General features: G+C 64.5%; 47 protein-coding genes and 3 tRNA genes (2 of these 50 cut by a window edge). 19 read left to right on the forward strand and 31 right to left on the reverse strand.

Features of this window, described 5'->3' with window-relative positions; all coding sequences use genetic code 11:
* The 3 genes from glyA to hemA all read right to left on the reverse strand — a co-directional run.
* Positions 1 to 897 carry the 5' portion of a serine hydroxymethyltransferase gene (gene glyA / locus G391_RS0110190; RefSeq protein WP_029087428.1) on the reverse strand. The gene continues 399 nt to the left of window position 1, outside the view, so the window shows 897 of its 1,296 coding nt (coding positions 1-897); the start codon lies at positions 895 to 897; its stop codon lies off the left edge, out of view.
* Between the two features lie 76 nt (positions 898 to 973).
* Positions 974 to 1,375 carry a hypothetical protein gene (locus tag G391_RS0110195; protein ID WP_029087429.1) on the reverse strand — a complete coding sequence of 134 codons (402 nt, stop codon included), beginning with the start codon at positions 1,373 to 1,375 and terminating at the stop codon, positions 974 to 976.
* A gap of 80 nt (positions 1,376 to 1,455) precedes the next feature.
* Positions 1,456 to 2,685 carry a 5-aminolevulinate synthase gene (gene hemA / locus G391_RS0110200; RefSeq protein ID WP_029087430.1) on the reverse strand — a complete coding sequence of 410 codons (1,230 nt, stop codon included), beginning with the start codon at positions 2,683 to 2,685 and terminating at the stop codon, positions 1,456 to 1,458.
* A 159-nt stretch (positions 2,686 to 2,844) separates the two neighbouring features.
* On the opposite strand from hemA, the gene G391_RS0110205 reads away from it, so the two are divergent.
* Positions 2,845 to 3,936 carry an agmatine deiminase family protein gene (locus G391_RS0110205; RefSeq protein ID WP_029087431.1) on the forward strand — a complete coding sequence of 364 codons (1,092 nt, stop codon included), beginning with the start codon at positions 2,845 to 2,847 and terminating at the stop codon, positions 3,934 to 3,936.
* 21 nt (positions 3,937 to 3,957) lie between these two features.
* On the opposite strand, the gene G391_RS0110210 is transcribed toward G391_RS0110205, so the two are convergent.
* Positions 3,958 to 4,287 (reverse strand): TFIIB-type zinc ribbon-containing protein, encoded by a 330-nt coding sequence (locus G391_RS0110210; protein ID WP_029087432.1) that lies wholly within the window; start codon positions 4,285 to 4,287, stop codon positions 3,958 to 3,960.
* A gap of 171 nt (positions 4,288 to 4,458) precedes the next feature.
* On the opposite strand from G391_RS0110210, the gene G391_RS0110215 reads away from it, so the two are divergent.
* Positions 4,459 to 5,085: a hypothetical protein gene (locus G391_RS0110215; RefSeq protein WP_156893922.1), complete on the forward strand. Its 627-nt coding sequence runs from the start codon at positions 4,459 to 4,461 to the stop codon at positions 5,083 to 5,085.
* Positions 5,086 to 5,153: 68 nt separating this feature from the next.
* Here the strand turns inward: G391_RS0110215 and rpoC are convergent, their stop codons facing one another.
* The 3 genes from rpoC to G391_RS0110230 all read right to left on the reverse strand — a co-directional run bounded on the left by rpoC (position 5,154) and on the right by G391_RS0110230 (position 15,247).
* Positions 5,154 to 9,359 carry a DNA-directed RNA polymerase subunit beta' gene (rpoC, locus tag G391_RS0110220; RefSeq protein WP_029087434.1) on the reverse strand — a complete coding sequence of 1,402 codons (4,206 nt, stop codon included), beginning with the start codon at positions 9,357 to 9,359 and terminating at the stop codon, positions 5,154 to 5,156.
* Between the two features lie 100 nt (positions 9,360 to 9,459).
* The gene (gene rpoB / locus G391_RS0110225) at positions 9,460 to 13,527 is read right to left on the reverse strand and encodes a DNA-directed RNA polymerase subunit beta (RefSeq protein WP_029087435.1); all 4,068 of its coding nucleotides are present in this window, start codon (positions 13,525 to 13,527) and stop codon (positions 9,460 to 9,462) included.
* A 268-nt stretch (positions 13,528 to 13,795) separates the two neighbouring features.
* Positions 13,796 to 15,247 carry a LytR/AlgR family response regulator transcription factor gene (locus G391_RS0110230; protein WP_029087436.1) on the reverse strand — a complete coding sequence of 484 codons (1,452 nt, stop codon included), beginning with the start codon at positions 15,245 to 15,247 and terminating at the stop codon, positions 13,796 to 13,798.
* 129 nt (positions 15,248 to 15,376) lie between these two features.
* Between G391_RS0110230 and G391_RS0110235 the strand changes: the two genes are divergently transcribed.
* The 4 genes from G391_RS0110235 to G391_RS0110250 all read left to right on the forward strand — a co-directional run bounded on the left by G391_RS0110235 (position 15,377) and on the right by G391_RS0110250 (position 19,560).
* Entirely contained in the window at positions 15,377 to 16,789 is a 1,413-nt protein-coding gene (locus G391_RS0110235) for an alpha/beta fold hydrolase (RefSeq protein WP_051257291.1), read from the forward strand.
* Between the two features lie 49 nt (positions 16,790 to 16,838).
* Positions 16,839 to 17,339, forward strand: a complete 501-nt coding sequence (locus G391_RS0110240; RefSeq protein WP_029087438.1) for an FKBP-type peptidyl-prolyl cis-trans isomerase — start codon at positions 16,839 to 16,841, stop codon at positions 17,337 to 17,339.
* 89 nt (positions 17,340 to 17,428) lie between these two features.
* Positions 17,429 to 19,327 (forward strand): M1 family metallopeptidase, encoded by a 1,899-nt coding sequence (locus G391_RS0110245; RefSeq protein WP_029087439.1) that lies wholly within the window; start codon positions 17,429 to 17,431, stop codon positions 19,325 to 19,327.
* The gene (locus tag G391_RS0110250) at positions 19,324 to 19,560 is read left to right on the forward strand and encodes a sulfurtransferase TusA family protein (protein WP_029087440.1); all 237 of its coding nucleotides are present in this window, start codon (positions 19,324 to 19,326) and stop codon (positions 19,558 to 19,560) included. The genes G391_RS0110245 and G391_RS0110250 overlap by 4 nt, the downstream gene beginning before the upstream one ends.
* Here G391_RS0110250 and G391_RS0110255 read toward each other — a convergent pair.
* Positions 19,529 to 20,479 (reverse strand): YihY/virulence factor BrkB family protein, encoded by a 951-nt coding sequence (locus G391_RS0110255; protein ID WP_029087441.1) that lies wholly within the window; start codon positions 20,477 to 20,479, stop codon positions 19,529 to 19,531. The two genes, G391_RS0110250 and G391_RS0110255, sit on opposite strands and share 32 nt — an antisense overlap.
* Positions 20,480 to 20,564: 85 nt before the next feature.
* Between G391_RS0110255 and G391_RS0110260 the strand changes: the two genes are divergently transcribed.
* Complete coding sequence (locus G391_RS0110260; protein ID WP_245572080.1) at positions 20,565 to 21,920, forward strand: diguanylate cyclase domain-containing protein; 1,356 nt, start codon at positions 20,565 to 20,567, stop codon at positions 21,918 to 21,920.
* Here G391_RS0110260 and mfd read toward each other — a convergent pair.
* Positions 21,917 to 25,375: a transcription-repair coupling factor gene (mfd, locus tag G391_RS0110265; RefSeq protein ID WP_035304262.1), complete on the reverse strand. Its 3,459-nt coding sequence runs from the start codon at positions 25,373 to 25,375 to the stop codon at positions 21,917 to 21,919. The genes G391_RS0110260 and mfd overlap by 4 nt on opposite strands.
* Complete coding sequence (locus G391_RS0110270) at positions 25,372 to 25,638, reverse strand: FAD assembly factor SdhE (protein WP_035304389.1); 267 nt, start codon at positions 25,636 to 25,638, stop codon at positions 25,372 to 25,374. The genes mfd and G391_RS0110270 overlap by 4 nt, the downstream gene beginning before the upstream one ends.
* Before the next feature lie 241 nt (positions 25,639 to 25,879).
* Between G391_RS0110270 and recG the strand changes: the two genes are divergently transcribed.
* On the forward strand, positions 25,880 to 27,964 hold the full coding sequence (gene recG, locus G391_RS0110275; RefSeq protein WP_029087445.1) for an ATP-dependent DNA helicase RecG: 2,085 nt from the start codon (positions 25,880 to 25,882) through the stop codon (positions 27,962 to 27,964).
* Between the two features lie 70 nt (positions 27,965 to 28,034).
* Here recG and tuf read toward each other — a convergent pair whose 3' ends face one another.
* The 3 genes from tuf to G391_RS0110290 all read right to left on the reverse strand — a co-directional run bounded on the left by tuf (position 28,035) and on the right by G391_RS0110290 (position 29,472).
* Positions 28,035 to 29,225: an elongation factor Tu gene (gene tuf / locus G391_RS0110280; protein ID WP_029087446.1), complete on the reverse strand. Its 1,191-nt coding sequence runs from the start codon at positions 29,223 to 29,225 to the stop codon at positions 28,035 to 28,037.
* Positions 29,226 to 29,274: 49 nt separating this feature from the next.
* Positions 29,275 to 29,348, reverse strand: a tRNA-Gly gene (locus G391_RS0110285).
* Between the two features lie 40 nt (positions 29,349 to 29,388).
* A tRNA-Tyr gene (locus G391_RS0110290) sits at positions 29,389 to 29,472 on the reverse strand.
* A gap of 145 nt (positions 29,473 to 29,617) precedes the next feature.
* On the opposite strand from G391_RS0110290, the gene rlmB reads away from it, so the two are divergent.
* The 6 genes from rlmB to G391_RS0110320 are packed head-to-tail and all read left to right on the forward strand — an operon-like array spanning position 29,618 to position 34,585.
* Positions 29,618 to 30,481, forward strand: coding sequence for a 23S rRNA (guanosine(2251)-2'-O)-methyltransferase RlmB (gene rlmB / locus G391_RS0110295; protein ID WP_029087447.1), 864 nt, complete (start codon positions 29,618 to 29,620; stop codon positions 30,479 to 30,481).
* A 43-nt stretch (positions 30,482 to 30,524) separates the two neighbouring features.
* Positions 30,525 to 31,247, forward strand: a complete 723-nt coding sequence (locus tag G391_RS14545) for a TerC family protein (RefSeq protein ID WP_051257292.1) — start codon at positions 30,525 to 30,527, stop codon at positions 31,245 to 31,247.
* A gap of 56 nt (positions 31,248 to 31,303) precedes the next feature.
* On the forward strand, positions 31,304 to 31,834 hold the full coding sequence (locus G391_RS0110305; RefSeq protein WP_029087448.1) for a hypothetical protein: 531 nt from the start codon (positions 31,304 to 31,306) through the stop codon (positions 31,832 to 31,834).
* 50 nt (positions 31,835 to 31,884) lie between these two features.
* A complete protein-coding gene (locus G391_RS0110310; RefSeq protein ID WP_029087449.1) occupies positions 31,885 to 33,240 on the forward strand; it encodes an MFS transporter in 1,356 nt (451 codons plus the stop codon).
* Complete coding sequence (gene mazG, locus G391_RS0110315) at positions 33,237 to 34,034, forward strand: nucleoside triphosphate pyrophosphohydrolase (RefSeq protein ID WP_029087450.1); 798 nt, start codon at positions 33,237 to 33,239, stop codon at positions 34,032 to 34,034. Before G391_RS0110310 ends, mazG begins: the two co-directional genes overlap by 4 nt.
* Positions 34,031 to 34,585 carry a DUF1643 domain-containing protein gene (locus G391_RS0110320; protein WP_029087451.1) on the forward strand — a complete coding sequence of 185 codons (555 nt, stop codon included), beginning with the start codon at positions 34,031 to 34,033 and terminating at the stop codon, positions 34,583 to 34,585. Before mazG ends, G391_RS0110320 begins: the two co-directional genes overlap by 4 nt.
* Here G391_RS0110320 and hflX read toward each other — a convergent pair.
* The 6 genes from hflX to dusB form a co-directional block, all read right to left on the reverse strand.
* Positions 34,582 to 35,874, reverse strand: coding sequence for a GTPase HflX (gene hflX, locus G391_RS0110325; RefSeq protein WP_029087452.1), 1,293 nt, complete (start codon positions 35,872 to 35,874; stop codon positions 34,582 to 34,584). The genes G391_RS0110320 and hflX overlap by 4 nt on opposite strands.
* Positions 35,871 to 36,122 carry an RNA chaperone Hfq gene (hfq, locus tag G391_RS0110330; protein WP_029087453.1) on the reverse strand — a complete coding sequence of 84 codons (252 nt, stop codon included), beginning with the start codon at positions 36,120 to 36,122 and terminating at the stop codon, positions 35,871 to 35,873. Before hfq ends, hflX begins: the two co-directional genes overlap by 4 nt.
* Before the next feature lie 88 nt (positions 36,123 to 36,210).
* The gene (locus G391_RS0110335; protein ID WP_029087454.1) at positions 36,211 to 37,074 is read right to left on the reverse strand and encodes a D-amino-acid transaminase; all 864 of its coding nucleotides are present in this window, start codon (positions 37,072 to 37,074) and stop codon (positions 36,211 to 36,213) included.
* Positions 37,075 to 38,493 (reverse strand): nitrogen assimilation response regulator NtrX, encoded by a 1,419-nt coding sequence (gene ntrX / locus G391_RS0110340; RefSeq protein WP_029087455.1) that lies wholly within the window; start codon positions 38,491 to 38,493, stop codon positions 37,075 to 37,077.
* 1 nt (position 38,494) lies between these two features.
* Positions 38,495 to 40,732 carry a sensor histidine kinase NtrY-like gene (locus G391_RS0110345; RefSeq protein WP_029087456.1) on the reverse strand — a complete coding sequence of 746 codons (2,238 nt, stop codon included), beginning with the start codon at positions 40,730 to 40,732 and terminating at the stop codon, positions 38,495 to 38,497.
* 57 nt (positions 40,733 to 40,789) lie between these two features.
* Positions 40,790 to 41,794, reverse strand: coding sequence for a tRNA dihydrouridine synthase DusB (gene dusB / locus G391_RS0110350; protein ID WP_029087457.1), 1,005 nt, complete (start codon positions 41,792 to 41,794; stop codon positions 40,790 to 40,792).
* A 50-nt stretch (positions 41,795 to 41,844) separates the two neighbouring features.
* On the opposite strand from dusB, the gene G391_RS0110355 reads away from it, so the two are divergent.
* From G391_RS0110355 to G391_RS0110365, 3 genes are all read left to right on the forward strand, one after another.
* Positions 41,845 to 42,981 (forward strand): bifunctional 2-C-methyl-D-erythritol 4-phosphate cytidylyltransferase/2-C-methyl-D-erythritol 2,4-cyclodiphosphate synthase, encoded by a 1,137-nt coding sequence (locus tag G391_RS0110355; protein WP_029087458.1) that lies wholly within the window; start codon positions 41,845 to 41,847, stop codon positions 42,979 to 42,981.
* Between the two features lie 274 nt (positions 42,982 to 43,255).
* Complete coding sequence (locus G391_RS0110360; protein ID WP_029087459.1) at positions 43,256 to 43,819, forward strand: YfbR-like 5'-deoxynucleotidase; 564 nt, start codon at positions 43,256 to 43,258, stop codon at positions 43,817 to 43,819.
* 38 nt (positions 43,820 to 43,857) lie between these two features.
* Complete coding sequence (locus G391_RS0110365) at positions 43,858 to 44,763, forward strand: NUDIX hydrolase (protein ID WP_425393396.1); 906 nt, start codon at positions 43,858 to 43,860, stop codon at positions 44,761 to 44,763.
* Here G391_RS0110365 and nusG read toward each other — a convergent pair.
* From nusG to G391_RS0110390, 5 genes are all read right to left on the reverse strand, one after another.
* Positions 44,760 to 45,323 (reverse strand): transcription termination/antitermination protein NusG, encoded by a 564-nt coding sequence (gene nusG / locus G391_RS0110370; RefSeq protein ID WP_029087461.1) that lies wholly within the window; start codon positions 45,321 to 45,323, stop codon positions 44,760 to 44,762. The genes G391_RS0110365 and nusG overlap by 4 nt on opposite strands.
* Before the next feature lie 11 nt (positions 45,324 to 45,334).
* Positions 45,335 to 45,619: a preprotein translocase subunit SecE gene (gene secE / locus G391_RS0110375; RefSeq protein ID WP_029087462.1), complete on the reverse strand. Its 285-nt coding sequence runs from the start codon at positions 45,617 to 45,619 to the stop codon at positions 45,335 to 45,337.
* A 23-nt stretch (positions 45,620 to 45,642) separates the two neighbouring features.
* Positions 45,643 to 45,718, reverse strand: a tRNA-Trp gene (locus G391_RS0110380).
* A 164-nt stretch (positions 45,719 to 45,882) separates the two neighbouring features.
* On the reverse strand, positions 45,883 to 47,214 hold the full coding sequence (locus G391_RS14550) for a hemolysin family protein (protein ID WP_211226490.1): 1,332 nt from the start codon (positions 47,212 to 47,214) through the stop codon (positions 45,883 to 45,885).
* Between the two features lie 92 nt (positions 47,215 to 47,306).
* Positions 47,307 to 49,310 (reverse strand): DUF3857 domain-containing protein, encoded by a 2,004-nt coding sequence (locus G391_RS0110390; RefSeq protein ID WP_029087463.1) that lies wholly within the window; start codon positions 49,308 to 49,310, stop codon positions 47,307 to 47,309.
* Positions 49,311 to 49,479: 169 nt separating this feature from the next.
* Here G391_RS0110390 and G391_RS0110395 point away from each other — a divergent pair, with 169 nt between their 5' ends.
* A complete protein-coding gene (locus tag G391_RS0110395; RefSeq protein ID WP_084169214.1) occupies positions 49,480 to 50,772 on the forward strand; it encodes a flavin monoamine oxidase family protein in 1,293 nt (430 codons plus the stop codon).
* A 59-nt stretch (positions 50,773 to 50,831) separates the two neighbouring features.
* Here the strand turns inward: G391_RS0110395 and G391_RS0110400 are convergent, their stop codons facing one another.
* The 4 genes from G391_RS0110400 to G391_RS0110415 form a co-directional block, all read right to left on the reverse strand.
* On the reverse strand, positions 50,832 to 51,689 hold the full coding sequence (locus tag G391_RS0110400; protein WP_029087465.1) for a cytochrome c1: 858 nt from the start codon (positions 51,687 to 51,689) through the stop codon (positions 50,832 to 50,834).
* 6 nt (positions 51,690 to 51,695) lie between these two features.
* Positions 51,696 to 52,997 carry a cytochrome b gene (locus G391_RS0110405; protein ID WP_029087466.1) on the reverse strand — a complete coding sequence of 434 codons (1,302 nt, stop codon included), beginning with the start codon at positions 52,995 to 52,997 and terminating at the stop codon, positions 51,696 to 51,698.
* Between the two features lie 7 nt (positions 52,998 to 53,004).
* Positions 53,005 to 53,541 (reverse strand): ubiquinol-cytochrome c reductase iron-sulfur subunit, encoded by a 537-nt coding sequence (gene petA, locus G391_RS0110410; protein WP_029087467.1) that lies wholly within the window; start codon positions 53,539 to 53,541, stop codon positions 53,005 to 53,007.
* Positions 53,542 to 53,706: 165 nt separating this feature from the next.
* Positions 53,707 to 54,969 (reverse strand): dipeptidase, encoded by a 1,263-nt coding sequence (locus G391_RS0110415; RefSeq protein ID WP_029087468.1) that lies wholly within the window; start codon positions 54,967 to 54,969, stop codon positions 53,707 to 53,709.
* Positions 54,970 to 55,040: 71 nt separating this feature from the next.
* On the opposite strand from G391_RS0110415, the gene hemF reads away from it, so the two are divergent.
* Complete coding sequence (gene hemF, locus G391_RS0110420) at positions 55,041 to 55,916, forward strand: oxygen-dependent coproporphyrinogen oxidase (protein WP_029087469.1); 876 nt, start codon at positions 55,041 to 55,043, stop codon at positions 55,914 to 55,916.
* A gap of 8 nt (positions 55,917 to 55,924) precedes the next feature.
* Here hemF and G391_RS0110425 read toward each other — a convergent pair whose 3' ends face one another.
* The 3 genes in view from G391_RS0110425 to G391_RS0110435 are tightly spaced (each overlapping or abutting the next) and all read right to left on the reverse strand, a layout consistent with a single transcriptional unit that may run on beyond the window.
* Positions 55,925 to 56,638: a glutamine amidotransferase-related protein gene (locus G391_RS0110425; protein WP_029087470.1), complete on the reverse strand. Its 714-nt coding sequence runs from the start codon at positions 56,636 to 56,638 to the stop codon at positions 55,925 to 55,927.
* Positions 56,635 to 57,042: a hypothetical protein gene (locus tag G391_RS0110430; RefSeq protein ID WP_029087471.1), complete on the reverse strand. Its 408-nt coding sequence runs from the start codon at positions 57,040 to 57,042 to the stop codon at positions 56,635 to 56,637. Before G391_RS0110430 ends, G391_RS0110425 begins: the two co-directional genes overlap by 4 nt.
* Positions 57,039 to 57,671, reverse strand: the 3' portion of a protein-coding gene (locus G391_RS0110435) for a CCA tRNA nucleotidyltransferase (RefSeq protein ID WP_029087472.1). 582 nt of this gene lie beyond the right edge of the window; only the last 633 of its 1,215 coding nucleotides appear in the window; its start codon lies beyond the right edge, outside the window; the stop codon is at positions 57,039 to 57,041. The genes G391_RS0110430 and G391_RS0110435 overlap by 4 nt, the downstream gene beginning before the upstream one ends.

Here is a 57,671-nt window from a genome sequence, read left to right on the forward strand (position 1 = left end):
GTTCTTGACCACCTGGGCGGCATACTGCTTGAACTCCGGCTTCAGCGCCTCGCCGAAGGCCACAGCCTTGGCGGCGATGACGTGCTCCAGCGGCCCGCCTTGCAGACCCGGAAACACCGCCGAGTTGACCTTCTTGGAGATGGCCTCTTCATTGGTCAGCACGATGCCGCCGCGCGGTCCGCGCAGGGTCTTGTGCGTCGTCGAGGTGGTGACGTGAGCGTGGGCGACCGGATCGGGATAGACGCCCCCGGCGATCAGGCCGGCATAGTGGGCCATGTCCACCATCAGATAGGCCCCGACCGAATCCGCAATCTCGCGGAACCGCTTGAAATCGATGTGGCGCGAATAGGCCGAGGCCCCCGCCAGGATCAGGGCCGGCTTTTCCTTCTCAGCCATTTCGGCGACGTGGTCATAGTCGATCAGGTGATTGTCTTCGCGCACCTTGTAGGTCACCGGGCGGAACCACTTGCCCGACTGATTGGCCGGCGAACCGTGCGTCAGATGCCCGCCGCAGGCCAGGTCCATCCCCAGGAAGGTGTCGCCCGGCTTGAGCAACGCCATGAACACCGCCTGGTTGGCCTGGGCGCCAGAGTGCGGCTGGACGTTGGCGTAGGCCGCGCCGAACAGCTGCTTGACCCGCTCGCGCGCCAGATCCTCGGTCACATCGACGTATTCGCACCCGCCGTAATAGCGCCGCCCCGGATACCCCTCGGCGTATTTGTTCGTCAGGATCGACCCTTGCGCCTCCAGCACCGCCTTGGAGACGATGTTCTCCGACGCAATCAGCTCGATGTCCTCGCGCTGACGCCCCAGCTCACCCTGGATGCCCTTGAAGATGTCCGGGTCGCTGTCGGCCAGTGAGCGGGAAAAGAAATCGGCGTGGGTGAAGGCGGTCACGATCGTCCCCTGTGATTAGGGGCGCATATCTAGTCTCTGTACGGGGCGGGTTACAAGATGTTGTGTGAGGCGCTGGCTACCAGGGCGCGTCGATGTCCTTGTCCGCGTTCAGCACACAGCGAATCTCACCCACCTCCCCGGTCTCATCCAGAGGCTGGAAATAGGTCTCCATCTCCGGGTCCTGCCGATAGCGCGTCCCCTCGAGCGGCCCCGAGGTCATCGTCAGGACGTGGTCGGCCAACTCGAACCGCCCGGTCCCGCCGTCGAAATCCCGATAGCGTCCCGGCGCGGTGACCCCGAACATCGGCCCGGTCTGGGGGTTGGGAACGACCATGCCGCCCATCATCATCGGCGCATCGCACTCATAGACGCCCAGCGGTAGGACCGCGCCACTGGCATCGTCGCCGCTGCTGGCGTCACCTCCCCCACAGGCCGCGAGCAAGACGGCCAAAGCCGCGACCGAAACAGCAATGCGCATTGAGACAGCCTCCGACAGGAAGCTCGACCGTGGCACGGCCTCCAGTCGCGCGCAATTGGTTTGGAGAAACGTCGCTCGCCTTAGGCGACCGCCGGCATCCGCGCCACGTTGCACCGCGTCCACAGCTGGTCCATCGCCTCGACCAGGGCGTCCATCATGGCGTCGGTGTGGTCCGGCGACGGGGTGAAGCGCAGGCGCTCGGTCCCGCGCGGCACGGTCGGATAGTTGATCGGCTGAACATAGATGCCGAACTCTTCCAGCAGCATGTCCGAGACCATCTTGCAGTGGACCGGATCGCCGACGAACACCGGCACGATGTGGCTGGTGGAGGTTTCCATCACCCGAATGCCCTTGGCCTGGAAGCGGGCCTTCAGGGCCGCCGCACGCTCCTGATGCCGCGTGCGCAGATCCGGATTGGCCTTCAGGTGCCGCACCGACGCCAGCGCCCCCGCCGTCAGGGCCGGCGGCAGGCTGGTGGTGAAGATGAAGCCCGATGCCCACGAGCGAATGGCGTCACAGACCGCAGCATCCGCCGCGATATAGCCGCCCATCACGCCGATGGCCTTGCCGAGCGTGCATTCGATGATGTCGATCTGGCCGAGCACGCCGTCGCGTTCGGCGATACCCGCCCCGCGTTCGCCATACAGGCCGACCGCATGGACCTCGTCCAGATAGGTCATGGCCCCGTACTTTTTGGCCAGGGCGATGGTGCCCTTCAGGTCGGCGATGTCGCCGTCCATCGAATAGACACTCTCAAACGCAATGAGTTTGGGCGCATCGGCCGGCGCCGCCGCCAGCAGGCTTTCGAGGTGGTTCAGATCATTGTGCCGGAACACATGGCGCTCGCCGCCGCCCTGGCGAATGCCGGCGATCATCGAGGCATGGTTCAGGGCGTCCGAAAACACGATCAGCCCCGGCAGGATCTTCTGCAGCGTCGAAAGCGTCGCCTCGTTGCCGACATAGCCCGAGGTGAACAGCAGCGCCGCTTCCTTGCCGTGCCATTCGGCCAGCTCGCGCTCCAGATCGACGTGATAGCGCGTCGTGCCCGAGATATTGCGTGTACCACCGGCCCCGGCCCCAGCCTCGTCGACCGCCGCCTTCATGGCGTCGAGCACCACCGGATGCTGGCCCATGCCCAGATAGTCATTGGAGCACCAGACCACGACATCCTGCTCGGACCCGTCCTCACGCCGGCGCACGGCCTGCGGAAACTGCCCGCGGCGACGCTTCAGGTCGGCGAAGACGCGATAGCGCCCCTCCCCCTTCACCTGTTCGATGGCGGTTTCAAATGCGGATCGGTAGTCAAACAACGCAGGTGTACTCGTCGGTTCCGATTATGGACGGGGTCATGCGCCTGTCCGAGCCGAATGTCCATGTCAGGCGAAGGGAAATTGGGGCAGATGCCCTAATTGATAACGGCTCTCAGCAACCCATTGCGTGACGTCACACGCCATGAGATCGGTGTCGCCATGAACCGCCGCAGTGTCCTTCAGACCGGCCTCGCCTCATCGGTCGCCTTCGCCGCGCCAGGTTGCGCGCCCGCCCAGCCGAGCCAGACCATGCGATATGAAATGCCGCTCGAAAGCGCCACGCACCTGCGCACACTGATGCAATGGCCCACAAGCATTGACGTTTACGGCGCACGCGCTCTGAGCTCCGTCCAGGCGGCGATCATCGATATCGCCAACACCATCGCGGAGTTCGAGCCCGTGGCCATGCTGGCCGTATCCCATGCGCGTGGCCTGGATCGCCCTCGCCTGAGTGGGGCGGTCGAGGTCTGGGACATTCCGACAGACGATCTTTGGTGTCGCGATAGCGGTCCAACCTTCGTCAAGGATGAGGCCGGCTCCCTTGCCGTCGCCCTGGTCCAATTCAACGGTTGGGGAAACAAGCAGCCGCACGCGAACGACGCCCGCATCGCGGGTCGCGTCGCTGAGCGTCTCGGCCTCTCTGTGATTGACAGCGGTGTTGTCGGTGAGCAGGGCGGCCTGGAACATGATGGGGACGGCACCATGCTGGCGCACGCCAGTTGCTGGGTGAACGACAACCGGAATCCCAACCTCACCGCTGATCAGATCGCAGGGCGGCTGGGCGATGCCCTTGGGGCGTCAAAGATGATCTGGGCACCCGGCATTGTCGGGGCAGACATCACCGACTACCACATCGATGCCCTGGCCCGGTTTGTCGAACCGGGTCGGATCGTTATCCAGATCGATGGCGAGATCGTCCCTCACGACCCGTGGTCCGCCGCTGCTCACGAAACGCTGGCCATCCTGGAACAGGCGACGGACGCGCGAGGCAGGTCGCTGGAGATCGTCCGTCTACCCGAGCCATTTGATATCCGGGCACATGCCGACGATTTCGTCGCCAGCTATGTGAACTACTATGTCTGCAACCATGCTGTCATCGCAGCAGAGTTCGGTGATCGACGGGCCGACGACGAGGCCCGAGACATTCTGGCTTCGCTCTACCCCGGACGCGAGATTGTCCAGTTGAACATCGACCCCATCGGCGCGTCCGGCGGCGGCATTCACTGCGCCACCCAACAGCAACCAGCCTGACCGCCCCGACAGGCCGATGACCTAGTCAAAGATGTCGAACAGGTCGAAACCGCGTCGACGCCGGCGACCATCGTGGCCGTATTCACCGCGCTCGCCATACTCGCCACGTTCGCCGCGCTCGCCGCGCTCGCCATAGCCATACTGTTGGGGCTGTTGCTGGGGTGTCGAAGATTGCGGACGCGCCGCCGGAGCCTGCGCTGCGCCATCATCCCGGCTGGCCTGCATCAGCTTTTCCAGCTCACCGCGATCGAGCCACACGCCACGACAGGTCGGACACATATCAAACTCGACCCCATTACGGTTCACCGTCTGCATGGACGCGTTGTCGTTCGGGCAAAGCAGCAGGGGCATCAGGGTCTCCATTTTCGTCTGACTCCTCCCAAATGGCCTCGCCGCGCGTTGGGCGCAACTGCGCCATGACATTGCCCCGTTCGCTGGCTCACCTGTCGATGGGGAGGCCGCATGCTCTGGCACCGCAGGATCATTGATCAACTAAAGGAACCGCGAACACAGCGGTGGCTGGTGGCCACTGGCTTGGTGGGCGTGGCGCACGTCCTGATCCTGACGAGCCTGGCCCCCACCGCGCGTCTGAACACATACCGCGCCCAGGCTGAGCGCCCGGTGGCGCCGATCTACATCCAGATCACGCCACGTTCGCGTATGCCGACCCAGCCCCCAACACCTACGCGAGCCGGAGCCGCTTCGTCACGTCTGCCCCCGATCGCTGTGCGTGAAGCCCGCCGGTCGGCGCACCCCTCCGAGGTCGCGCCGCTGGTTGTCGATACGCCACCGCCCGGCGTGCGTACGCGCTCACCGGGGCGGGTCATCCCTCAGTCATGGCGCGAGCGATGCGAGCTCGGCTCCGGCGAGGTGACGGAAGCGGACTATCAGGCCTGCCGGGACAGCTTCTTGCGAGCATCCACGCCGCGCCAGCCGCCAACGCCGCGTACCGATCCGCGAGACGGTTGGGCCGCCCGTTCGGCCGCCAATGTTGCGCGCTATGAATACTATCGCTCACCGGCCCCGACGGGCAGCGGCAATGCCGCCCCCTCCTCCACGCCGGGGTCGAACTTCGGCATGGGGGAAATTGACCGCAGCGTTGTCTATGCGACCGGCGAACGCCCCGTGGTGAACGGCGGGATTGATTGATCTGATTGCAACGAAAAGCCCCGGAGGTTTCCCTCCGGGGCTTGATCCGTTCAGCTCGGCTCTGGAACCTAGCCGTCGATCTCGGCAGCCAGATCTTCCGGAAGAGCCTCGATTTCCGCGGCAGCGGCCTTGGCCCGCTGAGCAGCCAGCTTCTCGTCGCGCTTGTGCGCCACGCGTTGCAGGCCACGCAGATAGGAACCGGTTCCCGCCGGGATCAGACGCCCGACGATGACGTTCTCCTTGAGGCCTTCCAGGGTGTCGATCTTGCCGTTGACCGCCGCATCGGTGAGGACGCGGGTGGTCTCCTGGAACGACGCCGCCGAGACGAAGCTCTTGGTCTGGAGCGACGCCTTGGTGATGCCGAGCAGCACCGGCTGGGTCGTCGCGGGACGGCCCCCGCGCTTCTCGGTCTTGGCCTGTTCGAGATCGAACTCGGACTTGTCCATGTGATCGCCCTTGATCAGGCCAGTCTCACCCGGATCGACGATCTCGACCTTTTGCAGCATCTGGCGAACGATCGTTTCGATGTGCTTGTCGTTGATCGGCACGCCCTGCAGTCGATAGACGTCCTGCACTTCGTTCACGAGATACTCGGCCAGGGCCTCGACGCCCTGAATACGCAGCAGATCGTGCGGATCGGGGTTGCCGTCGATGATGTAGTCGCCCTTCTGGATCAGGTCGCCGTCCTGGACAGAGATGTGCTTGCCCTTCGGGATCAGGAATTCGACCGCCTCGGCCTGATTGCCATCGGCGTCCGGCTCCGGGGTGATCTTGATCCGACGCTTGTTCTTGTAGTCGCGCCCGAATTCGACCCGACCGTCCATCTCGGCGATGACGGCACAGTCCTTCGGACGACGCGCTTCGAACAGCTCGGCCACCCGCGGCAGACCGCCGGTGATGTCGCGGGTCTTGGCGCTTTCGGTCGGCACGCGGGCGATGACCTCACCCGGCTTGACGTCGTCGCCGTCACCCACGGACAGAATGGCCCCGACCGGCAGCTGGTAACGGGCGTCGCCGCCCGAAGCCAGTTTCTGGTAGCCGCCGTCCTTATCCATCACGCCCATGCTCGGGCGCAGGTCCGAACCGCGCGGGCTGGCCCGCCAGTCGGAAACGACGCGCTGGGCGATGCCGGTGGCTTCGTCGGTTTCCTCGCGGATCGACAGGCCGTCTACCAGATCCTCGAAGCGGACCTTGCCGGCCACTTCGGTAATGATCGGGTTGGTGTACGGGTCCCACTCGGCCAGACGTTGGCCTTTCTTGACCGCGTCGCCGTCCTTGATGCGCAGGCGCGTACCGTAGGGCACGCGATAGCTCTCGCGGTCCTTGCCGTCGACCTGGACGGTGACCGTCAGGTTGCGGGTCATCGACACCAGATCGCCGTGCGACGCCTTGACGGTCGCGCCTTCGCTCAACTTCACGGTCCCGTCGTTGACGGCCTCGAAGAAGGACTGCTCGGCTACCTGGGCGGCGCCACCGATGTGGAAGGTCCGCATGGTCAGCTGGGTACCCGGCTCACCGATCGATTGGGCGGCGATGACGCCGACCGCTTCACCGATGTTCACCGGCGTCCCACGCGCCAGGTCACGACCGTAACAGGCACCGCAGACCCCGATCTCGCTTTCGCAGGTCAGGACCGAGCGGACCTTGATCGTCTGGACGCCGGCGGCCTCGATGACTTCAACCAGTTCTTCGTCGATCAGGGTATCGGCCGGGACGATGACGTCTTCCGTACCCGGCTCCTTGATGTCCTCAGCCGTAGTCCGGCCCAGCACGCGGTTGCCCAGCGACACTAGAACTTCACCGCCTTCGACGACGGCGCGCAGGGTGATGCCACGCGTCGAGCCGCAATCTTCTTCGGTGATGATGCAGTCCTGCGCCACGTCCACCAGACGGCGAGTCAGATAACCCGAGTTGGCGGTCTTCAGCGCGGTATCGGCCAGGCCCTTACGCGCGCCGTGGGTGGAGTTGAAGTACTCCAGAACCGTCAGGCCTTCCTTGAAGTTCGACACAATCGGCGTCTCGATGATCTCGCCCGAGGGCTTGGCCATCAGACCGCGCATCCCGCCGAGCTGCTTCATCTGGGCCTGCGAACCGCGGGCCCCCGAGTTGGCCATCATGTAGATCGAGTTGATCTCGCCTTCACGACCGTCCGGCCCGATGGTCGGAGCCTTCAGTTCGGCCATCATCTCGTCGGCGACGCGGTCGGTGACCTTGGCCCAGGCATCGACGACCTTGTTGTACTTCTCACCCTTGGTGATCAGACCGTCGGCGTACTGCTGTTCGTATTCCTCGACTAGCTTCTGGGTTTCTTCGACCAGGGCGGTCTTGCGGGCCGGGATGACGATGTCGTCCTTGCCGAAGGAGATGCCGGCTTTGGCCGCTTCCTTGAAGCCCAAGCCCATCAGCTGGTCGGCGAAGATCACCGTCGCCTTCTGACCGCAGTGGCGATAGACCACGTCGATCAGGTTGCCGATCTCCTTCTTGGTGAGGTTCTTCTCGAGCAGGCGATAGCCGACGTTCGGGTTGCGCGGCAGCAGCGCTCCGAGCTTCATACGGCCCGGCGACGTGTCGATCACACGTGTGACCTCTTCGCCGTCCGGCCCCAACTCGGTCCAGCGGGCCTTGATCCTGGTGTGCAGGGTGACGACGCCGGCGTCGAGCGCCGCGTCGATCTCGGCGGGGTTGCCGAACAGCTTGCCCTCACCCGGCTCGCCGTCCTTGACCAGCGACATGTAATACAGGCCCAGGACGATGTCCTGAGACGGCACGATGATCGGCTTGCCGTTGGCCGGCGACAGGATGTTGTTCGTCGACATCATCAGGACGCGGGCTTCCAGTTGGGCCTCGAGGCTCAGCGGGACGTGGACAGCCATCTGGTCGCCGTCGAAGTCGGCGTTGAAGGCGGCGCAGACCAGCGGGTGCAGCTGGATGGCCTTGCCTTCGATCAGCTTCGGCTCAAATGCCTGAATGCCCAGACGGTGCAGCGTCGGCGCGCGGTTCAGCAGAACCGGGTGCTCACGGATGACCTCCTCCAGGATATCCCAGACCTGCGGCTGCTCGCGCTCGACCATCCGCTTGGACTGCTTGACGGTGCCCGACAGGCCCTTGGCGTCCAGACGCGCATAGATGAAGGGCTTGAACAGCTCCAGCGCCATCTTCTTGGGCAGACCGCACTCGTGCAGCTTCAGCTCCGGCCCGACGACGATGACCGAACGGCCCGAGTAGTCGACGCGCTTGCCCAAAAGGTTCTGACGGAAGCGGCCCTGCTTGCCCTTGAGCATGTCGGCCAGCGACTTCAGGGGGCGCTTGTTGGCACCGGTGATGACCCGGCCACGACGACCGTTGTCGAACAGGGCGTCGACCGATTCCTGCAGCATCCGCTTTTCGTTGCGGATGATGATGTCCGGGGCCCGCAGCTCCATCAGGCGCTTCAGGCGGTTGTTCCGGTTGATCACGCGGCGGTACAGGTCGTTAAGATCCGACGTCGCAAAGCGACCGCCATCCAGCGGCACCAGCGGACGCAGTTCCGGCGGGATGACCGGCACGATGGTCAGGATCATCCACTCGGGCTTGTTGCCCGACTCGATGAAGGCTTCCATCAGCTTCAGGCGCTTGGACGCCTTCTTGGCCTTCATTTCCGAAGGATTGTCAGCCAGCTCGGCGCGATGCTTGGCGGCCTCAGCCTCCAGGTCGATCGCCATCAGCAGGTTGCGGACGGCCTCAGCCCCGATTTCGGCGGTGAAGCCGTCATCGCCGAACTCTTCCTGGAACCGATAGAATTCGTCTTCCGTCAGAAGCTGGTTCTGCTTCAGCGGGGTCAGGCCCGGCTCGGTGACGATGTAGTTCTCGAAATACAGAACCCGCTCAACTTCCTTGAGCGGCATGTCGAGCATCAGCGAAATGCGGCTCGGCAGCGACTTCAGGAACCAGATGTGGGCGACCGGGCTGGCCAGATCAATGTGGCCCATCCGCTCACGACGAACGCGCGCCAGCGTCACTTCGACGCCGCACTTCTCGCAGATAATGCCCTTGTATTTCATGCGCTTGTACTTGCCGCACAGGCATTCGTAGTCCTTGGTCGGGCCAAAGATACGGGCGCAGAACAGGCCATCACGCTCGGGCTTGAACGTGCGGTAGTTGATCGTTTCCGGCTTCTTGATCTCACCGAACGACCACGACTTGATCTTCTCCGGCGACGCCAGGGCGATGCGGATCTGGTCGAAGGTCGGGGTGACCGGGACCGGGTTGAAGATGTTCAGGACTTCCTGGTTCATCTTGTCAGTTCCTTCTGCGGCTCAGGCCGCGAAAATCTTGAGAGAGAGCGGTTCAGAGAAAGAGCCCGGCCCCGGTCATCCCGGGGCCGGATGGATCCCGTCACCCGTTCTCCAACTCCACGTTCAGGCCCAGCGAGCGCATTTCCTTGACGAGCACGTTGAAGCTCTCGGGGATGCCGGCTTCGAAACTGTCGTCGCCACGGACGATCGCTTCGTAGACCTTGGTGCGGCCCGCCACGTCGTCCGACTTCACCGTCAGCATTTCCTGCAGGGTGTAGGCGGCACCGTAGGCTTCCAGAGCCCAGACCTCCATTTCCCCGAAACGCTGACCGCCGAACTGGGCCTTGCCGCCCAGCGGCTGCTGGGTGACCAGCGAGTACGGACCGATAGAACGGGCGTGGATCTTGTCGTCAACCAGGTGGTGCAGCTTCAGCATATAGATGTAGCCGACCGTAACCGGACGCTTGAACTGGTCCCCGGTCTGGCCGTCGAACAGCACCGACTGGCCAGTGCGGTTCAAACCGGCAGCCTCGAGCAAGTTCTCGATGTCCGAGATATGGGCACCGTCGAACACCGGCGTGGCGAACGGAATGCCCTTGGACAGGTTGCGAGCCAGCTCCAGCAGTTCTTCGTCGCTGTCAGGCAGCGGCGTGTCCTTGCCGTAAACCTCGGTCAGACGCTCGATCAGAGCCTGCTTCTGACCGCCATGCTGCCAGGCTTCCAGCAGGTTCGCGATCTGCTTGCCCAGACCCGCGGCGGCCCAGCCCAGGTGCGTCTCGAAGATCTGACCCACGTTCATCCGCGACGGCACGCCCAGCGGATTCAGCACCACGTCAACCGGAGTGCCGTCTTCCAGGTAAGGCATGTCTTCGATCGGCAGGATCTTGGAGATAACCCCCTTGTTGCCGTGACGACCGGCCATCTTGTCGCCCGGCTGCAGCTTGCGCTTCACCGCCACGAACACCTTGACCATCTTCATCACGCCCGGCGGCATTTCGTCACCGCGCTGGAGCTTCTCGACCTTGTCCTCAAAGCGGCGGTCAAGACGCTTGCGAGCGTCTTCGAACTGCTTCTTCATGGCTTCGAGTTCGCCCTGGGCCTTCTCGTCGTCCAGAGCGATCTGCCACCATAGGCCGCGCGAGATGTCGGCCAGCTTCTCAGCGGTCACATCGCCACGACCCAGGCCCTTCGGACCCGAGCTGGCCTTCTTGCCGACGACCAGCGCCTGCAGACGGCCATAGACGTTGCGCTCAAGGATCTTGAGCTCGTCGTCACGGTCCTTGCCAAGGCGCTCGATTTCCGAACGCTCGATGGCCTGGGCGCGTTCGTCCTTGTCGACGCCGTGGCGGTTGAACACACGCACGTCCACGATGGTCCCGGCCACGCCCGGCGGCAGGCGCAGGGAGGTGTCGCGCACGTCAGAAGCCTTCTCGCCGAAGATGGCGCGCAGCAGCTTCTCTTCCGGGGTCATCGGGCTCTCGCCCTTGGGCGTCACCTTGCCGACCAGGATATCACCCGGCTGGACCTCGGCCCCGATGGCCACGATGCCGGCCTCGTCAAGGTTGCGCAGGGCTTCCTCACCGACGTTCGGGATATCGCGGGTGATCTCTTCCGGCCCGAGCTTGGTGTCGCGGGCCATGACCTCGAACTCCTCGATGTGGATCGAGGTAAAGACGTCATCGCGCACGATGCGCTCGGAGATCAGGATCGAGTCTTCGAAGTTGTAGCCGTTCCAGGGCATGAAGGCGACCAGGGCGTTGCGACCCAGCGCCAGTTCACCCAGGTCCGTCGACGGGCCGTCAGCGATGACATCGCCGGCCTGAACCTCATCGCCCACGCGCACGATCGGACGCTGGTTGATACAGGTCGACTGGTTCGAACGCTGGAACTTCGACAGGCGATAGATGTCGACGCCCGACTTGGAGGCGTCGCTCTCCTCGGTGGCGCGCACAACGATACGGGTGCCGTCGATCTGCTCCACCACGCCGGGACGGCGGGCGATGACGACCGCGCCGGAATCGATGGCGACCACGTCTTCCATGCCGGTGCCGACCAGCGGCGCATCGGCCTGAACCAGCGGCACAGCCTGACGCTGCATGTTCGAGCCCATCAAGGCGCGGTTGGCGTCGTCGTTTTCAAGGAAGGGGATCAGGGCCGCGGCCACCGACACCACCTGCTTGGGCGAGACGTCCATCATGTCGACGGCGTCCTTGTTGAGCAGCTGGGACTCCCCGTTGATCCGGCCCGGGACCAGATCCTCGACGATCTCGCCCTTGTTCAGCTCAATGTTGGCCTGGGCGATGGTGTACTTCGCCTCCTCCATGGCCGAGATGTAGACCACCTCGTCCGTCGCCTTACCGTCCTTTACGCGACGGTACGGGCTTTCGATGAAGCCGTACTTGTTCACGCGGGCATGGGTGGCCAGCGAGTTGATCAGGCCGATGTTCGGGCCTTCCGGCGTTTCAATCGGGCAGATCCGGCCATAGTGGGTCGGGTGCACGTCGCGGACTTCAAAGCCCGCGCGCTCGCGCGTCAGACCGCCCGGGCCAAGCGCCGATAGACGACGCTTGTGGGTGATTTCCGACAGCGGGTTGGTCTGGTCCATGAACTGCGACAGCTGCGACGAGCCGAAGAACTCGCGCACGGCTGCGGCGGCCGGCTTGGCGTTGATCAGGTCATGCGGCATCACCGTGTCGATATCGACCGAAGACATCCGCTCCTTGATGGCCCGCTCCATACGCAGCAGGCCGACGCGGTACTGGTTCTCCAGCAGCTCACCGACCGAGCGAACGCGACGGTTGCCCAGGTTGTCGATGTCGTCGATCTCGCCACGGCCGTCCTTCAGGCCGACAAGGATCTTGAGAACCTCAAGGATGTCTTCCTTGCGCAGCACGCGGACGCTGTCGTCCACATCCTGCTCGAGACGCATGTTCATCTTGACCCGCCCCACGGCCGAGAGGTCGTAGCGTTCGGAATCGAAGAACAGCGACTGGAACATGGCCTCGGCGGCCTCGATCGTCGGCGGCTCGCCCGGACGCATGACGCGATAGACGTCGAACAACGCCTCTTCACGGTTGGCATTCTTGTCCACGCGCAGGGTATTGCGCATGTAGGCACCGACCGTGACATGGTCGATGTCCAGCACGTCGATGGTGGTGAAGCCCTGGGCTTCCAGCGCCGCAATGATCTCGGCATCGAGTTCATCGCCGGCCTCGGCGTAGATTTCGCCCGTCTGCATGTTGACCGCGTCGGCGGCCAGGTAACGGCCAACCAGGGCGTCCTGGGCCAGGGACAGCGACTTGACCGTCTCACCGAGCTTCTTGGCCGCGCGCGCCGAGATCTTCTGGCCGGCCTGGGCGACGACTTCGCCGGTATCGGCGTCGATCAGGTCGTACTCCGGCTTCACACCGCGCCAGCGGTCGGCCTTGTAGGGCGTGACCCAACCTTCGCCGCGCTTCTCGTAGGGTACGGTTTCATAGAAGGTCGAGAGGATCTCTTCGCCGTCCATGCCCAGCGCCATCAGGAAGGTGCTGGCCGGCAGCTTCCGCCGACGGTCGATACGGACGTAGACGATATCCTTGGCGTCGAACTCGAAGTCGAGCCAGGATCCGCGATACGGGATCACACGGGCGGCGAACAGCAGCTTGCCCGACGAGTGGGTCTTGCCCTTGTCGTGATCGAAGAACACGCCCGGCGAACGGTGCATCTGCGAGACGATGACGCGTTCGGTGCCGTTGACGATGAAGGTGCCCTTGTCCGTCATGAGCGGGATATCGCCCATGTAGACGTCCTGCTCCTTGATGTCCTTGACCGAGCGGGCGCCGGTTTCTTCTTCCAGTTCGAAGACGATCAGGCGCAGCTTGACCTTCAGCGGCGCGGCATAGGTCATGTCGCGCTGGATGCACTCCTCCACGTCATACTTGGGATCTTCGAATTCGTACGAGACGTATTCGAGCGTCGCACGCTCGTTGAAGTCCTTGATCGGGAAGACCGACTTGAAGACCGCCTGAATGCCCTCGTCGATACGATCCGGCTGGCGCGTCTCGCGCTGCAGGAATTGCTCATACGAAGACCGCTGAACCTCGATGAGGTTCGGCATCGTCACGGCCTCGGGAATGCGGCCGAACGACTTGCGGATCCGCTTCTTGCCGGTGAAGGAGTGCGCCATAAGGTGTCCCTGTTTCGGCGCGAGGCTGTTCGACCCGCGCCACGTCAAAATGGACGCAACCCCCTTCTCTCGCAGAAGCGGTTTGCGCCGTCTCGTCGCGTCCACCCTCGAGACGAACCGCCTCAGGACGCTGGATTTTGAAGGGCTCCCGGGGAGGAGCCGCGCCTTCGTCCGGCTGGGGGCGAGCCAGACCTCGGCGCGTGCGCGCAGGAATCAGAAATTCTGCGAAGGGATCGTATATAGCGCGAAATCAGGCGAAGAAAAGGCCTTAGACCGACGAAATTCCCTCCTCCGCGGTTCCCTCGCCAAGCAGCCGATCAGCATCCAGCCGGTACACACGCCCGACCGGAACATGTCCCGCAGCCCCGAGCATGATGAGCCGCCCCCCACCGGGGCGCACTTCGGCCCCCGTAATATGGCGAGGATTCACAGCGTAGCTTCTGTGAACGCGCACGAATCGCCCTCGCCCCGCCGCCAGGGTCGCTAGCAAGGTGGCACCATTCAGGAGTGTCCGACCATCGGTCAGGCCGACCTCACAATAGTCATCCGCGGCCTTCAGCCAAGCAATGTCGTCGGATCTCAACAGGTGGACCCGACGGCCATCGCTGATCCGGACGACATCGGTGCGTTCAAGCTGGGACGCTGTGGGTGTCTCCGGTGCCTCCGCTGGACGGCGCAGCAATCTCACCTGCTCGACCATCAAGGCTGCGAACACTGCTGCAAGAGCGAGATAGTAGCCGCTGTCCAGAAATCCTGCCCCCTGCGCGAAAGCCAGAACCCCAGCACCGGCGGCCGTCGTCAGGGTCATCCAGGCCGAAGCCGGCCGGGTCCGCAGGCCCGCTGCCGCCAGAATAGCCACCGCCGCTATTCCCACGATCAGGCAGCCTAACGCCTTGGCGTCGAATCCCGGACTGAACAGGAGAACCGCACCAACGATGATCGCGGTCGCCACGGTCGCCAAACCTGTTCTCGCCGGGACAAACCGCCAGGCCGCGTAGCGGGCCATCAAGACCGCAGTCATCGCCGCCAGGAACGCAATCACGGCGATCCGCGCGAGTTGCCACGGATAGGGATAAGGAACAAAGGCCCGAGCCGACTCAATTGCCAATTGCAAGGTCGCTATCGCGGCTATGCCGGCAAGCAGAACGGCCCCGCGCTGGCTTGGGTCGATGAGCGGGACCAGGCCAAAGCCAAGGGCCGCAAAGAACAACAATCCGGCGACAGCGAGGGCCGGCACATAGTCTCTGACCTCAGTTGCCGCCAAATCGGCCGGGGCACCGACTGAAAACTCGTGCACGGGTTGGCGAACGGCCAACCACAAATGATGCGACGTCACCCTCGCCGTCAGCGTGTTTTCACCCTGACGCACCAGCTCCGGCGGCACGGCGACAACCGTTCGGAAGCGACCCGGCTGTTCGTCGGCGGCACTGTCGCCAACAACCCCGCTCTCGCCAATAACGACGCCGTTCCAGCGGACCTGCGAACTTCCCATGGCGACAAGGCGCACAGCCAACGGCCCTGGCGCACCGACGACAAACACACTGCGGGTCAGCGTTATGTCTTTGGCCTCGCCCGCAGGGCGTGGTTCGACCATCGGCGCACAATGGCGCGAGCCGTTTGTCGCACAGATCACCGTTGGCTCTACGCGAACCTCGGCCTGCACCGGTAATGCGGTCATGGCCACCATCAGGGCGAACAGGCAGATCAAGGCGCGCGACATAAGCCAATTCTAGGCTTCTCATCGCCCCCTGTCTGCGTCGTTTACCGATGCTCGCGGGCGTTCACCGAATGGGCCTGTCGTCGTCGCCAGGGTCGGGCTTCATCGGCGAAAATCTTGATTGGAGCTCCCATGCGTTTCGCCTGCCCCCTCGCCTTCATGTTCGCCCTGCTCGCCGCCTCGCCCGTCCTGGCACAGCCGCCGACGGTGGAAGCGTTTGACTACCGCGCCGCCGACGGCCGCACGATCCGGGCCGAACGTGGCGTGATTTATGTGCCGGAGAACAGGGACGACGCGGGTACGCGTCAGATCCCGCTAGCCTGGGTCCGCTTGCGATCCACCGCCGCTGCGCCGGGCGCGCCGATCATCTATCTCGCGGGCGGGCCAGGCGGGTCCGGCATATCGACCCTGGAGGGGCCGCGACAGCCCGTCTTTCTCGCCCTGCTCGAGGTGTCCGATATCGTCTTCTTCGATCAGCGGGGCGTGGGCGCTTCGGGCGCTCTACCGACGTGTACGGCCGAGGCACCGTTCAATTTCCGCCAGCCGCTGACCGAAGCGTCTTACACCGACTATGCCGCCGGCGCGCTGTCGACCTGCGCGACCGTCTGGCGCGAGCAGGGGATCGACCTGTCGGGATACACCACGCCTGAGGCCGCCGACGATGTCGCCGATCTGGCCGCCGCGCTCGGCGCGCCGCGGGTCAATCTGATGGGAATCTCCTATGGAACCCACCTCGCCTTCTCGATCCTGCGTCGGCATCCAGAGCTGATTGACAGGATTGTACTGGCTTCGGTCGAAGGCCCCGACCAGACGGTGAAGCGGCCCGACGCCATCGACGCCGCCTTCGGACGGATCGACGCTGCGATGCCCGATGTGGAGCTGGTTGATCTGATGCGTCGGGTCCACGCGGCCTATGCTGAGCCCCAACCGATGACGGTCCGTAGCCCGGACGGCGAGGCGGCAACTTTTTACATCGACGCTTTCGCCATCCAGATGATGGCCGGCTTCATCGCCAAGAACCCGAGCGGACTGTCCGATCTCGCCATGCTCTATGGTGCCCTGGACCAGGGGGCCGCAGACGCCGTCGCCCCCTTCGTCTACGGGGCCTTTTTCGGCGAGCCGATGACCTTCAGCGGCATGGCCGAGGCAACCGATATCGCGTCGGGCGTCTCCACAGAGCGCCGTCGTCTCATTGCCGAACAGGCGCCGACCGCCCTGCTCGGCTCCGCCGCCAACTTCCCGATGCCGCAGTTGGCCGACCTGTTGCCGGAGTTGGATCTGGGCGAGGGCTTCAGAGAGACGGTGCTGTGGGATGGCCCCGCGCTGATCCTGTCGGGCGACCTCGACGTTCGCACGCCAATGGACGAGCAGGCCACGGCTATCTCCGGTCTGTCAGGGGCTCAGACCATCCTGGTCCACAACGGTGGCCATGATCTGTTCGAGGCACACCCGGACGTGCCGGGCATCCTGGTCGAGTTCTTTTCCGGCAGACCCGTCACAATAGAGCGCCTCGACCTGCCGGCTCCGGTTCTCGAACAACCTTGACCTAGCGGCGGGGGCTCGGCCAAGCCTGGCGGACGTTCAGGAGATTCTCATGTCACGCTCCGCCGCTCTCGCCGCTGTCCTTGTCCTCTCCGGCTGCGCCTCCACGCCCGCAGCGCCCGCCGATCCTGGCCCGCCCTCGCAGGCGGGTTGGGAGGCGGGGCAAGCCGCCTACCTCACCTGGAACGGCACCCGTCGCGGCTGGTTCACCACCGAAAGCGGTCTGCAATACCGCCGCGAGGGTCGCGCCCATCCCGACGGCGCACGCCCCGGCCCGACCGACACCGTGCGCGTCCACTACCGTGGCACCTTCATCGACGGGCGTGAGTTCGACAGCTCCTATTCCCGTAACGAGCCCATCGAGTTCCCGCTCAATCGCGTCATTCCGGGGTGGACCGAAGGCGTCCAGCTCATGCGCGAGGGCGAGACTTTTGACTTCGTCATCCCCGGCAATCTGGCCTATGGCGACCGTTGGGTCGGTGGCGAGCTCATTCCGCCGAACTCCACGCTGGTCTTCCGTGTGGAGCTCATTCGGGTCCTTCCGGCCGCCTGATCCGCGTTCGGACAGAACCTATCGGCACTCTTTCCCGTTAGACGTCGAACCCCTAGAACACCGCCAACCTTAGTCACCCGGGAAGATCCATGATCCGTACCTTGCTTGTCAGCGTCGCCGCCGCCGGCCTTCTGGCTGCCTGTTCCACCACCGCAGGGGCACCGGTGACGCCGCCGACCGCCGAGGCACCGATGGCCCAGCTCGTTCAGGACATCCATTCCTACGCCCAGCCCAACGAGGCCCGCGTCACCGATGTCGCCTTGGACCTGGCCGCTGACTTTGACCGCAAGGTCCTGTCGGGCACGGCCACCCTTTCGGTCCAGACCGCGCCGGACGCCGACGAATTGATCCTCGACGTGCGCGACCTGACCATCCGCGACGTCACCATCGACGGGCGCTCGGTTCCCTGGACCGTCGGCGAGGCTCGCCCCTATCTGGGCAGCCCCCTGACCATCCAGATCACGCCGGACGCGGACCAGGTGATTGTCTCCTACGAAACACGCCCCGGTGCGGCCGCACTGCAATGGCTGTCGCCGGAACAGACCGCCGGCGGTGTCCAGCCTTTCATGTTCAGCCAGGGCCAGGCCATCCTGACGCGCACCTGGGTTCCGACCCAGGACAGTCCCGGCATCCGCCAGACCTATTCCGCTCGCATCGTCGCGCCTGAGGCGCTCAGCGTCGTCATGAGCGCCGAGCATCTGACGCCCGAAGGCGAGCCCGCCGGCCCGGGCATGCGTGCCTGGCGTTTCCGCATGGACAACCGGGTACCGCCCTATCTCATGGCCATCGCGATTGGTGACATCGCCTTCGAGGCCACCGGCCCACGCAGCGGCGTCTTCACCGAGCCGTCCACGCTCGAAGCCTCGGCCGACGAAATGGTCGACCTCGAACAGATGATCGAGGCCGCCGAAGGCCTCTATGGCCCCTATCGCTGGGGTCGCTATGACCTGTTGATCCTGCCGCCGTCCTTCCCGTTCGGCGGTATGGAGAATCCGCGCCTGACCTTCGCCACCCCGACCATCATCGCCGGCGATCGTTCGCTGGTGTCGCTGGTCGCCCACGAGCTGGCGCACAGCTGGTCCGGCAACCTGGTCACCAACGCCACCTGGTCAGATTTCTGGCTGAACGAGGGGTTCACCGTCTACTTCGAAAACCGCATCATGGAACAAGTCTACGGTCGCGACCGCGCCATGATGGAGCAGGTGCTCGGCTGGGACAGCCTTCAGGCCACGCTGGCTGATCTGCCGGCGGCAGACACCCACCTGTTCATCGACCTGGCCAGCCGCGACCCCGACGACGGCCTGACGGACGTGGCCTATGAAAAGGGTGCCTTCTTCCTGCGAACCATTGAGCGCATCGTCGGACGTGACCGGTTTGACGCCTATCTGCGCGGCTATTTCGACCGCCATGCTTTCCAGCCGATGACCACGACCCAGTTCCTGGCTGATTTGCGCGAGCACCTGATCCGGGGCGATCCGGCACTGGAACAAGCCCTGATGATCGACGCCTGGGTCTATGGCCCGGGTCTGCCGTCCAATGTCGAAGAACCGCACGCGGTTGCCTTTGATCGCGTCGATGCGGCCGTGGCGGCCTATGTGGCCTCAGGCAATGCCGCGGCTATCCCCTGGGCCGGTTGGTCTACCCAGGAGCGCCAACGCTTCCTCGGTGAACTGCCGGACGAAATCGCGACGGACCGCCTCGCCTCCCTCGATCAAGCCCTCGGGCTGTCGGCCAGCGGCAACGCCGAAGTTCTCTTTGCCTGGCTGATGATCGCCATTGAGAACCGCTACGAGCCGGCGGTCCCGTCACTCGAGCATTTCCTCACCTCGATGGGACGGCGCAAATTCGTCCTGCCGCTGTTCCGGGCGCTGATGGAAGAAGACACCTGGGGCCAGACGCTGGCGCGCCGCATCTATGCCGAGGCCCGCCCCGGCTACCATTCGGTCACCACGGGATCGGTCGATGCCGTTGTCGGCGTACCGGGGTGAAGGTGATCGATGCGCGCGGGCACAAATGTCCGACGCCGACGCTCAAACTGGGCCGGGCTCTTCGCGATGCTCGGCCCGGTGACCGCCTGGAACTGATCGCTGACGATCCGATGGCGCGAATCGACGTGCCTCACTTTGTGACGCAGACGGGCCACCATCTCGATTCGATTGACGACGAGGGCAGCGCAATCCGCTTTCGCATCACCAGAAGTGACGCGGCTCCGACAGGCTGAGATCGGCCTCGCTCTCGGCCTCCGCGAAATCGTTGGCTCGGCGGTATTCGTGCAGGGCGATTTCGATTTCTGTGGCCAAGGCTCCGCCGAAGAACACAGCGTTCACGTTCCAGCTCAGCCAGATCAGGAACACCACAACCGCGCCGACCGAACCGTAGGTCGCCCCCAGCTCCACCACCTGATCGACGTAGACAGCGCAGGCCCAGGACGCCAACGCCAACAGAATCGCCGCCCCCACGCCGCCGCCGATGGAGGCTCGCCAGGGCACCCGCTTGGAATGCGCCATGGCAAACCGGTAGAGCAGCGTGAGCCCGATCACCAGCCCGGCGAAGGCCCACATCCATTCGCTGTCGAGGCCAAGGCCCTCGAGCGTCTCTGTCTCCTGCGTCTCATGCATCAGGCGGATCGTCAGAACCGCACCCGATACCACCGTCATCAACACGAAGGCACAGATCGCCACGATGAAGGCCAACAAGTTGAACCGGAAAAAGCCGTGCTGATCCGTCTCGTCGTGGATGAAGGTCAGGCCCGCCAGCACGGCCTTGAAACCACGATGGGCCGCATAGGCCCCAACGATCAGCGCCACGGCGCTCTGAGCTGAGATCTTGTGGAACGGTGCCTCAATCAGGCGCTCAACTTCGGACTGGAACAGCCCGCGTGCCGCGTGGGGAACGACCTCAATGAGGGCTTCGGCCTGTTCGAGGCCCACGCCTGTGTTCAGCACCACCTTGAAAAAGGCGATGATCAAAGCAACCGCCGGAAACACAGCCAGCAGGGCGAAGAAGGACACCCCGCCGACGTAAAGCATGACGTCCCTGCCCCAAAGGCGTGCCAGCGCCCGTCCAAGGACACCCAGGACACGAAGGGTGACGTTACGCGGGGTCCGGGACGCGGGAAGCTCAGGCCGAGGATCGGTCATGGGAACGAAATCCCCGGTTTTGGTCTTTCGATCAACCCCATTGCGACGATACCATTTCCGTTCGGGATTGCGTAAGAACCGTCACATGCGCGAAACGCCTGACGCCATGCCGCTCTCCGACGTCCTTCTGGGGCCTTCCCCTCGCGCACGAATTCTCATTCTTGCGGCACAGGATGACCTGGCCGGCGGTCTGTCGGACGGCCTCGACGGCCTCGGCTGGCAGACGGTGACGGCTCGCTCCGTCGAGGCCGCCGAGCGTGCCGTTTCGGACATGGCTATCGAAGGCGTCATCGTCGATGCCCGCACCGGCTATCCACCCGGGCTTGCCGTGAGGCTCAAAGCCGCCGCAGGCCCGCGTCGTGTTCCGGTCGTTCTTCTGGGCGGGCACGACAACGACGCCGACCTGCACATGACCCCGCCGGTCCATCCGGCTCAGGCCGCCCTTCGATTGGAGCATCTGGTTCGAGCCGCCGTCGCGAGCGAAGAATTCGAGCTGCGACGCGAGACGTTCAAGGATCAGGGTGTCGACCTGACGCCGGCACCGTCCCAGATCGTGCGGCGCGTCCTCGTGGTCGGGGAACCTGACCCTCGGTTCCTGGCTCTCGCCAATGTCCTGGAGAGTGCCGATGTTGAGCTCACCGCCGCGCTCACGCCGTACACAGCTTTCGACTACCTGCACGAAAGAGAGTTCGACGCCGTTCTGCTCTGGGGCGGGGCCAGGCGAACCGAGGCCCTGTCGATTGCCGCCGGGATCAAGCGAAACACCCGCCTCTATCACTTGCCGGTCGTGCTCTATCTCGGATCTGACGCCGACATCAGCCTGGATGAGGTCTTCGGTCGTGGTGTGGCCGACGTTGCCTCGCCTGATACCCCCATCGAAGAAACGGCCCAGCGTGTTCTGGCCCTGGCCGATGCCTATCGCCGGCATCAGACGATACGCGAGATCCTTGAACGTGCCCGAAACTCGGGGCTGATGGACCCGGCCACCGGCCTGTTCACCCGCGAACTGTTTGCCAGCCACCTCGCGCGTCTGGCAGCGGCGTCGACCAAGCGGCACCGCCCGCTGTCGGTCTGCGTCCTCCGCGTGGCCAGTGAAGAGGGGGTCGATCAGGCCCGCGCCGGAGGCTGGGTGGATCGAGCCATGCCCCAGATCGGCGCGATGATCTCGCGTTTGGTCCGGTCCGAAGATACCGCCGCCCGGCTCGCTCCCGAGGTCTTTGCTGTCGCCCTGCCGGCGACCCGGCTGGGCGAGGCCCGCCTCGTCTCCGAGCGTATCGCCGCCGTCATCGGATGCACGGCGTTCCACGCCGGCGAGGATCGCACGCCGTTTGTCGTGACCTTCAATATTGGCGAGGCCGAGCGCCTTCCCGACGAGTCGCCCATGTCGCTGCTCGAACGCGCGGCTCAGGCGGCGGAGAAGGCAACCGAGCCCGTCGGCTAGGCGGCCAGCGCCGTCTCGGCCAGCTTGCGTGTAATCCGTTCGGCCGCCGCCAGACGTTCGACCGCTTCTGGCCATTCCCCCTTGATGACGACCTTCTGGTCGGGCCGGACCTTCCAGGCCCCGTGCGAGCCCTGAATGGCCTGAACCAGCCCCACGGGATTGGCGAACATGTCATGGCGGAAGCTGACGACCGCCCCCTTGGGGCCGACATCGATCTTGGCCACATTGGCCTGTCGACACAGCCCCTTGATCGCGACGACCTTGAGAAGCTGATCTGCTTCAGCCGGCAAGGGGCCGAAACGGTCGATAAGCTCGGCTGCCAAGGCTTCACGATCTTCGGGTTGTTCCGCCTCGGACAGGCGCCGATACATCGCCAGCCGCACATTCAGGTCGGGAATATAGGCCTCGGGAATCAGCACCGCCGCGCCGGCATTGATCTGAGGCGACCACCCGCCCGCGTCATCAAAGGCCGCCCCCGGCTCAGCGCGTAGCGCGTTCACGGCGTCCTCAAGCATCTGTTGATACAGTTCGACCCCGACTTCGCGGATATGGCCCGACTGCTCCTCGCCCAGCAGGTTGCCACCGCCGCGAATATCGAGATCGTGGCTCGCAAGTTGGAAACCCGCTCCCAGGCTATCGAGCGACTGCAGGACCCTCAGACGACGTTGGGCGCTCTCGCTCAACACGCGGTTCACCGGCGTTGTCAGATAGGCAAAGGCCCGAGCCTTGGACCGCCCGACGCGCCCGCGCAACTGATACAGCTGCGCCAGACCGAACATCTCGGCCCGGTGAACGACCAGGGTATTGGCCGACGGCACATCGAGCCCACTTTCGACAATCGTGGTCGACAACAGCACATCGAACTCACCGTCATAGAAGGCGCTCATCACCCCTTCCAACTGCGTCGCCGACATCTGGCCGTGACCGACGACGACCTTCACCTCGGGCACCTGTTCGCGCAGGAAGGCCTCAATGTCGGGCAAATCCTTCAGCCGCGGCGCGACGTAGTAGCTCTGACCGCCGCGATACTTCTCGCGCAGCAGCGCCTCGCGCACCGTCACCGGATCAAACGGCGTGATGTAGGTTCGCACCGCCAGCCGGTCGACCGGCGGTGTGGCGATGATCGACATTTCTCGAATGCCCGACAGCGCCAGCTGCAGCGTGCGCGGGATCGGCGTCGCCGTCAGCGTCAGCATATGGACATCCGCGCGCAGCGACTTCAGCCGCTCCTTATGCTTGACGCCAAAGTGCTGCTCCTCGTCGACGATCACCAGGCCCAGGTCCTTGAAGCCCACCTGCTCGGACAGCACCGCATGGGTGCCGATGACGATCTCGATCTCGCCCGACTTCAGGCCCTCTCGCGTCTCGGAGGCTTCTCGGACCGGAACCATCCGCGACAGTTGCCGGATCTTCACCGGCCAGCCAGAGAACCGCTCAGAGAAGGTGCGGAAATGCTGACGCGCCAGAAGGGTCGTCGGACAGACGACCGCCACCTGACGCCCGGACATGGCTGTGACGAACGCAGCGCGCAGCGCCACCTCGGTCTTGCCGAAGCCGACGTCCCCACAGATCAGGCGGTCCATGGGCTGCCCCTTGGCCAGATCCGTCAGGACATCAGCAATGGCATTGAGCTGGTCTTCTGTCTCTTCGTAGGGGAAGCGGGCACAGAATTCGTCGAACAATCCGTGCGGCGGGTCGATCGCCTCGCCCGTTCGCAGCGCCCGTTTGGCGGCAAGCGCGATCAGCCCTTCGGCCATGTCACGCAGGCGCGCCTTGGCGCGGGCCTTGCGGGACTGCCAGGCCGCGCCACCGAGGCGGTCCAGTTGCACCTCGTTGTCCTCCGAGCCATAGCGGGTCAGGAGATCAATATTCTCTACAGGCAGATACAGTCGGGACTTCTCGGCGTACTGGAGCTCCAGGCAATCGTGTGGCGCTTGCTGAACATCCAGGGTCTTCAGGCCCTCGTAGCGCCCGATGCCGTGGTCGATATGCACCACCAGATCACCCGGCGTCAGGCTCGAAGCCTCCGCCAGGAAGTTAGAGGCCCGCCGCTTCTTACGCGGTCGCGCCAGCCTGTCGCCCAGAATGTCCGTCTCGGAAATCACGGCCAGATCACCGGCCACAAAGCCATGCTCGACCGGAAGCACAGCGCGCTGGATCTCGCTCAACGGCCTGTTCAGCGCCGCAGCCCAGTTCGGAGCCAGCGGAACATTCGTCAGGCCATGGTCGGCCAGCATGGTACCCAGTCGCTCGGACGACCCCTCTGACCACGATGCAAACAGCACCCGCTTGCCCTGCCCCACCAGATCACGGGCATGGTTGGCCACGGCCTCGAACAGGTTGACGCTGTCTTGCGCGCGCTCGGCCGCGAAGGTCCGCCCCTCAACACCGCCGACATCGACGACCGCCGGCCCGTGGCTGTGGAAGGCGCTGAACCGACGCCAGGGCAAGGCCGTCAGCCGCTCGTCCCACTCATTCGCCGTCAGATAAAGGGACGCCGGCTCCAGCGCACGATACGGCTGACCGACGCGCCCGATGTCGCGTCGCGCTTCAAACGCATCCTCGATGGTCGCCAGGCGCTCGGTCACCGCATCACCGGCCAGGGTATCCAGCAGGACCACCGCACCCGACGGCAGATAGTCGAAGACCGTCTCCAGACGTTCGCTGAGCAGGGGGAGCCAATGCTCCATGCCCTGACGCCGCACGCCCTCGGAAACGGCCTGATAGACCGGATCATCGGCACCGGCCCCGAACCGCTCAAGCCATCGGGTCCGAAAACGCGAGATCGAGGCCGCATCGAGTTGAACCTCAGAAACGGCCAGCAGCTCCACATCGGTCAGTTGTCGCGTCGACCTTTGGGTTTCCGGGTCAAAGCCACGGATCGATTCCAGTGTGTCCCCGAACAGATCCAGCCGGACCGGCTCGGCGGCAGCCGGCGGGAAGACGTCGATCACCCCGCCGCGAATAGCGAACTCGCCTCGCTCCGAAACGGTTGATGCTCTCTGATAGCCATTGATGGAGAGGTGTCGCTCCAGTTCGCTGATATCGACAACCCTGCCCACGCGCGTGGACCACGCAGCTCTCTGCATGACCGACCGTTCAGGCACACGCTGGACAGCAGCGGCAACCGTCGCGACCACGAGCAACGGACGGGATTCCATACCCCTGGCCAGACGGGTCAAGGCAGCCATCCGTTCCGCCGCAACACCGGGCGACGGGCTCACCCGGTCATAGGGCAGACAGTCCCAGGCAGGCAGACGTAGGACCTCAAGGTCCGGCGCAAAGAAACCAAGTGCATCGACGAGCGCATTCGCACGCTGGAAATCGCGCGCCACGAACAGGCCGACGCCTCCCCGCTGACGCAGAACATCGGCCGCGACCAATGCATCGAAGCCCTCGGGCGTGCCGGCCAACTCCAAGCCGCCCGGATCGCTGACGATGCGGGGGTCCGTCACGACAGGGCCTCGCGACCGAAGACGATCACCTGATCCAGCATCGGCCCGGCAAACGCTGGATCGGGTGCCTCCGTGCCCAGGATCCAGGTCCACAGCTTGTCATCCGGCGCTTCCAGCAGGGCCTCAAAGTCATCAAGCTCAGTCGCGCTCATGGTTGCGAGGCGTGCATCAGCGAACGCCCCCAGCACGAGGTCGCACTCTCGCATGCCCCGTCGCCAGGCGCGGTATTTCAGGCGCTGCACACGCGAAACGTCATCGGCCACCGGTTTTATCCGTCCGTTCTCAAGCTCATTGGAGCGGATGAAATAGGCGTTCTTCCCTCCCGACGCCACCCGAAAGCACTGCTTCGTCGCGTCCTTCGTGATCCCTTCGTGCTCTTTGTGAAGAACCCGATCTCGCCGTGCCGTCGCTGCCTCATCACGACGATCACAAAGGAAGCGCCACGTTCACGACGTGACCGTGGATTGCACCACAAGGCCATCACGTATCGGCTATGCTCCACTCATGCGGCCCCAGATTCTGTTCCCGCTGTTCGCCGACAACGACACCCTCAAGGGCGTCGGCCCGCGCGTGCGTCCGGCGCTCGGCAAGATCGCCGGCCCGCTGGTGCGCGACGTCGCCTTCACCCTGCCGCACAACCTGGTCCAGCGCCGCCGCATGACCGCCGCCAGCGCCATCGAGGGCGAGGTCGGCATCTTCGAAATCCAGATCGACCAACACATCCCCAACCGCAAACCCGGCCAGCCCTACAAGGTGCGCGGCTTCGACGACACCGGCTGGGTCCACCTCGTCTATTTCAAGACCTATGGCGACAGCCTTTTGAAAAGCCTGCCGGTCGGCGCCCGGCGGGTCATCTCCGGCAAGGTCGAACGCTATGGGTCGGAGGTCCAGGTCCCGCACCCGGACTATGCCGTCATCCCTGAGAAGCGTGACGACATCCCGCGCAGCGAGGCGGTCTATCCGGCGGGCGGCGGTCTTTCGTCACGCCAGGTCCGGCGCTTCGCCCTGGAGGCCCTGGCCCAGACGCCCGCCCTGCCGGAATGGCAGGACCCGGCCTGGCGCGCCAGACAGGGCTGGTCCAGCTGGCGTGACGCGCTGGAGGCGGCTCACCATCCCCGTGCCGATTCCGACCTAGAGGCGACGGCCCCCGCCCGCCAACGTCTCGCCTATGACGAACTGCTGGCCCACCAGTTAGCCCTGGCCCAGCGCAAGCGCGCCCGTCGCCGGCTGGCTGCACCGGTCATCACGCCCGGCCCGCTGTCCGCCGCCCTGGAAGCCGCCCTGCCCTTCGAGTTGACGGGTGCCCAGGCTCGCGCCGTCTCCGAAATCCGCGCCGACCTCGCCTCGGGCACCCGCATGGGTCGCCTGCTTCAGGGTGACGTCGGCTCAGGCAAGACCGCCGTCGCCCTGCTGGCCATGGCCTCGGCGATCGACAGCGGCTTTCAGGCGGCATTGATGGCCCCGACCGAAATCCTCGCGCGCCAGCATCACGCCAATCTCGCCCCCCTCTTCGCCGAGGCCGGGATCGACTGCGTGCTGCTGGTCGGGCGCGACAAGGGCGCGGCGCGGCTGCGCGCCCTGTCCGGGTTGGCCGACGGCTCAACGCCGGTCGTCGTCGGCACCCACGCCCTGTTTCAGGAGGCGGTCACCTTCGCCAATCTCGGCCTGGCCATCGTCGACGAACAGCACCGCTTCGGCGTGGCCCAGCGCAACCTGCTTCAGGCCAAGGCCGGGTCCGGCGAGGGCGGCGCCCACCTCTTGACCATGTCGGCCACGCCGATCCCGCGCACCCTGGAGCTGACCCAGTACGGCGATCTGGACGTCTCGCGCCTCGACGAAAAGCCGCCGGGCCGCCAGCCGATCACCACCTCCGTCCTGCCGATGGACCGGATGGAGGCCGTGCTCGAGCGCCTCGGCCAGGTCATCCAGACCGGCGCCCAGGCCTATTGGATCTGCCCACTGGTCGCCGAAAACGTCGAGGTCGATCTGGCGTCGGCCGAGGCCCGCGCCGTCGCCCTCAAGGCCCGCTTCGGCGACCGCGTCGGCCTCGTTCACGGCCAGATGCCCGGCGCCGAGCGCGAGGCCGTCATGGCCGCCTTCGCCGCAAATCAGCTGTCGCTGCTGGTCGCCACGACCGTGGTCGAGGTCGGGGTCGATGTGCCCAACGCCACCATCATGATCATCGAACAGGCCGAACGCTTCGGCCTGGCCCAACTTCACCAACTCCGCGGTCGCGTCGGTCGGGGATCCGGCAAGTCGGCCTGCGTCCTGCTTTACGACCCGCCGCTCAGCCAGGTCGCGCAAGGACGCCTCGAGGTCGTGCGCTCGACCGAGGACGGGTTTCTCATCGCCGAACAGGACTGGGCCATGCGCGGCGGCGGCGACCCGCTGGGCCTGCGCCAGGCCGGCCTGCCCGCCTACCGCTTCGCCGACCCCGTCGCCCACCGCGACCTCCTGCTCGCCGCCGCCGACGACGCCCGCCTCCAGCTCGCCCGCGACCCGGACTTCTCCAGCGAGCGAGGAAAGGCGTTAAGGGTGCTCAGCGAGTTGTTTGATTGGAAGCCAGACCGGGCCGAGCGCGCCGACTGACAAAGCAAAAGGCCCCGGCGTTTCCGCCGGGGCCTTCGCTTGTTCTGAGGTCGTTGGACCGTCGAGTGGACTACTCGATGATCTTGGCGACGACGCCGGCGCCGACGGTGCGGCCGCCTTCGCGGATGGCGAAGCGCAGGCCCTGGTCCATGGCGATCGGGGTGATCAGCTCAACTTCCAGCTCGGCGTTGTCGCCCGGCATGATCATTTCCACGCCGTCCTTCAGCTTGATGATGCCGGTCACGTCCGTCGTGCGGAAGTAGAACTGCGGGCGGTAGTTGGTGAAGAACGGCGTGTGACGCCCACCCTCTTCCTTGGTCAGGATATAGGCCTCGGCCATGAACTTGGTGTGCGGGGTGATCGAACCCGGCTTGCACAGGACCTGACCGCGCTCGACGTCCTCGCGCTTGGTGCCGCGCAGCAGCACGCCGACGTTGTCGCCCGCCTCGCCCTGATCCAGCAGCTTGCGGAACATCTCCACGCCCGTGCAGGTCGTCTTCTGAACCGGACGAATGCCGACGATCTCGATTTCCTCGCCGACCTTCACCACGCCCTTCTCGATACGACCGGTCACAACCGTGCCGCGGCCCGAGATCGAGAACACGTCTTCCACCGGCATCAGGAACGCCTGATCCACCGGACGCTCCGGCTGCGGAATGTAGTCGTCAACCGTCTGCATCAGCTTCAGAACGGCTTCCTCGCCGATCGCCGCATCACGGCCTTCAACCGCCGCCAGGGCCGAACCAGCCGTGATCGGAATGTCGTCGCCCGGGAACTGGTACGAAGACAGCAGCTCGCGCACTTCCATCTCAACCAGCTCAAGCAGCTCGGCGTCGTCGACCATGTCGACCTTGTTCAGAAACACCACCAGAGCCGGAACACCGACCTGACGCGCCAAGAGAATGTGCTCGCGGGTCTGCGGCATCGGACCGTCAGCCGCCGACACCACCAAGATCGCGCCGTCCATCTGGGCGGCACCCGTGATCATGTTCTTCACATAGTCCGCGTGACCCGGGCAGTCGACGTGGGCGTAGTGACGGTTCGCCGTCTCATATTCCACGTGCGCCGTGTTGATCGTGATCCCGCGCGCCTTCTCTTCCGGCGCCGCGTCGATGTCCGCATAGGCCATCGCCTTGGCTCCACCGGCCTTCGCCAGCGTCATCGTAATCGCCGCCGTCAGCGTCGTCTTGCCATGGTCAACGTGACCAATCGTGCCGATGTTGCAATGCGGCTTCGTACGTTCGAACTTTTCCTTGGCCATGGCCAACTACTCCTAAAGCCGCCGGCGGCGGATTGGTTCGCAAAAAGAATGGAGCGGGTAGACGGGATCGAACCGACATCCTCAGCTTGGAAGGCTGCTGCACTACCATTGTGCTATACCCGCGCCGGTCCAAGGCATCTCTTCTCAATCTCGCTCCGGCGCGTGGTGGGGGAAGTAGGACTCGAACCTACGAAGCTTACGCAGGGGATTTACAGTCCCCCCCCTTTGCCGCTCGGGACATTCCCCCAGCGCGCTCGGTGCGAGATTTGAAGCGCCCCGCCCTCGCCTGACGACGAAGTCGGAACGGAGGCTGGTGACCCGGCGAACGCCCCCTTATAGGAACGACACCGGACCTCGAAACCTCAGGGCCCCAAATCGGAGGCCGTCTTATAGTGGCGACCATGCGCGAACGCAACGACCGTAAGAGCGGTAAAAAACAAGGGCCGAAACAACGTCCCGAAGGCCAGCGCGAGCGTGGCTGGAGCCCCAAGCCGGACAGCGATTCTCGCCCTCGCGAACCGCGCCGCATCGATGCGGATCACCTGATTTGGGGACGCCACGCGGTCCTGGCCGCCTTGGCCAATCCGGCCCGCAAGGGCATGGGGCGATTGATGGTCACAGCCGATCGGGCAACGGAGATCGAATCTGGTCGCCTGGCACCGAACGGGCACAAAGCCGAGATTCAGGAAGCCCGCGCGCTCGACAAGCTCTTGCCTCCGGGAGCCGCCCACCAGGGCTTCGTCTTCAAGGTCGCACCGTTGGACGGGGTCGCGCTGGAAGATATCGCCCACCCCGCCTCTGGCGTGATCGTCATGCTCGATCAGATTACCGACCCGCAGAACGTCGGCGCGATCTTCAGGTCGGCGCTCGCTTTCGGCGCACGCGGCATCATTGTTCAGGATCGCCACTCCCCTGCCCTTGCCGGACCGCTGGCGAAAGCGTCGGTCGGCGCGACCGAGCGTCTGCCCCACGCGCGCGTGACGAATCTGAGCCGCGCGCTTGAGAAGCTGTCTGACCTGGGTTGGCGGGCCGTGGCGCTCGACGGGGCGACCGAATTAACTCTTGAAGACGCCCTCGACGGCCAACCCACCGTTCTGGTGATGGGCTCTGAAGGCGATGGTGTCCGCCGGCTGGTCGCCGAACACTGTGACGCCGTGGCACGAATCCCCATGCCCGGCGGCTTCGAGAGCCTGAACGTCTCCAATGCTGCCGCCGTCGCCCTCTACGAGGCCGCACGCGCGCAGCGGCGCGTCTGAGCTATATCTTGCCGTGCCGCGGGACCTGACCTAGAGCGACATCATGGATTTCATCACCAACTTCTTCACCTCCCCCGAGTTCACCAGCCAGTTGGTCGCGCTGGGCCAGGTCCTGATGATCGACCTGGTGCTGGCCGGTGACAACGCTGTGGCTGTCGGCCTGGCGGCTGCAGCCTTGCCGGTCGAACAACGGCGCCGGGCGATCCTGGTCGGGCTGGCCGCCGCCGTCATCATGCGGATCGGCTTCGCCCTGATCACGGTTCAGCTGCTGGCCATCGTCGGTCTGCTTCTGGCGGGTGGATTCCTGCTCTTGTGGGTCTGCTGGAAAATGTGGCGTGAGCTTCAGGAGCAACGCACCCATGACCAGGCCGAATCGACTGAGGAAATGGAACGTGCCCTGGCCATCGAGCGCGGCGAAGGGCCGTCTCCCGAAGAACTGGGTATCAAGCGCAAGACGTTCGGCGCAGCCCTCCTGCAAATCATGATCGCTGACCTGACCATGAGCCTGGACAATGTGCTGGCTGTCGCCGGGGCCGCGCACGAGCATCCGTGGATCATGGTTTTTGGCCTGATGCTGTCCATTGCCCTGATGGGTGTGGCGGCGACATTCATCGCGCGGCTGCTCAACCGGCACCGCTGGATCGCCTACGTCGGGCTGGTCATTGTCGTCTTTGTCGCCCTGCGCATGATCTACGACGGCTCTTACGATGTCTTCCTGGATCTGGGTTGGGCCTGGCCGACCTGGCTCCCGGCCGGCGGGCACTAGGCCCTTTCGTCCACCGGCGTTCTGGGGGACTATGCCGCCAACGCGGAGGATGCCCCATGTCGATCAGACTTGCTGGACTTCTAGTCTTCAGTGCCGCCCTCGTTGCCTGTGCCCCGGACGCGAGTTCGCAGTATCCCGACGGCACTGAACCCGAAGCCGCCCCCCTCGATCCCGCCGCGACAGACAGCGTTGCGGGTCCGGCCGCGCCGGAACTGAACAACGAAGTCAGCGCAACCGACCCCATCCGCCTGGCCACCATCGGTCCGGCTAACACGACCCTGAGCGAACAGGTCGGCCAGAGCGTCGCCATCAACCCCGAGATCTTCAGATCCGAAGGCGACTGGGTTTTCATCTATGGGCCGGTTCGCAACATCGACGGCACGTCGATTGACTGGGGCACGACCAACATGGCCCAGGCCGCAGCCGACGGAATGATGGACGGAGATCTCGGCATCGTTCTGCTGAACTGGCACGACGGCGACTGGCGTGTCGTTGAGGCCGTCATCGGCCCGACCGACGTGCCGCAGGGCGGCTGGCCGGCCGAACACCATGTGTCACCCGCCCTGGTCGGGATGGAGGGCGGCTAGCCTCGCTGAGGGAGCGCGACACGCGGCCACGACTCCGCTAGATCGGATTTATGAGCGATCCGGCCCCTCCCGCCGCTGAGCGGCGTTCGAACTGGACCCTGGCGGCCTTTGCGGCCAGTTGCCTTCCCTATGCGGCTCTGGGCCTCCCCGTCTATGTGACCCTGCCGGAGTTCTACGCCAGCCACGTCGGCGTGCCTCTGGCTGCCGTCAGCCTGGTGTTCCTGATCGTCCGACTGGCCGACATCGTGGTCGATCCCTTCCTCGGCATGGTGATCGACCGGACCTCCACAAAATGGGGGCGCTATCGCGTCTGGATGGCGGCGGGTGCGCCGATCCTGATGGGCTCAGTGGCCATGCTGTTCTTCGCCCGCGAAGGTGCGTCGGCGCTCTATCTGACGGCCTGGCTGGTCGTGATGTATCTCGGCTATTCCATCAGCCTGCTCAGCCAGATGAGCTGGGCTTCGGTCCTTTCGCCCGACTACGATCAGCGCAGCCGCATCTACGGCTGGTGGCAGGTCGCCAACATTATCGGGGTTCTGGCCGTCCTGGCGATACCCGCCGTCGTTCAGGGGATCATGGGCGGCACCTATATCGACGCCGTGCGCGCCCAGGGCTGGTTCATCATCGGCCTCTTGCCCGTCGCCCTGTTCTTCACCCTGCGCTTCACGCCCGAGCCGTTGAATGCGGCTCCGCCCCCGCACGGGGGCCTGAAGTCGACCCTGGCCCTGATCGCCAAGCCCGTCCTGCGTCGACTGCTCGTTTCCGACCTGCTGCTCGGCTGTGCGCGCGGCCTGATCGGCGTGCTGTTCTTCTATTTCTTTGAACAGGCGCGCGGCTTCGACCGCGAGCAGACCTCGATCATGCTGCTGGTCTATTTCGTCGCCGGTCTGGTCGGTGCCCCGATCTGGGCGGTTCTGGCCACCCGCATCGGCAAGCACATGTCCCTGGCTGTCGCCTCGGTCTTCTTCGCCGTCAGCTTCGCCGCCGCCACCCTGCTGGTGCCGCCGGGTGCCTTCGGCCTGGCGCTCGGGGCCATCTTCTTCACCGGTCTGGCGTTCGGTTCCGGCGACCTGTTGCTGCGCGCCATGATGGCCGATGCGTCCGACGTGGTCCGACTTGAGGACGATGCCGACAAGACGGGCCTGCTCTTCTCCATTCTCAATGCCACGTCGAAACTGGGATACGCCTTTTCGGTCGGGGCCTTCGCGGTGCTGGAATGGATGGGCTTCCAGGCCGAGACGGGAGCGGTGAACACCCCGCAGGTCATCGCCGGCCTGAGCTGGCTGTTCATCGCCGTTCCAGCGGTCCTGTTGTTGGCGACGGCATGGGTGGTGCGGCTTTATCCTCTGACGGAGGAACGTCATCTGGTCGTGCGTGAAGACCTCGCCCGCAGGGCGCTGCGATGAGCGACCAGACCGATCGTCTCAACCGGATCATGGCCCGACTGCGCGATCCTGAAGGGGGCTGCCCGTGGGACACCGAACAGACCTTCGACACCATTGCCGCCTACACAATCGAGGAAGCCTATGAGGTCGCTGACGCCATTCAGCGGCGTGACTTTGCAGATCTCAAGAGCGAGCTAGGCGACCTGCTGTTCCAGGTCGTCTTCCATGCCCGCATGGCCGAAGAACGGGGGCTGTTTGTCTATGAGGACGTCGCCCGGGCCATGGGCGACAAACTCGAACGCCGTCATCCCCATGTCTTTGCCGATGAAGCTGCCAAGCCCGACGCATGGTCCCAGAAGGCCCGCTGGGAAGAGATCAAGGCCGAGGAACGCAAGGCCCGCGCTCAGCATGGCGTGCTGGACGATGTGCCGGTGGCCCTGCCCGCGCTGGCCCGCGCCGCCAAGCTGACCAAGCGCGCCGCCCGCGTCGGCTTTGACTGGCCCTCCACCGCCGAGGTCGTCGACAAGCTGGATGAGGAGGTCGCCGAACTGAAGGCTGAACTCGCCGCCGGCGACATCGAGAAGGCCGCCGAAGAACTGGGCGACCTCCTGTTCGTCATGGCCAATCTCGCCCGCAAACTCGGCGTCGAACCCGAAGACGCCCTGCGCGCCGCCAACGCCAAGTTCGTGCGCCGGTTCGCGTTCATCGAGGCCGAACTGGCGAGGGACGGGCGGACGCCGGAACAGTCGGATCTGGCAGAGATGGACGGCCTGTGGAACGCGGCCAAGGCTGCAGAGCGCGAGCCCGCAACATGAGCGCCGACAGTCACGACCCCGGCGGCAAGGTGCGCCTCGCCCTGATGGACGGCGTCAAAGGCGATGCGACCTTCAGCGACGACGGCCGCTATCGTCACCTCATGCGCCGCTGGCTCGGTGGGACCTTCCCCGACCGCTACATCCTGTTCATCGGCATGAACCCCTCCACCGCTGACGCCACGGTCAACGACCCCACGTGCGCGCGCGAATGGACCTTCGCCCAACGCGAAGGCTTTGACGCCATGGTCAAGGCCAATGTCGGCGACTACCGGGCCACCCATCCGAAGATGCTGCTTGAGCCGGGTGTCGTGGCGTCCTCGCCCGTCAATCTTGCGACCATCCGCCAGGCCGCCGCCGGGGCCGCCAGGGTGGTTCTGTGCCACGGCAAACTCAATCGCGCGCTGGTTCCGGCGGGGCGCGACCTGGTTCGGGCCCTGGGCGAGGACGGCATCGATATCTGGTGCTTCGGCGTCAATGCCGACAACAGCCCCAAACATCCGCTCTATCTGCGAGGCGACACGCCGCTGGTCCGGTGGAGACCGAGCGTCTAGCCAATCATCCGCTCAAACCGCCCCAGCGCCGCCGTGTGCAGGCGCACCTTGACCCGCACCCGGCCCTCGTCGTCCGCCTCGCGGCTGAGCACGCGGCCGTTCTGATAGAGCCAGGCCAGCGCCTCTCCCTGCGACGGGTCCAGCGTCAGCTCGATTTCCGGCTCATCGTCGATTAGGGCGGCGATACGTTCGCGCAAGGCTTCAACGCCATCGCCCGTCACCGCCGACACCGCCACGGCCCGGCCATCGGTGTTCAGCGCCCGCGCCACCGTCAGGCCGCGCTCGTCGGCGTCCACCAGGTCGATCTTGTTCCAGACCTCAAGGATCCGGCGCGGCTTGCCCTCGGCCTCAGGGATGCGTTCCAGCACCGCCTCGACGTCGCGGGCCTGGGCGGCGCTGTCGGGGGACGCGATATCGCGCACATGCAGGATCAGGTCAGCCTCGGCCACCTCCTCCAGCGTGGCGCGGAACGCCTCGACCAGTTCGTGCGGCAGGTCAGAGATAAAGCCCACCGTGTCCGAAATGATCGCCGGCCGGCCATGCGGCAACTGGATCGTTCTCTGGGTCGTGTCCAGGGTCGCGAACAACAGGTCCTTGGCCATCACCTCGGCGCCCGTCAGCCGGTTGAACAGCGTCGATTTGCCGGCGTTGGTATAGCCGACCAGCGCCACCGTCGGATGCGGAACCTTGCTGCGCGCCTTGCGATGCAGACCGCGCGTGCGCCGCACTTCTTCCAGGTCCGCCTTCAGCTTGACGATCCGGTCGGCGATGATCCGCCGGTCCAGCTCGATCTGGGTTTCGCCCGGACCGCCGGTCTTGCCCAGTCCGCCGCGCTGGCGCTCCAGGTGGGTCCAGGTGCGCACCAGTCGCGACCGCTCATAGTCCAGCCGTGCCAGTTCGACCTGCAGCTTGCCTTCGGCGGTGCGGGCGCGCCGGGCGAAAATCTCGAGGATCAGCCCCGTCCGGTCGATGACCTTGGCCTCCCAGGCCTTCTCCAGATTGCGCTGCTGGATCGGCGTCAGGCTGTCGTCCACGACCACCACATCGGCCTCGACCGCGTGACGCAGAGCCAGGATTTCATCGACTTTGCCGCGTCCGAACAAGGTGGCCGGCGTCACCTTGCGGATACGGGCAACCTCGGCGGCGCGGACCTCAAGGTCCAGGGCCGCGGCCAGGCCGATCGCCTCTTCGAGGCGGACGTCCGGATCACGATCGGAGCCGTGCCGCTCCGGATGAATGACGAGCGCCGAGACGACCGGCGGGGCGTGATCAACGAGGGGCTTGCTCACGCATCCCCATCGTCGACTTCGGGCTCAAACAGTTGCACCGGTGCCGATGGCATGATGGTCGAGATCGCGTGCTTGTAGACCAGTTGGCTGGTCCCATCGCGGCGCAGCAGCACGCAAAAATTGTCGAACCAGGTCACGACCCCCTGCAGTTTGACGCCATTGACCAGAAAGATGGTCAGCGGCGTGCGGGTCTTGCGGACGCTATTGAGAAAGGTGTCCTGCAGGTTCTGCTTCTTGTCGCCGGACATATCGGCTGTCTCCATGGATTGAGGCGAAACACCCGCCCACACACACAAGCCCTCAAGCTAGGGGCTCTGATGCCGTGGGGCAATGCCCCTAGATCGCCGCTTGCTCTGCCCGCTGCAGATAGAGTTCACGAAGACGTTGGGCCACCGGCCCTGGTTTGCCGTTCCCGATGGCGACCCTGTCGATGGCAACCACCGGCGTCGCGAACCCCGAGGCGTTGGTGTAAAAGGCTTCGCGGGCCCGTTTGACCTCATCAGGCGTGAAGCCGCGTTCCTCCAGCTTGAGCCCCTGCTCTGCAGCAATCGTCAGGATCGCCGCCCGGGTGATGCCGTGCAGGATGTTGGCCTGGGTATCGCGGGTGCGAATGACGCCGTCCTGATCCACGATCCAGGCATTGGAAGCCGTGCCCTCTGTGATCGTGCCCATATCGTCGACCAGCCAGGCGTCGGCCGCCCCCGCCTCGATGGCGTCCTGCTTGGCCAGAATGTTGGGCAGAAGCCCCACCGTCTTGATGTCACAGCGCCCCCACCGAATATCAGGGCGCGTCACCACCGAAATGCCGCGAGCAGCCCCGGCCTCCTGTTTTGCCCGATCCACTGACTTCGCAGTCACGACCACGGAGGGCGGCACGTCTGCCGAAGGAAAGGCGTGATCCCGCGCCGCCGTGCCGCGGCTGATCTGAAGATAGACCAGACCGTCTCGCACTCGATTGCGGCGAACCGTCTCGCGCAGAACATGGGTCAGCGCCGCTCGGCTCATCGGGCGGGTGATATGCAGGGCGTCCAGGCTGCGTTCGAGCCGCGCCATATGTCCTTCGTAGTCCATCAGCCGGCCGTCAGAGACGCCCCACACCTCATAGACGGCATCCGCGAACTGATAGCCCCGATCCTCGATGTGCACGGCGGCATCTGCCTTGGGGCCATAGCGGCCGTTGACGTAGGCGACCCGCGACATTCAGACCTCGTCGCCCTCAACGTCGTCCTCTTCGCCACCACGCGAAGGGGCAACGCCCAATGACTTGAGCTTCCGGTGAAGCGCCGATCGCTCCATCCCGATAAAGGCAGCCGTTCGGGAAATGTTGCCACCGAACCGAAGGATCTGAGCCGAAAGATACTCCCGTTCAAAGACCTCGCGCGCTTCTCTGAGCGGCAGCGCGATGATCCGTTCCGGCCCCATCGAGCCCGCCTGACCGGCCTGAGCCACCTCCTGCGGCAACATTTCCGCGGTAATCGGCTCGGACGGATCACCCGTCGCCAGGATCAGCAGCCGCTCGATGTTGTTGCGAAGCTGGCGGACATTTCCGGGCCAGTCGTGCACCTGCAGTGTGGCCATGGCGTCATCGCCAAGCCGACGCTGCGGCATGCCCTGGGCCACCGCGATGGTCGAGATGAAATGTTCGACCAACTCGGGAATGTCCTCGCGCCGCTCCGCCAGACCCGGCGTGCGAATGGGCACAACGTTCAGCCGGTGGAACAGGTCCTCTCGGAAACGTCCTTCGAGGATCTCGTTCTGGGGCTCCTTTGAGGTCGAAGACACGACCCGCACATCGACCTGGACGTCCTTATCCCCCCCGACGCGGCGGAACCGTTGCTCCACCAGCACCCTAAGAATCCGGCTCTGGCTTTCCAGCGGCATATCGATGACCTCATCGATATAGAGCGTGCCGCCATGGGCGCGCTCAAAGACGCCGATCTTGCGCGGACGCCCGCCTTCACCCTCCTCGCCGAACAGTTCGATATCCAGCCGCTCCGGGTTCATCCCGGCAGCCGAGATGGCGACGAACTCGCCCTTGGCCCGGGCGCTGGCGTCGTGGATCAGCCGTGCCACCAATTCCTTGCCCGAGCCGGGGGGGCCTGAAACCAGGATACGACTGTTCGCCGGCGCGACCTTGGCGACGGTGGCACGCAGCTGTTGAGCCACGGGCGACTTGCCGATCAGACCGTCCGGCACAAAGGCGCGCACCCGTAGCATCCGGTTTTCGCGTTTCAGGGTGGCCTGTTCGAGCGCGCGCTCGACCACAACCAGCAGGCGGTCGGACTTGAAGGGCTTTTCAATGAAATCGTAGGCCCCGCGTTTGAGCGCACTGACCGCCGTTTCGATATTGCCGTGACCCGAAATCATGATCACCGGCAGGTCGCCATCCAGTTCCTTGACCAGATCGAGCAGTTCCAACCCATCAATACCCCCGCCCTGCATCCAGATGTCGAGCACCAGGAGGGTCGGCTTTCTCGCACGGATAGCCTCCATCGCCTGGTCGGCGTTCGAGGCCGTACGAACGGCATAGCCTTCATCCTCAAGCAGGCCCGAGACGAGGTCACGAATATCGGCCTCGTCGTCGACAACCAGTACGTCGGCATTGTTCTTGGCGGTCATATCACTCAGCCTCATCCGGGGTTTGGGGCACGGGCTTGATGGTTCTCGGGAAGACCAGGCACACACGGGCACCTGTCAGGTCGACGGCATCGGCCAGGATCAGTTCCCCGCCATGCTCTTCAGCAATACGCTTGACGATAGCCAGACCAAGGCCGGTGCCCTTCTCGCGATTGGTCACATAGGGCTCGATGAGACGATCCCGATCACGAGCGGGAAGTCCGATGCCATCGTCCTCGACGACATAGACGACGTAATCGTCACTCACTTCGATCGAAGCGCGCAGTCGTCCGGGGCTTGTCGGGTCAATCGCCTTGCGAGCCATGACCGACTCGGCCCCGTTCTTGAGGATGTTGGTCAGCGCCTGACCAATCATTCGTCCATCACAGATCAGCCGGATCGCCTCGCCGGGCTCCTCCAGCTCGACCACGACATCGGGCGAGCCGACGCGGCGAGCAAAAACGGCTTCCCGCAAAAGCTCAACAGCATCTTCATCGGCGAACTTGGGGGCCGGCATGCGGGCAAATGAGGAGAACTCATCGACCATACGGCCAATGTCCTCGACCTGCCGGATGATGGTGTCGGTGCACCGGTCGAACGTCTCCACATCCTCTTCGACCTGCGAACGGTACTTTCGGCGCAGGCGCTCGGCCGACAGCTGGATTGGCGTCAATGGATTCTTGATCTCATGGGCAATGCGGCGCGCAACGTCACGCCAGGCGGCGTTGCGCTGGGCGGTCATCAACCGGGTAATGTCGTCAAACGTCAGCACGACCTCGCCGCCAGCGCCACCTGACGTTCGGACTCTGAGGCGCCGGGTTTCGGATTCCCGCGACACGTCAATGTCGTGCTCGGCCCCCTCGCCCTCATGAATGAGCGATGCCAGCTCGGGAGCAATCTTGCGGATGGGCTGACCGACAACCCCCTGATCATCAAGGTCCAGCAGGCGCACGGCCTGATCGTTGATGGCCGACACACGCCCTTTGCGGTCCAGCCCGATGACTCCCGCCGACACCCCCGACAGGACCGTTTCGATAAATTGGGATCGGTTCTGAGCTTCGGTTGACGCCGCTTTCAGCGCCGTTTGCTGAGCATCCAGATCCTCCGTCATCTTGTTGAAGGCCCGAGACAGGACGGCGATCTCACCAGGATCAGTTTCGGAGTCCACGCGTGCTGTCAGATCGCCCGAGGCGACCCGGTGCGCCGCCTTCACCAGGCGCCCGACCGGGGCCGAAATCGTCGAGGCGGCCGACAGGCCTAGCCAGATCGCGCCGACCAGCACCAGGAGCGCCGTTTCAAAATAGGCCAGCAAGAAGGTGAACTGAAGTTGGCTACGAGTCGCCTCGGCTTCGCGGTAGGAGGCTATCGCCCGCGCGCCCTCTCGCAGGCCGAGCAGCGTGCCTTCCGGCAAAGGCTTCAACACATAGAGGTAGGCATCACCGTAGTCGTCCAGCGGATACAGGGCGCGGATGACATCCGGATTCTCGGTTGCCGCCACAGGAACAACCTCGCCGGCAGCGGCCAGCGCAAGATCGTTGGCGGGTGGAGCCAGAAACGGCGGTGCCCCGCTCTGCTCGCCGCGTGCCAGAATCTGCCCGTCACCGTCCAGGACATAGATGGCCGGATAGCCGAAGAACTCACCGATCCCGACAAGGGCGGCCCCAAATCGCAAGCGGTCCTGGAAGATGCCGCGTACGGCTGACAACTCGCGCGCCATGGTCGCCAGGTCATTTTCCATTTCCTCGCTGACGTCGCGGACATAGCCACGTCCAATATCGGCACTGTTTTCAACCGCGGCCCTGACATTTGAGCTGAACCAGCCCTCGACCCCCCGGTTCACCAGCACGCCGAACACGACGGCCACCAGCACGGCGGGAACCACGGCCACGGCCGAGAAATACGTCACGAACCTCAGGTGCAATCGCGCACCGACATCGTCGGCCTGCTCGCGGACAAGCGCCAGAACTCGTATGCCGACCGCCACGGCCAGGGCAACGATCAGCAAGAGATTGAACAGCAGAACGATGAGAATAGGTCGGCTGGCCGAGACGATGGCTCCGGCCTCTCCCGTTGCCGGGGCTGAGGCCACCAACCAGACGCCCACCGCCGTTACCACGACAGCCAGCCCGTAAACGCCCCCGAAAACGTAGCGCGCCCGCGAACCGGTCAACCATCCGAGGATACGCGCCGTCCAACCCGGAGGCGGACTGTCAGGCTCGGACTGCAAGGTGACCGATGGCATCCCTTCGCCTATGGCCCGACTGTGCTCAATATTCAACAGTATTGTGGCTTGGATGCTTCAGGCGGCCTGGGCTGCGTCCGACAGCCACAGCGTCCGCAAGGCAGACACAACGCCCTCCGGGTCATCCAGTCGGCAAAGGCGGGCCTTGTCGGCGCGACGCACCGCCGGATCCGGGTGATAGGGGGCACCCTCAATGTACCAGCCCAGATGCTTGCGAAACATCTTCAGGCCCAGGCGCTCGCCATAGAAGTCCAAAGACCGGCGATAGTGCCGCTCAACAATCTCAAATCTTGTCCCAAGGCCCGGCTCGCCAAACGGCATGCCGTCAAGGCCGCGCTCGATGGCCGCCGCGATCCAGGGGCGCCCCTGGACACCTCTCCCCAACATCACCGCATCACAGCCGGAGCGATCCATCGCTTCGCGGGCCTGATCTGGTGTGTTGATGTCACCGTTGACGATCACAGGGATCGAGACAGCGTCGCGAACAAGCCGCACCGCGTCCCAGTCGGCGGCATCGGAATAGAATTGTTGCCGGGTTCGCCCGTGGATCGTCACGGCCTGGACCCCAATCCCTTGGGCGCGTCGCGCCAGCTCGGCAGCGCTCAAGCTGTCGTGATCCCATCCCAGGCGCGTCTTCAACGTAACCGGGCGAGTCGTGGCCGCGACAACGGCCTCAAGAATGGCGCAAGCCCGGTCCAGGTCGCGCAACAGCGCCGACCCGGAAGCGATCCCGGTGACTTCCTTGGCCGGGCAACCAAAGTTCAGGTCGATGATGTCCGCCCCGGCGCGCTCGGCCATGCGGGCCCCGTCGGCCATCATGTCCGGGCGGGCCCCAACCAGCTGGATCACGGTCAATCCCAATCCTTCGCCAACGGCGGCCCGGCGCACGACATCGGGCCGACCCCGCGCCAGCTCAGCCGAGGCAACCATCTCCGTTGCCACATAGGCCGCACCAAGCTCTGCCGCCGTTTGGCGGAACGGCAGGTCCGTGATCCCGGTCATGGGCGCGGTCAGCACCCGCCCCGGGACGGTCACATCACCAATGGTCAGTTGCGCGGGCATGGCGCGGCTTTTCGCTCGCCAAAGGCCCCACGTCGAGTCTAGCAAGCGCCATGAGCTTTTCTGCCATTGTCGTCGCCGCCGGCTCCGGGACCCGTTCGGGCGGGCCAAAGCAATGGCGCATGCTGGCCGGCAAGCCCGTCATACGTTGGTCCGTCGAGGCCTTGCTCGAGGCAGGTGCCACCCAGGTCATCGTCGTCATTCCGGCCGGAGCGGAAGCCCAGGCCGATTTTTGTTTGACGGGACTGAGCGGTTGGCGTGCAGTCGTCGGAGGTGCCCAGCGGGCCGATTCGGTTCGGCGCGGCCTATCCTCTGTCGAGGCTGACCTGCCCGTTCTGGTTCACGATGCCGCCCGCCCTCTGCTGAGCGGCGCGACGATACAGAATCTCCTCAAGGCCGTTGAAAGGGTACCGGCCGCAGCGCCGGCTCTGTCGGTTGCCGACACGCTCAAATCAGCCGCTGATGGGCAAGTGGCCGGCACCGTCGACCGGGCAAATCTCTGGCGCGCCCAGACGCCCCAGGCCTTTGCTCCCGGCGTCCTCCAGAAGGCCTACGAAAGCTGGCAGGACACGGACAGCCCAACCGACGAACTGGCCGTCGTTGAGGCTCATGGCGGTACGGTCCGCCTGATCCCGGGCGATCCCCGCCTGATGAAGCTCACCTTCGCGGAGGATTTCGAATTGGCCGAAGCTCTCATTCGTGGCCGGGCGCGGACGCGCGTGGGGAATGGGTTCGATGTTCATGCCTTTGGTCCGGGCGATGCCATATGGCTGTGCGGGGTGGAAGTGCCCCACACGCATGGGCTGGTCGGGCATTCTGACGCGGACGTTGGCCTTCATGCCCTCACCGACGCGGTGCTCGGGGCCATAGGCGACGGCGACATCGGCGATCATTTCCCGCCGAGCGACCCGCAATGGAAGGGGGCCAGTTCAGACCGGTTCCTGGCCCATGCCCGCGATCTGGTCGTCGCGCGAGGGGGCGAGATTGTCCATGTGGATGTGACCCTGATCTGCGAGCGCCCCAGGGTCAAACAGCACCGTCAGGCCATGCGCCAGCGCATCGCGGACATCCTGGCTCTGCCGCTGGATGCTGTCAGTGTGAAGGCCACCACGACCGAGGGCCTGGGTTTCACGGGCCGTCAGGAAGGCATAGCGGCCCAGGCCACCGCAACGGTCGATTTGCCCGCCTGACACCCCACCCCTCCGTCACCGTGCGGTCATCAGACGATCATCGCCATGGGGGCGGTCTGCGCGAGGCTTTCTTGCCATGCGCGCGATGATCCTGCTCAGCGACACATCGGTTCACTTCCCACAGTGGCCCGGTTGGTCTTATTGAGAACAACGCCCCCGAGGGGCGCGCGGCTTCCGCGATTCAAATTTGCTCTACTGTGAGGCGTTTCATAGCGTGGCCCAGACCCGCCCCCGTACCGTGACCCCCAAAGATGCCCCGCGCGCCTGGCAACGCATGCTGTCCGGCCGCCGTCTTGACCTGCTCGACCCGTCTCCCTTCGACATCGAGATCGAGGACATTGCGCATGGCCTCGCGCGCGTGGCGCGCTGGAATGGTCAGACCATCGGCGAGCACGCCTTCTCGGTGGCCCAGCATTCGTGCGTGGTTGAGGAAATCGCCGTCCATATCAAGCCAGACCTCGAGGTGAAGTGGCGGCTGGCGGCCCTGCTGCACGATGCATCGGAATATGTGATCGGCGACATGATCTCACCTTTCAAGGCCGCACTTGGCGTCAACTACAAGGATTTTGAGGCCCGTCTGGAAGCCGCAATCCATTTGCGGTTCGGGCTGCCGCCCAAGAACCCTGTGGCGATCAAAAAGCTAATCAAACAGGCCGACCGGGCTTGCGCCTATTTCGAAGCGACGCAACTGGCCGGCTTTTCGAAGTCGGAATCGCTCGGCTTCTTCGGCAAGCCGCCCGCAGGCTATGAGCTTCAGATTGAGCCCTTGTCCGCCTCGGCAGCCCAGCGCCTTTATTTGGACCGCTTCGAAGCCCTGGTTCAGGCCGCGCGCCGGTGAGCGCCGACCCGGTCACCATCGGCCTGTCCGCCGTCGTGATGGCCCCGCTGGAGGGCGACACGGCAGTCCTGACCGTCCAGCGCCAGGGCGATTCCCAGGCCGGGTTGCCGTCCGGTCCGTTCGATCCCTCGATCGACCGGACCTTCGAATTGGCTTTGCGGGCCTTCGTGACCAGTCAGACCGGGCTGGGGATGGGCTTTGTCGAGCAACTCTACACCTTCGGCGACGCCGGGCGTGAGACACCTCAGGCTCAGCTCGGTACTGAGGAGACGGGGCGGGTCGTTTCGGTCGGCTATCTGGCCCTGGCCCCCGTCGCCGTCGAAACGACCGGCGAGGAGGCCCTCTGGCGTGCCTGGGGCGAGTTCTTTCCCTACGAGGACTGGCGCAAGGGACGACCCGCCGTGATCGACGAGATCATCGGCCCGTGGCTCGCCCACTGGACGGGCGACGACGATCAACGGCGGGCCCGCGCCGAGGCCCTATTCGCCCTGTCGGATCGCTCCGCCTGGCGCGATGAGCGTGTGCTGGAACGCTACGAACTGCTCTACGAAACGGGCCTGGCCTACGAAGCCGCGCGCGATCGCGGTCAGGCACCGCCTCAGGAGGCCCGTCGGGTCGGGCTGCCGCTGCGATCCGATCATCGCAGGATCATGGCGACGGGACTGGGACGGCTCCGCGGCAAACTTCGCTATCGTCCGGTGATCTTTGACCTGCTGCCTGCGGAGTTCACCCTGTCCCAGCTCCAGCGCGCCGTCGAAGCCGTGACGGGTCAGCCGATGCACAAACAGAACTTTCGGCGGGGCGTCGAACGCGCTGGACTGGTCGAACGCACGGGCCGGCTCAACACGGCGACCGGGGGTCGACCCGCCGAGCTGTTTCGTCGTCGATCCGAGATTGCGGGCGAAGCGCAGACCTTGGGCCTCGCCCTGCCGATCCAGCGTTAGCCGACCTTTTCGACCTGGTCGTATTCCAGCTCGACCGGGGTGGCGCGACCAAAGATCGACACCGAGACATTGAGGCGCGCACGCTCTTCGTCGACGCTTTCGACAATGCCGTCGAAGCTGGCGAACGGGCCGTCGATGACCTTGACCGTCTCGCCAATGTCGAAGCGGATCGTCGGCTTGGGACGCTCAACGCCCTCTTCCACCGTGCCGACGATACGCTGGATTTCCTTTTCGGAGACGGGCATGGGCTTGGCCCCCGACCCGAGGAAGCCCGTCACCTTCGGCGTGTTCTTGATCAGGTGGAAGACCTCGTCGGTCAGGTCCATCTTGACCAGGACGTAGCCGGGGAAAAACTTGCGTTCGGTATTGACCTTGCGCCCCCGGCGGATCTCGACGACGTCTTCGGTCGGGACCAGCACCTCAGAAAAACGATCCGACAGACCCTGGTTGCGGGCCTGGTCGAGGATGTTCTCCTTCACCTTCTTTTCGAAGTTGGAATAGGCGTGGACGATGTACCACTTGTGGTTCGGGTTCGAGGCCGCCTGGGCTTGTTCGGTCATGTCGATATTCCCTAGCGACCAATCTGGATGAGCTGGCTGGCAACGAGCGCCATCAACAGGTCGACCGCCCAGAAGAACAGCGACGCCAGCGCCACCATGATGAAGACCATCACTGAGGTGATCCAGGTTTCCTTGCGGCTCGGCCAAGTGATCTTGCGACCTTCAGCCCGGACCTGGCTGAAGAACTGCATCGGAGAAATGCGCTTCTTGGGCGCATCCGCTTCGGGCGCGGTCACCGCGCCGCCCTGAACGATGGTGGTTCCCCCGCCGCGTGAGGAGGACTTCGCCTTGGCCATTCTGTTTCCGTCTCAGATAAAGGTGGCAGGAGTGGAGGGACTCGAACCCCCGGCCCTCGGTTTTGGAGACCGATGCTCTACCAACTGAGCTACACTCCTTCGATGAAGCCCACATAGGAACTCCAGCGCCCCGGACAAAGAACAACGCGCCGAAAGGACTCCCTTCGGCGCGCGCGGCCTTGGCCGGAGCCGGTGGCTTTAACAGCGCCCGGCCATGTGAGCAAGCGCATCCGTGCCGGAATAGTGCTGTCGAAGCGGGTCCGTCAGTCGACGACGTCGGGTGTGGCCGCCGGCAACCCGGCGACCGCGACCAGGGGGTAGAAAATCAGCGATTCAATCCGGCGGTCATCCATCTCGCGAACCTCGACCTCAAATCGCCCAAGCTGGAGCCGCTCGCCCTTCTCGGGAATACGCGACAGCTCGTGCAGAACAAGGCCCGCCACCGTGTGAAAACCGTCCTGTTCCCCGAAGTCCTCGCCCAGGGCATCGGCCAGCTCGTCCAGATCGGTCTGTCCGTCGATCACCCAGGATCCGTCGTCGTTGTGGACGATGTTCTGGCTGGCCTCGTCGTGCTCTTCATCGAAATCACCGGCAATCATCTCCAGCAGGTCGGTGGCCGTTACCACCCCTTCGAAGGAGCCGTACTCGTCGACGATGAAGGCCATGTGGACCTTTGAGCCCTTCAGAATTTCCAGGGCCTTGAGGACCGATGTGGTCTGAGGAATGAAGGCAGGCGTCTGGACCAGCCTTTCGACGTTGAACTCGCCGTTATCCAGCAAACTATCGAGCAGGTCCTTCTTGTGGACCACGCCCAGCGGATTATCGACATCGTTCTCGCGCGCGACGACCAACCGGGAATAGGGGCTGGCGCGGACCTCTTCCTTGATCAGTTCATCGGGGTCATCCAGTGCAATCCAGCTGACTTCATGGCGTGGAGTCATCGCCACCCGGATGGGCCGGTCGCCGAGCGTGAGAATCTCTTCGATCATCTCCTGCTCTTCCGGTTCGATCAGACCGGCCGAGGTGCCCTCGGCGATCATCGTCTCGACCTCTTCCTGGGTCACATCCGAGCCGTCGCGATCCTTGATGTTGAACAGCTTGAGGATGCCCGAGGTGGAGGCCGTCAGCAGCAGGACAAACGGCTTCAGGACGGTCGCCACGGTAGAGATTGGGCCGGCCATCCGCATGGCGATCGTTTCGGGGAAAATCAGCGCCAACCGTTTGGGCACCAGCTCCCCGACAATCAGCGACACATAGGTGATCAGGATCACCACGACGCCGGTGGCAATGACCTCACTCCAGGGCGCAACCGCCGGAAGCGAATGTTCCAGTATGGCGTCCAGCTCCGTGGCGATGGCCGACTGACCATAGGCACCGGCCAGGATGCCGATCAGGGTGATCCCGACCTGGACAGCCGACAGGAAATGCGTCGGCTCTTCAGCGAGTTCCAACGCGCGACGCGCACCGCGGTCACCCCGCTCGGCCCGGCTCTGGAGCTTGGATTTGCGCGACGAGACGACAGCCATCTCGGTCATGGCGAACAGGCCGTTGAGCACCACAAGGAGCAGAACGACAACGATGGCGAAGGCTAACATCTAGGGGGGAGGACCCGACGCGACCTCGGGGCCGCACCCCCTAGCTTAGGGCTAGATGCGTCCGAATACCATGGGCATGATTCAGGCGTTGATCAGGCCGCACCGGAACACCGTGCGGCGGCAAGGGCGATGACGATCGCCGTCCATGCGATCCAGCCCCAGGGGAAGTGCCCGCCCGATGTACTGATATAGCGACCGCCCCGTGTTCTGAGCACAAAGCCGACGCCGCTATTGTTCGCCAGTCGCTGAAAAAAGGCGCGATAGGCTTCAGCCTGGCGCGGAGCCAAAGTCTCGCCGGGCACCGTCAGGCTGATGGTATGCACGCCCCGTCGGCGATCGATCCATTCGAATCGCGCGCGCGCCTCCAGCCCGCCCGGACCGCGGATATGCTCGTCCCAGGGCGAGAAGTTGGTGGGCACGGCAAAATTGAACTCGCGACGGGTGATGACCTGGCGCGGCGCCCCCAACGAGATTGGCTCACGACGCGGTGTCGCGTCCAGAATGGGTAGATTGGGGCGCACCACATCGTCATAGGACAGGAACTGTCGCCCTTCCGACCCGAGGCTGACCAGAGCCTGTTCCACGTCATAAGCCTCTCGCACCGTCAGGCTGTTGGCGGCGGTATCTTCGGAGATCTGCAGCGAGGAAACGGGCCGCAACGGCGAGGCCAGTTCACGCTCCAGTTGTTCTCTGTACATTTCGGCAAGCGTCTCGGGGTCCCGATTCTCGATCAGCCGGCGCGTGTCATCTGCACGCCAACCGCGATGGGTGGTCGAACAGTCCAGCCGAGCGGGTCGGCCGACTTCACGGGGAAATGTCCACCGCTCAACAACCTCCCGCACAATCTCCAGCGGCGTCGGAGCGATGCGAACCAGTTCCGCGTTCTCGACAAGTGGCAAAGCCCAGCCGAACCGGGCCTGCGTCAAGCGTTGCAAGTCGCCGGCCTGAGGCGGAAGCGTCCCGTCCAGCCAGTAGTCGCGACCATCCAGTCGCAATCGCACGACACAATGGTTGAAAGCCCGCGGGCTGGGAATGAAGTTGCGGACATCATCACCCATGCCGACGTTTACCAGCGCGCAACTGGCGTCCAGCCCCATCCGCCGCAGCACGGTTGTCAGAAGCACCGAGGCGTCCTTGCAGTCGCCGTAGCGCGTTGACCAGATCGTCCGCAGGGCGCGAGGCCTGAACCCGCCCTCCCCTATCGCGACGGAATGATAGCGCAGCGTTCTCTGGACGAGCCGCAGCCCCTCAACCGCTCGGGCCGCCGGGTCAGAAAAACGGCCCCGAATCGCTTCGACCTCCGCGACAAATTCGGAAGGTGGTTCCCCGTCGTCTATCGCCGCCTCATACATGCCCCGAAACAGGTCCGATACCTGAGCCCAGGTCCGCGCAAAGCCGATCTCGACCGCCTGGTATCCGACGCTCCACGCCGGCGAGTATGGCTCAGGAAGGTACGGGGCGAGGTCCCGGACCCTCCAAGTGTAGATACGTCGGCCATTGCTGTCGCCGACGCGCGGAGCCGGTGCTCCGCCGAAGCGCCGGATCAACATGCGCTGCTCCGGGCGAGCGATCACCCGACAGGTCGTCTCTACAACGCGTGTCGACCACTGAAGGATAAAGAACCACGAGAAGGAATCTTTCAGCGCCGGCTGTTCACCGACAATCGAGTAGCAGCAATCGACGATGTCCCCCTCGCGCAGATCGGGGACCACCATGTGGGCCGTCACCCGCCCGTCATAGATCGCGCGTTCAAGATTGAGTTCGCGCCGCATCAGCTCGAAGGCCGCAGGCTGGCCCTCGTCACGCGCGACGCCACCTCTGATCACGCGAATCCCGTGGATGATCAGCCGCTCATATCGGGGGTCATAGGCAGCGTCGAAGCGTGCCGCCGACTGCAACCCATCGCGGCCCGTCACGGCCCGGACCAGACGTGTGGTCAGCCGGCGCTCTGGTCCTGTCAGATCCGCCTGGGTTTCACTGAGCAAGACGGCGATGCCGTCTGCACTGATAGCTCTGAGGTCGCGACCGTCGGTCCCCACCGGCGGAACCGGGAAGGCGGTCGGGGCCGGCGCGAACTCCAGTCCGCGCGTCGACATGCTTGTCCCGCCAGTACTCAAACGCCGCCCCCAACAACCGACTTAACCATAGCATCGGAACCAAGAGGAAGAACCGCGTGATCCGATCAGGCGAGTTGGCCCGATCAAGAATCCCCTTGCCGTCTTCGCCAACACCGTTCCAGATACCCATGGTTTCAGGAACGCGCCAATGCTCAATCGTCGTCACGCCCTTGCACTTCTGGCCGGCTCGGCGGCAGCCTGCCGCGCCCCATCAGGGTCCGAAGAGCCGGATGTCGTCATCGTCGGAGCCGGCTCCGCCGGTATCGCTGCAGCCCAGACGCTGATCGATGCGGGCCGGACGGTCCTCGTCCTTGAGGCCATGGGCCGCGTCGGTGGTCGCGCCTTTACTGAAAGCCAGACCTTTGGAGCCCCCTTCGATGTGGGCTGTGCCTGGCTGCACAAGTCTGACGACAACCCTTACACTGACTATGCTCGCACCCAGGGATTTACGCTCCAGCCGCACGAGTACGACCTGGAACGCGTCTATTTCGGCAACCAGCCAGGCAATGCCGCCCAGGTAAACGCGGCGGAGCACGAAATCGCCGAGGCGATCATGGACGCCCCTTCCGACGTGGCGGCCAGCACTGTGGCCGACATTGATACGCCGGTCGAAGAAGCCGCCGGCGACTATCTTGGGGCGCTCGACATGGCCGTCGACCTCGATGAGCTGTCGACCTTCGACTATGCCAATGCCGATGACCTCGAACCCAATCTGCTCTGTGCAGAGGGTTTCGGCTCAATCGTCCGCCGCCGCGCCGGAGGCCTCCCGATCCGCACGGGCACGCCTGTCCGCGGTGTTCGCTATGACGGCCCGGGTGCCATTGTTCAGACCGATGACGGAGAAATCCGTAGCCGCGCGGTGATTGTCACGGCATCGACCGGTGTGCTGGCCGCAGACGTGATCCGCTTCACGCCCGAGCTACCCGCCGATACCCGCCAGGCGATCGACGACATTCCCATGGGCATGCTGGCCAAAATCCCGCTTCAGATCCCCAGGTCCGCTCTGGGATTGGACCCCTTCACCGATCTTATGCTGGCGCGCGACGGCAAGAATGACCTGTACTTCCTGTGTCACCCCTTCGGCTACGACCTGATGATCGGCTTCGTCGGCGGCGATCTGGGTTGGGAGATTTCACGCGCTGGACGTGAAGCCGCCATCGACTATGCCAAGCAGGGGTTGGTCGAGATCTTTGGCTCAGACGCGGCCAATCAGGTTACCAAGGGGGCCCTGACCCCTTGGGCCTTCAATCCCTGGACGCGAGGAGCCTACGCCGCCGCCCGCCCAGGCAGATATTCGGCCCGCGCCACCCTGGCTCAACCCATCGCCAACAAGGTCTTCTTTGCCGGAGAGGCCCTGGCCGGCGGGCTGATACAGACCTGCGGCGGGGCATTCCGCTCCGGTCAGGCCACCGCTCGCGCGGTGCATACCGCCCTCGGCTGAAAACGAAAACGCCCGGCGCGAAGGGCCGGGCGTTCTCAGTTCAGGTGACGAAGTCGACCTCAGTGGCCGACGTCGCGCCATATCTTCTTGTAACTGAACCAGGTGATGATCCCGAACAGCAGCAGATAGATCAGAACGGCAAAGCCGGTGCGCTTGCGCTCGACCTGATGCATATCGCCCGCCCAGGCCAGGAAGGCCGCAACGTCCTGAGCCATCTGGTCGACGGTCGGCTCGGTGCCGTCGTCATAGGTTACAGCGCCCGCCACCAGCGGCGGGGCCATGGCGATGAAACCGCCCGGCGGCACATGGTGCTCGTCGCCTTCCCAGAACGGGCTCATGTCACCGTTCATATAGGGATTGTAGTGCTGGCCCGGATTGATCCGCAGACCATCAGGCGCATCGCGGTAGCCTGTCAGGATCGAATAGACATATTCGGCACCGCCATGGCGGGCCTTGGTGATCACCGACAGATCCGGCGGTGCCGCGCCGCCATTGGCAAAGGCCGCCGCGGTCGCGTTCGGGAACGGAGCCCGGAAATGGTCCGCCGGTGTGGCCGGGCGTGTGATCGGCTCACCCGTTTCGGTGTCGGTATCCGGCACCTCGATCTGGGCGGCAATCGCCGCGACATAGGGGTTGCGAGCGGCTTCGTGGTGCTCGTCGTAGAACGGCCCGCCTTCCTGCCCCAGCATCCGGTAGGCCATCAGGTTCATCGAGTGACAGGCCGAACAAACCTGCTCATAGACCCGATAGCCGCGCTGAAGCTGGCCCTGATCAAAGGTACCGAACGGCCCCTCGAAGCTGAAGTTGACGTTGCGCGGATGCAGGGCACCGCCTTCGGCCTGGGCCGCACCGGCACCCATCAGGGCGACGGCTGCAAAGAGCCCGGCGGCGACGCGCTTGGTAAGCGTGGAGGTCATCGCGGCTCAGCCCTTCTGCTCGGTTTCGCCGGTCAGGACCGGCTCGGAGATGGAAGCCGGCACAGCCAGCGGCGTTTCCTTCAGACCCACCCAGGGCATCAGCACCAGGAAGAAGAGGAAGTAGTACGCCGTCAGCACACGTGTCAGCCACAGGTAGGTGTTGATGTCGCCATCAAACAGCGTGAACCCGCCGCCGATGCCCGGAATGACGTTGGCGTCCGGCAGCTGAGCGCCGCACCAGCCAAGGCCTAGGCAGACCACCACAAAGATCACGAACAGCTTCTTCATGGTCGGGCGATAGCGCATGGACCGAACCCGCGAGGTGTCCAGCCACGGCAGGATGAACAGCACGCCGATCGCCGCGAACATGGCCACCACACCGCCGAACTTGTCGGGAATGGCGCGCAGGATCGCGTAGAAGGGCAGCATGTACCACTCGGGTACGATGTGCGCCGGGGTCTGGAGCGGGTTTGCCTCGATATAGTTGTCGGCATGGCCCAGGGCGTTCGGGTTGTAGAAGACGAACACCGCAAACAGCATCAGGAACAGGATGATCGCAAAGCCGTCCTTGACCGTGAAATACGGATGGAACGGCAGGTAGTCCTTCGACCGCGAGTCCTTCGGCATCAGAATGCCGACCGGGTTGCTCTGGCCCACCTGGTGCAGCGCCCACAGGTGCAGGAACACCACGCCCGCGATCGCGAACGGCAGCAGGTAGTGCAGCGAGAAGAAGCGGTTCAGCGTCGCATTGTCGATCGCCGGACCGCCGCGCAGCCAGATCAGGATCGGTTCACCGATAACCGGGATAGCCCCGATCAGATTAGTGATCACCTCGGCACCCCAATAGGACATCTGGCCCCACGGCAGGACGTAGCCGAGGAAGGCCGTGGCGATCAGCAGGAAGAAGATCACACAGCCCAGGATCCAGATCATCTCACGCGGCTGCTTGTACGAGCCGTAGTAGAGGCCGCGGAACATGTGGATATAGACCGCGATGAAGAACATCGACGCCCCGTTGGCGTGGACGTAGCGGATCAGCCAGCCGCCCGGCACGTCGCGCATGATGCGCTCGACCGAATCGAACGCCAGCTCGGTATTGGGGGTGTAGTGCATGGCCAGCACGATGCCGGTGGCAATCTGGACAACCAGACACAGCGTCAGGATGGCCCCGAAGGTCCACCAATAGTTCAGGTTCCGCGGGGTCGGCAGCGCCATGTAGTCGGCACCGAAGCGGATGATGGGCAGGCGCTCGTCCAGCCACTTCTCGATGCCGGTCTTCGGCACATAGGTCGATTCGTGATCGCTCATGGGTGCCTCAGCCGATACGGATGGAAGTGTCAGACAGGTATTCGTAATCCGGCACGACCAGATTCTTCGGGGCCGGTCCCTTACGGATACGTCCTGAGGTGTCGTAGTGCGAGCCATGGCACGGGCAGAACCAGCCACCATAATCACCGGTGCCGAACGTCGGCACACAGCCCAGGTGCGTACACGACCCGACAACAACCAGATACTGGTCATGGCCGGCCTTCACGCGGTCAGCATCGGCCTGGGGGTCCTTGAGCGCCGAAAGCGGGGTTTGTTCCGCCTCCTGGATCTCCTCGGCCGTGCGGTAGCGCACAAACACCGGCTTGCCCTGCCAGCGGATCACCACCTGCGAACCTTCCGAGACCTTGGTCAGGTCGAAGTCGATGGAGGCCAGCGCCACCGTGTCAGCCGCCGGGTTCATCTGGTTGATCAGCGGCCAGACGCAAGCCGCGCCCGCGCCAACCGCCGCAGCCCCGGCTGCAATGTGAATAAAGTCGCGGCGATTCGGATCGCCGTCGCCGTCGTGAACGACCTGATCGGTCACTGAGCCCACCTTCGTCAGGGGCCGCGATTGCGCAAACGCCGTCGCGGCAGAAATAGCCGTATGTGCGACCGGGATTAGAGCCCGCCCGCACCTTTTTCAACTAGCCAGTTGGCCGAAATCCACGCTTTCGCACCAGAAGAGGCCCTTGTTGCGAGTGTCTCGCAGCTATCGGGGTGATCCATCCAGTTCAGAGATGCTGGCAAAGTTCGCAGGCTCGCCTGCCTGTTCGGCAGCGACGGCCTCGACCCGTCGCATGACCCTCAGCACATTGGCACCGGCCAATTTGGCCAGGTCCGCGTCTGACCAGCCGCGCCGCGCCAGCTCCTCCAACAGGCCCGGATAGTCGGCCACACTGTCCAGTCCCGGGATGGTCGACGGGATGCCGTCGAAATCGCCGCCCAGACCCACGTGATCAATGCCGGCAACATCGCGGATGTGCGCGATGTGGTCCGCGACCTGCGACAGGCTGGCCTGGGGAAGCGGATTGGCCTCGGCCCAAGCGGTCAATCCCTGGGCGACCTGGTCGTCATTACCGCCCAGCGCAGCCAACCGGTCCCGCTCCGCCGTGCGCGCCAGGCTCCAGTCCCGAATCTCTTGTGAAATGAAGCCAGGAACGAAGGTGACCATGACGACCCCGCCATTCTGGGCCACACGCCGCAGCACCGCGTCGGGGACATTGCGCGGATGATTGTCCAGAGCCCGCGCTGACGAGTGCGAGAAGATCACCGGTGCCGAAGTCACATCCAGCACATCGTTCATGGTCGCCTCGGAGACGTGCGACAAATCCACCAGCATCCCAAGGCGGTTCATTTCGCGCACGACCGCCACGCCGAACGGCGTCAGACCATCGTGCTCAGGCTCGTCCGTGGCGGAATCGACCCAGTCCAGATTGTCTGAGTGCGTCAGGGTAATATAGCGCACCCCCAACGCCTGGAATGAGCGCAACACCGACAGGGAGTTGTTCAGGGCGTTGCCCCCCTCCATCCCGATCAGCGAGGCGATACGGCCCTCGCGGTGGATTCGCTCAATATCGTCGGCCGTATAGGCCAGCTCAAAGACATCGGGATGGCGGCGAACCAACTCGTGCACAATGTCGATCTGTTGCAGCACCTTGGCAGCGGCATCGGGTCCGCCCAACGAGGCCGGAACATAGACCGACCAGAACTGCCCCCCGACACCCCCTGCCCGCAACCGCGCAATATCGGTGTGCATCGGCGGATCCAGCCGAGACAGGTCCTGGGTCACGTCCAGCTGACGTGCGTCACCGTGCCAGCGTTCCTCGACCTGCCAGGGCAGATCATTGTGGCCGTCGATCAGGGGGGTCTGCTCGAGAACGGCACGAACCCTTTGGGATTCGGGGCTGTCCTGGGCGGCGGCGGGCGTGGTGATCATGGCAAGGGCGGCGGTCAGCAGGAGAACACGATGCATATCAAACTCCGAACAAGGGAATCACCCTAGCCGGGGTGACGCCACGTTGCGACTGTGATTGAAGGCGCGCCATGACCCTCGACCTCGATCTGACAGAACGCCAGGAAATTGCGCGCGCCTGGTTTGAAACTTTCCGCGATCAACTCTGTGATACGCTCGAGGCGCTTGAGGACGCCGCCGATCCTGACCTCTATCCCGGCGCTGCGGGACGCTTCGAACGCACGGCCTGGAAACGCGACGGTGACGGCGGCGGCGGCGTGGCTTCGATCCTGAGAGGCCGGTTGTTCGAAAAGGCCGGCGTCCATGTGTCGACGGTCTGGGGTGAGTTCACGCCAGAGTTCGCCAAGGCCATCCCCGGCGCAGAGGAAGATCGACGGTTCCACGCTACAGGCGTCAGCGTCATCATTCACCCGAAGAACCCGCACATCCCCACATCGCACATGAATACGCGACTGATCTCGACGACCAGGTCGTGGTTCGGCGGCGGCGGCGATCTGACGCCGATGCTGGACGCGCAGCGCACGCAGGAAAACGCCGACGCCATCGCCTTTCATGCCGCCATGCGGGCCGCTTGCGACGCGCAGGACCCGACCTGGTACGCCAAATACAAGGCTTGGTGCGACGAGTACTTCTTCCTGCCCCACCGGCACGAACCGCGTGGCATCGGCGGCATATTCTATGACCATCACTACAGCGGCGATTTTGGCCGCGACCTGACCTTCACCCGTGATGTCGGTCTGGCCTTCAAGGACAGTTATGCGGACATCGTGTGCGGACGCATGGCCCAGCCCTGGACTCCCGCCGAGCGCGATGAGCAGCTGATCCGGCGTGGTCGTTACGTCGAGTTCAACCTGCTCTACGACCGGGGTACGACCTTTGGTCTCAAGACCGGCGGCAATGTCGAAGCCATCCTCAGTTCCATGCCGCCCGAGGTGAAATGGCCGTGAGCCACAGACTAGATGCGACCGCTACCGTCGATCGGCTGCCGCAGGAAATTTTGGATCCATTGGGCGACGACCAGTCGGTCGTTGGGGCCATCCAGACTGGCCATCGCCTGACGGGCGAAGTGCGGCTCGTAGCGGGCACCTCGGATGTCAATCAGAGCCTTGGCGAATTCCGGCGTGAACTCGGGGTGACCCTGGAACGAGATGGAGTCCCGACCATGGATCAGTCCGGCATAGGGGCAAAAGCCGCTGGTCAGCGTCACCCAGGTTGAGGCCCCACGATCAATCACCTGGTCCTGGTGGGAGGCCGGCAGTCGAACGGTTTCAAGCCAGGGCTCCATCCAGTCCCGTCGCCTGTCAACCTGATAGGAATGGACGCCAATGCCCCAACCCCGGGGCCACTTCTTCACGTCGCAGCCGTTGGCCTTGGCCATGACCTGGTGTCCGAAACAGATCCCGACCATTTTGCAGTGGCCCTGCGCGCCGATGATCCACATCTTGAGGTTCTGAATCCAGGCGTCGCCGTCATAGACGCCTGACGGCGAACCGGTGATCACCACGCCCTGATGTTCGCCGCGCTCAGGCAGCGGATCCGTCTGGACGTCGAACACCTCGGACTCGAAGCCATCGTGACCGATCATCTCGATCAGCATGTCGGGGTAGCTGCCGAATCGTGCTTCCAGCTCTGGCGGCGGGGCTCCGGTCTTCAGGATGGCCACCTTCACGTCCGTCTCCTCAGGAATTTCAGGCCGGACCAGTCGGTATCGACCGCGCAGACCTTCACATCGACCCAGCCGGTTGGCAGCACAATCTCACGCACGCCGTCCTCTGTGAGGTCAAGGAACATGGTCGAGCTCTTCTTGGGCCAGCTGATCCAGACCATGCCGCCGGTCGGCCGCGCGTTGAACACCGACCCGATAACCGTCTCAAGTTCGAGGCGGCTCCGCACGAACAGATGCAGGATCTGCGCGCCTTCGATCTCACCGTCGCTGCGGCGCGCGCCGGTCGGCAGGGGCGACACCAGCGCATCGTAGTTTGGCGGCGCATTCACGGTCGCCAGAACGTCGCCTGATCGAACACCCAGCTTGTCGACCAGCCGCTTGCCTGAATAGCCAACCCGCTCCGTCATTCAGCCCCACGTTCCGCCAACAGCGCGGCGAGCCGGTCCTCCAGTCCTGCCTCGGGAAAATCCTCGGCGATCCACCAGTTTTCGAGATCTTCCAGAAGTCGCCCCATTCGGGGGCCTGGCCGCATTCCAGCAGCCTTGAGGTCCGCGCCGGTGATGGGGAACGCCGGGCGCTGCCACGCGTCCGCCAAAGCCAGCAGCCGCCGCGCTCGCTCTTCTGCCACCGGACCTGCGGCCCAGGCGCGAACCAACCGATCCCGGAACGTCTGGCGACCCAATCGGTACAAGGCTACGCGCGCCACCGTGTCATCCATCCCCACATCGACCGCTGGCTGATCCGGCAAGGTCGCCAGCAGCCGCGCCTTGTGTACGTTGGATAGCCGCAAGGCTTCCGCCGCGGCCCGCACGACATTTGGGTCGGCCGGCAGGAGCGCCGACAACCGCATCAAGGGATCTGAATCGATCTCGACCATCGACCGGAACAGGGGCGTCCGCTCTGCGCAGGGCAAGACCTCGGACAACACGCCAGTTTCGATCATCAGGTCGAGCGCCGGTCGAGGGTCAGGAGCCGACAACAGCTTGAGAAGCTCGCTCGAAACCCGCTCGGCTGAGAGCTGGTGCACCCCATCCTT

This window comes from Brevundimonas aveniformis DSM 17977 (genome assembly GCF_000428765.1).
In the GTDB taxonomy this organism is placed as follows: Bacteria; Pseudomonadota; Alphaproteobacteria; order Caulobacterales; family Caulobacteraceae; genus Brevundimonas; species Brevundimonas aveniformis.

Excerpts from the sequence above, each read along its gene's own strand:
- G391_RS0110195 (WP_029087429.1), bottom strand. The coding sequence starts at position 1,375 with ATGCGCATTGCTGTTTCGGTCGCGGCTTTGGCCGTCTTGCTCGCGGCC.
- G391_RS0110205 (WP_029087431.1), top strand. The coding sequence starts at position 2,845 with ATGAACCGCCGCAGTGTCCTTCAGACCGGCCTCGCCTCATCGGTCGCC.
- G391_RS0110210 (WP_029087432.1), bottom strand. The coding sequence starts at position 4,287 with ATGCCCCTGCTGCTTTGCCCGAACGACAACGCGTCCATGCAGACGGTG.
- rpoC (WP_029087434.1), bottom strand. The coding sequence starts at position 9,359 with ATGAACCAGGAAGTCCTGAACATCTTCAACCCGGTCCCGGTCACCCCG.
- rpoB (WP_029087435.1), bottom strand. The coding sequence starts at position 13,527 with ATGGCGCACTCCTTCACCGGCAAGAAGCGGATCCGCAAGTCGTTCGGC.
- G391_RS0110230 (WP_029087436.1), bottom strand. The coding sequence starts at position 15,247 with ATGTCGCGCGCCTTGATCTGCCTGTTCGCCCTGATGGTGGCCATGACC.
- G391_RS0110235 (WP_051257291.1), top strand. The coding sequence starts at position 15,377 with ATGCGTTTCGCCTGCCCCCTCGCCTTCATGTTCGCCCTGCTCGCCGCC.
- G391_RS0110240 (WP_029087438.1), top strand. The coding sequence starts at position 16,839 with ATGTCACGCTCCGCCGCTCTCGCCGCTGTCCTTGTCCTCTCCGGCTGC.
- G391_RS0110245 (WP_029087439.1), top strand. The coding sequence starts at position 17,429 with ATGATCCGTACCTTGCTTGTCAGCGTCGCCGCCGCCGGCCTTCTGGCT.
- G391_RS0110255 (WP_029087441.1), bottom strand. The coding sequence starts at position 20,479 with ATGACCGATCCTCGGCCTGAGCTTCCCGCGTCCCGGACCCCGCGTAAC.
- G391_RS0110260 (WP_245572080.1), top strand. The coding sequence starts at position 20,565 with ATGCGCGAAACGCCTGACGCCATGCCGCTCTCCGACGTCCTTCTGGGG.
- recG (WP_029087445.1), top strand. The coding sequence starts at position 25,880 with ATGCGGCCCCAGATTCTGTTCCCGCTGTTCGCCGACAACGACACCCTC.
- tuf (WP_029087446.1), bottom strand. The coding sequence starts at position 29,225 with ATGGCCAAGGAAAAGTTCGAACGTACGAAGCCGCATTGCAACATCGGC.
- G391_RS14545 (WP_051257292.1), top strand. The coding sequence starts at position 30,525 with ATGGATTTCATCACCAACTTCTTCACCTCCCCCGAGTTCACCAGCCAG.
- G391_RS0110305 (WP_029087448.1), top strand. The coding sequence starts at position 31,304 with ATGTCGATCAGACTTGCTGGACTTCTAGTCTTCAGTGCCGCCCTCGTT.
- G391_RS0110310 (WP_029087449.1), top strand. The coding sequence starts at position 31,885 with ATGAGCGATCCGGCCCCTCCCGCCGCTGAGCGGCGTTCGAACTGGACC.
- mazG (WP_029087450.1), top strand. The coding sequence starts at position 33,237 with ATGAGCGACCAGACCGATCGTCTCAACCGGATCATGGCCCGACTGCGC.
- G391_RS0110320 (WP_029087451.1), top strand. The coding sequence starts at position 34,031 with ATGAGCGCCGACAGTCACGACCCCGGCGGCAAGGTGCGCCTCGCCCTG.
- hfq (WP_029087453.1), bottom strand. The coding sequence starts at position 36,122 with ATGTCCGGCGACAAGAAGCAGAACCTGCAGGACACCTTTCTCAATAGC.
- G391_RS0110335 (WP_029087454.1), bottom strand. The coding sequence starts at position 37,074 with ATGTCGCGGGTCGCCTACGTCAACGGCCGCTATGGCCCCAAGGCAGAT.
- ntrX (WP_029087455.1), bottom strand. The coding sequence starts at position 38,493 with ATGACCGCCAAGAACAATGCCGACGTACTGGTTGTCGACGACGAGGCC.
- G391_RS0110345 (WP_029087456.1), bottom strand. The coding sequence starts at position 40,732 with ATGCCATCGGTCACCTTGCAGTCCGAGCCTGACAGTCCGCCTCCGGGT.
- dusB (WP_029087457.1), bottom strand. The coding sequence starts at position 41,794 with ATGCCCGCGCAACTGACCATTGGTGATGTGACCGTCCCGGGGCGGGTG.
- G391_RS0110355 (WP_029087458.1), top strand. The coding sequence starts at position 41,845 with ATGAGCTTTTCTGCCATTGTCGTCGCCGCCGGCTCCGGGACCCGTTCG.
- G391_RS0110360 (WP_029087459.1), top strand. The coding sequence starts at position 43,256 with ATGCTGTCCGGCCGCCGTCTTGACCTGCTCGACCCGTCTCCCTTCGAC.
- G391_RS0110365 (WP_425393396.1), top strand. The coding sequence starts at position 43,858 with ATGGCCCCGCTGGAGGGCGACACGGCAGTCCTGACCGTCCAGCGCCAG.
- nusG (WP_029087461.1), bottom strand. The coding sequence starts at position 45,323 with ATGACCGAACAAGCCCAGGCGGCCTCGAACCCGAACCACAAGTGGTAC.
- secE (WP_029087462.1), bottom strand. The coding sequence starts at position 45,619 with ATGGCCAAGGCGAAGTCCTCCTCACGCGGCGGGGGAACCACCATCGTT.
- G391_RS14550 (WP_211226490.1), bottom strand. The coding sequence starts at position 47,214 with ATGTTAGCCTTCGCCATCGTTGTCGTTCTGCTCCTTGTGGTGCTCAAC.
- G391_RS0110390 (WP_029087463.1), bottom strand. The coding sequence starts at position 49,310 with ATGTCGACGCGCGGACTGGAGTTCGCGCCGGCCCCGACCGCCTTCCCG.
- G391_RS0110395 (WP_084169214.1), top strand. The coding sequence starts at position 49,480 with ATGCTCAATCGTCGTCACGCCCTTGCACTTCTGGCCGGCTCGGCGGCA.
- G391_RS0110400 (WP_029087465.1), bottom strand. The coding sequence starts at position 51,689 with ATGACCTCCACGCTTACCAAGCGCGTCGCCGCCGGGCTCTTTGCAGCC.
- G391_RS0110405 (WP_029087466.1), bottom strand. The coding sequence starts at position 52,997 with ATGAGCGATCACGAATCGACCTATGTGCCGAAGACCGGCATCGAGAAG.
- G391_RS0110415 (WP_029087468.1), bottom strand. The coding sequence starts at position 54,969 with ATGCATCGTGTTCTCCTGCTGACCGCCGCCCTTGCCATGATCACCACG.
- hemF (WP_029087469.1), top strand. The coding sequence starts at position 55,041 with ATGACCCTCGACCTCGATCTGACAGAACGCCAGGAAATTGCGCGCGCC.
- G391_RS0110430 (WP_029087471.1), bottom strand. The coding sequence starts at position 57,042 with ATGACGGAGCGGGTTGGCTATTCAGGCAAGCGGCTGGTCGACAAGCTG.